Source organism: Rothia sp. HMSC076D04, assembly GCF_001814645.1.
GTDB classification, from domain to species: Bacteria; Actinomycetota; Actinomycetes; order Actinomycetales; family Micrococcaceae; genus Rothia; species Rothia mucilaginosa.
On the sequence record NZ_KV817370.1, the window covers coordinates 41,961 to 98,205 of the forward strand.

General features: G+C 60.7%; 52 protein-coding genes (1 of these 52 running past the window's edge). 23 read left to right on the forward strand and 29 right to left on the reverse strand.

Going from position 1 to position 56,245, the window contains the following annotated elements:
* Positions 1-192 precede the first annotated feature (192 nt).
* The gene (locus HMPREF2980_RS06330; RefSeq protein WP_083313517.1) at positions 193-1,164 is read right to left on the reverse strand and encodes a PHP domain-containing protein; all 972 of its coding nucleotides are present in this window, start codon (positions 1,162-1,164) and stop codon (positions 193-195) included.
* Positions 1,165-1,378: 214 nt separating this feature from the next.
* Between HMPREF2980_RS06330 and HMPREF2980_RS06335 the strand changes: the two genes are divergently transcribed.
* Positions 1,379-2,908, forward strand: a complete 1,530-nt coding sequence (locus tag HMPREF2980_RS06335) for an aminopeptidase P family protein (protein ID WP_070690899.1) — start codon at positions 1,379-1,381, stop codon at positions 2,906-2,908.
* A 154-nt stretch (positions 2,909-3,062) separates the two neighbouring features.
* Here the strand turns inward: HMPREF2980_RS06335 and HMPREF2980_RS06340 are convergent, their stop codons facing one another.
* On the reverse strand, positions 3,063-4,058 hold the full coding sequence (locus HMPREF2980_RS06340) for a hypothetical protein (RefSeq protein ID WP_070690902.1): 996 nt from the start codon (positions 4,056-4,058) through the stop codon (positions 3,063-3,065).
* A 130-nt stretch (positions 4,059-4,188) separates the two neighbouring features.
* Between HMPREF2980_RS06340 and HMPREF2980_RS06345 the strand changes: the two genes are divergently transcribed.
* From HMPREF2980_RS06345 to HMPREF2980_RS06355, 3 genes are read left to right on the forward strand one after another with little or no spacing between them, the layout of a single operon-like run.
* Entirely contained in the window at positions 4,189-5,517 is a 1,329-nt protein-coding gene (locus tag HMPREF2980_RS06345) for a magnesium transporter MgtE N-terminal domain-containing protein (RefSeq protein WP_005508498.1), read from the forward strand.
* A complete protein-coding gene (locus HMPREF2980_RS06350; RefSeq protein WP_070690906.1) occupies positions 5,510-6,442 on the forward strand; it encodes a DUF1003 domain-containing protein in 933 nt (310 codons plus the stop codon). The genes HMPREF2980_RS06345 and HMPREF2980_RS06350 overlap by 8 nt, the downstream gene beginning before the upstream one ends.
* The gene (locus tag HMPREF2980_RS06355; protein ID WP_070690908.1) at positions 6,432-7,634 is read left to right on the forward strand and encodes a P-loop NTPase; all 1,203 of its coding nucleotides are present in this window, start codon (positions 6,432-6,434) and stop codon (positions 7,632-7,634) included. The genes HMPREF2980_RS06350 and HMPREF2980_RS06355 overlap by 11 nt, the downstream gene beginning before the upstream one ends.
* 120 nt (positions 7,635-7,754) lie before the next feature.
* On the opposite strand, the gene HMPREF2980_RS06360 is transcribed toward HMPREF2980_RS06355, so the two are convergent.
* From HMPREF2980_RS06360 to dapE, 4 genes are all read right to left on the reverse strand, one after another.
* Positions 7,755-8,132, reverse strand: a complete 378-nt coding sequence (locus HMPREF2980_RS06360) for a twin-arginine translocase TatA/TatE family subunit (RefSeq protein WP_005505243.1) — start codon at positions 8,130-8,132, stop codon at positions 7,755-7,757.
* 401 nt (positions 8,133-8,533) lie between these two features.
* Positions 8,534-9,892 carry a hypothetical protein gene (locus HMPREF2980_RS06365; RefSeq protein WP_070690910.1) on the reverse strand — a complete coding sequence of 453 codons (1,359 nt, stop codon included), beginning with the start codon at positions 9,890-9,892 and terminating at the stop codon, positions 8,534-8,536.
* A gap of 5 nt (positions 9,893-9,897) precedes the next feature.
* Positions 9,898-10,278: a taurine ABC transporter substrate-binding protein gene (locus HMPREF2980_RS06370; protein ID WP_070687479.1), complete on the reverse strand. Its 381-nt coding sequence runs from the start codon at positions 10,276-10,278 to the stop codon at positions 9,898-9,900.
* An 89-nt stretch (positions 10,279-10,367) separates the two neighbouring features.
* Positions 10,368-11,546 (reverse strand): succinyl-diaminopimelate desuccinylase, encoded by a 1,179-nt coding sequence (gene dapE, locus HMPREF2980_RS06375; RefSeq protein ID WP_070690913.1) that lies wholly within the window; start codon positions 11,544-11,546, stop codon positions 10,368-10,370.
* 101 nt (positions 11,547-11,647) lie between these two features.
* On the opposite strand from dapE, the gene dapD reads away from it, so the two are divergent.
* The 7 genes from dapD (at position 11,648) to HMPREF2980_RS06410 (ending at position 18,599) form a co-directional block, all read left to right on the forward strand.
* Positions 11,648-12,613 carry a 2,3,4,5-tetrahydropyridine-2,6-dicarboxylate N-succinyltransferase gene (dapD, locus tag HMPREF2980_RS06380; protein WP_070690915.1) on the forward strand — a complete coding sequence of 322 codons (966 nt, stop codon included), beginning with the start codon at positions 11,648-11,650 and terminating at the stop codon, positions 12,611-12,613.
* Between the two features lie 261 nt (positions 12,614-12,874).
* Positions 12,875-13,759, forward strand: coding sequence for a DUF4253 domain-containing protein (locus tag HMPREF2980_RS06385; RefSeq protein WP_049358532.1), 885 nt, complete (start codon positions 12,875-12,877; stop codon positions 13,757-13,759).
* Between the two features lie 201 nt (positions 13,760-13,960).
* The gene (galE, locus tag HMPREF2980_RS06390; RefSeq protein WP_070690917.1) at positions 13,961-14,974 is read left to right on the forward strand and encodes a UDP-glucose 4-epimerase GalE; all 1,014 of its coding nucleotides are present in this window, start codon (positions 13,961-13,963) and stop codon (positions 14,972-14,974) included.
* A 375-nt stretch (positions 14,975-15,349) separates the two neighbouring features.
* The gene (locus HMPREF2980_RS06395; RefSeq protein ID WP_049337287.1) at positions 15,350-16,114 is read left to right on the forward strand and encodes an amino acid ABC transporter ATP-binding protein; all 765 of its coding nucleotides are present in this window, start codon (positions 15,350-15,352) and stop codon (positions 16,112-16,114) included.
* A 15-nt stretch (positions 16,115-16,129) separates the two neighbouring features.
* Positions 16,130-16,960, forward strand: coding sequence for a glutamate ABC transporter substrate-binding protein (locus tag HMPREF2980_RS06400; RefSeq protein ID WP_005508488.1), 831 nt, complete (start codon positions 16,130-16,132; stop codon positions 16,958-16,960).
* A 20-nt stretch (positions 16,961-16,980) separates the two neighbouring features.
* A complete protein-coding gene (locus HMPREF2980_RS06405) occupies positions 16,981-17,664 on the forward strand; it encodes an amino acid ABC transporter permease (RefSeq protein WP_060824495.1) in 684 nt (227 codons plus the stop codon).
* Positions 17,661-18,599 (forward strand): amino acid ABC transporter permease, encoded by a 939-nt coding sequence (locus tag HMPREF2980_RS06410; protein WP_005508486.1) that lies wholly within the window; start codon positions 17,661-17,663, stop codon positions 18,597-18,599. The genes HMPREF2980_RS06405 and HMPREF2980_RS06410 overlap by 4 nt, the downstream gene beginning before the upstream one ends.
* Before the next feature lie 119 nt (positions 18,600-18,718).
* On the opposite strand, the gene dapC is transcribed toward HMPREF2980_RS06410, so the two are convergent.
* The 5 genes from dapC to HMPREF2980_RS06435 form a co-directional block, all read right to left on the reverse strand.
* Complete coding sequence (dapC, locus tag HMPREF2980_RS06415; RefSeq protein ID WP_070690920.1) at positions 18,719-19,858, reverse strand: succinyldiaminopimelate transaminase; 1,140 nt, start codon at positions 19,856-19,858, stop codon at positions 18,719-18,721.
* A 195-nt stretch (positions 19,859-20,053) separates the two neighbouring features.
* On the reverse strand, positions 20,054-20,374 hold the full coding sequence (fdxA, locus tag HMPREF2980_RS06420; protein WP_005505213.1) for a ferredoxin: 321 nt from the start codon (positions 20,372-20,374) through the stop codon (positions 20,054-20,056).
* A gap of 502 nt (positions 20,375-20,876) precedes the next feature.
* On the reverse strand, positions 20,877-22,226 hold the full coding sequence (locus HMPREF2980_RS06425) for a PIG-L family deacetylase (protein WP_070690921.1): 1,350 nt from the start codon (positions 22,224-22,226) through the stop codon (positions 20,877-20,879).
* A gap of 372 nt (positions 22,227-22,598) precedes the next feature.
* Positions 22,599-24,509 carry a translational GTPase TypA gene (typA, locus tag HMPREF2980_RS06430; protein WP_049337315.1) on the reverse strand — a complete coding sequence of 637 codons (1,911 nt, stop codon included), beginning with the start codon at positions 24,507-24,509 and terminating at the stop codon, positions 22,599-22,601.
* A 210-nt stretch (positions 24,510-24,719) separates the two neighbouring features.
* A complete protein-coding gene (locus tag HMPREF2980_RS06435) occupies positions 24,720-25,652 on the reverse strand; it encodes an NAD(+) diphosphatase (RefSeq protein ID WP_070677387.1) in 933 nt (310 codons plus the stop codon).
* A 129-nt stretch (positions 25,653-25,781) separates the two neighbouring features.
* Between HMPREF2980_RS06435 and pgi the strand changes: the two genes are divergently transcribed.
* Positions 25,782-27,458 (forward strand): glucose-6-phosphate isomerase, encoded by a 1,677-nt coding sequence (gene pgi, locus HMPREF2980_RS06440; protein ID WP_070507655.1) that lies wholly within the window; start codon positions 25,782-25,784, stop codon positions 27,456-27,458.
* Between the two features lie 128 nt (positions 27,459-27,586).
* Here the strand turns inward: pgi and HMPREF2980_RS06445 are convergent, their stop codons facing one another.
* From HMPREF2980_RS06445 to HMPREF2980_RS06455, 3 genes are all read right to left on the reverse strand, one after another.
* A complete protein-coding gene (locus tag HMPREF2980_RS06445; RefSeq protein WP_070690924.1) occupies positions 27,587-28,291 on the reverse strand; it encodes a pyroglutamyl-peptidase I in 705 nt (234 codons plus the stop codon).
* A gap of 26 nt (positions 28,292-28,317) precedes the next feature.
* A complete protein-coding gene (locus HMPREF2980_RS06450) occupies positions 28,318-28,905 on the reverse strand; it encodes an LOG family protein (RefSeq protein ID WP_070690927.1) in 588 nt (195 codons plus the stop codon).
* A gap of 147 nt (positions 28,906-29,052) precedes the next feature.
* Complete coding sequence (locus HMPREF2980_RS06455) at positions 29,053-29,613, reverse strand: NUDIX hydrolase (RefSeq protein ID WP_246823694.1); 561 nt, start codon at positions 29,611-29,613, stop codon at positions 29,053-29,055.
* A 260-nt stretch (positions 29,614-29,873) separates the two neighbouring features.
* On the opposite strand from HMPREF2980_RS06455, the gene HMPREF2980_RS06460 reads away from it, so the two are divergent.
* A complete protein-coding gene (locus HMPREF2980_RS06460) occupies positions 29,874-31,526 on the forward strand; it encodes a hypothetical protein (RefSeq protein WP_246823695.1) in 1,653 nt (550 codons plus the stop codon).
* A gap of 139 nt (positions 31,527-31,665) precedes the next feature.
* Here HMPREF2980_RS06460 and HMPREF2980_RS06465 read toward each other — a convergent pair whose 3' ends face one another.
* Both HMPREF2980_RS06465 and HMPREF2980_RS06470 read right to left on the reverse strand, forming a co-directional pair.
* Positions 31,666-33,159, reverse strand: coding sequence for an amino acid permease (locus HMPREF2980_RS06465; RefSeq protein WP_005508477.1), 1,494 nt, complete (start codon positions 33,157-33,159; stop codon positions 31,666-31,668).
* Between the two features lie 311 nt (positions 33,160-33,470).
* Positions 33,471-33,998: an OsmC family protein gene (locus HMPREF2980_RS06470; protein WP_210399294.1), complete on the reverse strand. Its 528-nt coding sequence runs from the start codon at positions 33,996-33,998 to the stop codon at positions 33,471-33,473.
* A gap of 223 nt (positions 33,999-34,221) precedes the next feature.
* Here HMPREF2980_RS06470 and HMPREF2980_RS06475 point away from each other — a divergent pair, with 223 nt between their 5' ends.
* From HMPREF2980_RS06475 to HMPREF2980_RS06485, 3 genes are all read left to right on the forward strand, one after another.
* A complete protein-coding gene (locus HMPREF2980_RS06475) occupies positions 34,222-35,073 on the forward strand; it encodes an AzlC family ABC transporter permease (RefSeq protein ID WP_070690934.1) in 852 nt (283 codons plus the stop codon).
* A 518-nt stretch (positions 35,074-35,591) separates the two neighbouring features.
* The gene (locus tag HMPREF2980_RS06480) at positions 35,592-35,927 is read left to right on the forward strand and encodes a branched-chain amino acid transporter permease (protein ID WP_005505182.1); all 336 of its coding nucleotides are present in this window, start codon (positions 35,592-35,594) and stop codon (positions 35,925-35,927) included.
* 10 nt (positions 35,928-35,937) lie between these two features.
* Positions 35,938-36,924, forward strand: a complete 987-nt coding sequence (locus HMPREF2980_RS06485; protein WP_070690937.1) for an AzlC family ABC transporter permease — start codon at positions 35,938-35,940, stop codon at positions 36,922-36,924.
* 215 nt (positions 36,925-37,139) lie between these two features.
* Here the strand turns inward: HMPREF2980_RS06485 and tpx are convergent, their stop codons facing one another.
* Positions 37,140-37,640 carry a thiol peroxidase gene (tpx, locus tag HMPREF2980_RS06490; RefSeq protein WP_070690939.1) on the reverse strand — a complete coding sequence of 167 codons (501 nt, stop codon included), beginning with the start codon at positions 37,638-37,640 and terminating at the stop codon, positions 37,140-37,142.
* 174 nt (positions 37,641-37,814) lie between these two features.
* On the opposite strand from tpx, the gene HMPREF2980_RS06495 reads away from it, so the two are divergent.
* The 4 genes from HMPREF2980_RS06495 to HMPREF2980_RS06510 all read left to right on the forward strand — a co-directional run bounded on the left by HMPREF2980_RS06495 (position 37,815) and on the right by HMPREF2980_RS06510 (position 40,958).
* Positions 37,815-38,696 (forward strand): hypothetical protein, encoded by an 882-nt coding sequence (locus HMPREF2980_RS06495; protein ID WP_141755947.1) that lies wholly within the window; start codon positions 37,815-37,817, stop codon positions 38,694-38,696.
* A 203-nt stretch (positions 38,697-38,899) separates the two neighbouring features.
* On the forward strand, positions 38,900-39,676 hold the full coding sequence (locus HMPREF2980_RS06500) for an LppP/LprE family lipoprotein (protein WP_070690945.1): 777 nt from the start codon (positions 38,900-38,902) through the stop codon (positions 39,674-39,676).
* Between the two features lie 465 nt (positions 39,677-40,141).
* Positions 40,142-40,534, forward strand: a complete 393-nt coding sequence (locus tag HMPREF2980_RS06505) for a DoxX family protein (RefSeq protein ID WP_070690947.1) — start codon at positions 40,142-40,144, stop codon at positions 40,532-40,534.
* A gap of 166 nt (positions 40,535-40,700) precedes the next feature.
* Positions 40,701-40,958 carry a GlsB/YeaQ/YmgE family stress response membrane protein gene (locus HMPREF2980_RS06510; RefSeq protein ID WP_070675807.1) on the forward strand — a complete coding sequence of 86 codons (258 nt, stop codon included), beginning with the start codon at positions 40,701-40,703 and terminating at the stop codon, positions 40,956-40,958.
* Between the two features lie 154 nt (positions 40,959-41,112).
* Here the strand turns inward: HMPREF2980_RS06510 and HMPREF2980_RS06515 are convergent, their stop codons facing one another.
* Complete coding sequence (locus tag HMPREF2980_RS06515) at positions 41,113-41,481, reverse strand: zinc ribbon domain-containing protein YjdM (RefSeq protein ID WP_070690950.1); 369 nt, start codon at positions 41,479-41,481, stop codon at positions 41,113-41,115.
* A gap of 359 nt (positions 41,482-41,840) precedes the next feature.
* Here HMPREF2980_RS06515 and HMPREF2980_RS06520 point away from each other — a divergent pair, with 359 nt between their 5' ends.
* Entirely contained in the window at positions 41,841-42,053 is a 213-nt protein-coding gene (locus tag HMPREF2980_RS06520) for a TOBE domain-containing protein (RefSeq protein ID WP_005505155.1), read from the forward strand.
* Between the two features lie 144 nt (positions 42,054-42,197).
* On the opposite strand, the gene HMPREF2980_RS06525 is transcribed toward HMPREF2980_RS06520, so the two are convergent.
* From HMPREF2980_RS06525 to HMPREF2980_RS06560, 8 genes are all read right to left on the reverse strand, one after another.
* A complete protein-coding gene (locus HMPREF2980_RS06525; protein WP_070690953.1) occupies positions 42,198-43,400 on the reverse strand; it encodes a hypothetical protein in 1,203 nt (400 codons plus the stop codon).
* A gap of 384 nt (positions 43,401-43,784) precedes the next feature.
* The gene (gene ychF / locus HMPREF2980_RS06530; protein ID WP_005505132.1) at positions 43,785-44,870 is read right to left on the reverse strand and encodes a redox-regulated ATPase YchF; all 1,086 of its coding nucleotides are present in this window, start codon (positions 44,868-44,870) and stop codon (positions 43,785-43,787) included.
* Between the two features lie 296 nt (positions 44,871-45,166).
* Positions 45,167-45,799 (reverse strand): response regulator transcription factor, encoded by a 633-nt coding sequence (locus HMPREF2980_RS06535; RefSeq protein WP_005508461.1) that lies wholly within the window; start codon positions 45,797-45,799, stop codon positions 45,167-45,169.
* Between the two features lie 138 nt (positions 45,800-45,937).
* Positions 45,938-47,200 carry a sensor histidine kinase gene (locus tag HMPREF2980_RS06540; protein WP_070690955.1) on the reverse strand — a complete coding sequence of 421 codons (1,263 nt, stop codon included), beginning with the start codon at positions 47,198-47,200 and terminating at the stop codon, positions 45,938-45,940.
* Positions 47,201-47,359: 159 nt separating this feature from the next.
* Positions 47,360-48,121 carry an ABC transporter permease gene (locus tag HMPREF2980_RS06545; RefSeq protein WP_070690958.1) on the reverse strand — a complete coding sequence of 254 codons (762 nt, stop codon included), beginning with the start codon at positions 48,119-48,121 and terminating at the stop codon, positions 47,360-47,362.
* Positions 48,122-48,190: 69 nt separating this feature from the next.
* Positions 48,191-49,144, reverse strand: a complete 954-nt coding sequence (locus tag HMPREF2980_RS06550; protein WP_070593688.1) for an ABC transporter ATP-binding protein — start codon at positions 49,142-49,144, stop codon at positions 48,191-48,193.
* A 382-nt stretch (positions 49,145-49,526) separates the two neighbouring features.
* Positions 49,527-50,612: a 4-hydroxy-3-methylbut-2-enyl diphosphate reductase gene (locus tag HMPREF2980_RS06555; protein WP_049341830.1), complete on the reverse strand. Its 1,086-nt coding sequence runs from the start codon at positions 50,610-50,612 to the stop codon at positions 49,527-49,529.
* A 27-nt stretch (positions 50,613-50,639) separates the two neighbouring features.
* Entirely contained in the window at positions 50,640-51,857 is a 1,218-nt protein-coding gene (locus tag HMPREF2980_RS06560) for a dehydrogenase (RefSeq protein ID WP_070666121.1), read from the reverse strand.
* A gap of 155 nt (positions 51,858-52,012) precedes the next feature.
* On the opposite strand from HMPREF2980_RS06560, the gene xseA reads away from it, so the two are divergent.
* Complete coding sequence (gene xseA, locus HMPREF2980_RS06565; protein ID WP_044150242.1) at positions 52,013-53,314, forward strand: exodeoxyribonuclease VII large subunit; 1,302 nt, start codon at positions 52,013-52,015, stop codon at positions 53,312-53,314.
* A 53-nt stretch (positions 53,315-53,367) separates the two neighbouring features.
* Entirely contained in the window at positions 53,368-53,628 is a 261-nt protein-coding gene (locus HMPREF2980_RS06570; protein ID WP_049341827.1) for an exodeoxyribonuclease VII small subunit, read from the forward strand.
* A 122-nt stretch (positions 53,629-53,750) separates the two neighbouring features.
* Here HMPREF2980_RS06570 and HMPREF2980_RS06575 read toward each other — a convergent pair whose 3' ends face one another.
* The 3 genes in view from HMPREF2980_RS06575 to HMPREF2980_RS06585 are tightly spaced (at most 6 nt apart) and all read right to left on the reverse strand, a layout consistent with a single transcriptional unit that may run on beyond the window.
* Positions 53,751-54,974, reverse strand: coding sequence for a pyridoxal phosphate-dependent aminotransferase (locus HMPREF2980_RS06575; protein ID WP_005508453.1), 1,224 nt, complete (start codon positions 54,972-54,974; stop codon positions 53,751-53,753).
* A gap of 6 nt (positions 54,975-54,980) precedes the next feature.
* Positions 54,981-56,165 (reverse strand): glycine betaine ABC transporter substrate-binding protein, encoded by a 1,185-nt coding sequence (locus HMPREF2980_RS06580; protein WP_070688560.1) that lies wholly within the window; start codon positions 56,163-56,165, stop codon positions 54,981-54,983.
* Positions 56,165-56,245, reverse strand: the end of a protein-coding gene (locus HMPREF2980_RS06585) for an NUDIX domain-containing protein (RefSeq protein WP_005508451.1). The gene runs 429 nt beyond the window's last position; the window shows 81 of its 510 coding nt (coding positions 430-510); its start codon lies off the right edge, out of view — the gene reads right to left on this strand; it ends in the stop codon at positions 56,165-56,167. The genes HMPREF2980_RS06580 and HMPREF2980_RS06585 overlap by 1 nt, the downstream gene beginning before the upstream one ends.

Genomic DNA, 56,245 nt, shown 5'->3' on the forward strand with positions numbered 1-56,245 from the left:
ATTGTCGAAGCATCATAGCTCCTTCATGAACAGAGGGGAGGCACAATCTTTGTGCGCCCCAATGAGTAGAACGTTCTCAGCGTACCAAAAATCCTAACCTTCAGGTAGAGATTTAGGGAATATGCAATGAGGTGAAAGCAAAAGAATGGGGGGCGGGTTCCTTTGATTAGGAACCCGCCCCACACTTTTGTTTTAGTGCTGTGCCGCCAGCTGCTCGCGGATACGCGCCACCGTCACCGCATCCGTCGTGTTCTCACCCAGCAGGTTCGGCTTACCCGCGCCGTGATAATCACTCGAACCCGTCACCAGAACCTCACGGCCCGCCGCACGCTGACACTCAATGAACTCCAGCAGACGCGCCCGGTCCTCCGGGGAGTTCTCACGGTGATACACCTCCACACCCGCCAAGCCAGCATCCACCATCAAACCCAGGTACTCCAGGCTCAGGGCGGGACCACGCATCGTACTCATCGGATGCGCAATCACCGGCACACCCCCAGCCTCACGAACCAGACGCACCGCCTCCAACGGATCCAGCGCATCCTGCGGCACATAGTAGGGGCTGCCCGTGTACAGCAGCTTCGCAAAAGCCTCAGAACGGTCAGTCACCACACCGGCGGCAACCAGCGCATCAGCGATATGGGGGCGGCCCACCGCCGTGTTCCCCTCCCTCACCTGCGTCAACACGTCATCCCAGGTCAGCGGGTAGTCAGCGGCAAGACGGCCCACAATAGCCTGCGCACGGCCCTCACGGCTGGCACGAATCGCCTCCACACGGCGCGCCAACTCCGAACCCACCGGGTCAAAACCATAAGCGAGCAGATGAATAGTCTTCGTGCGCGCACGGCCCTCACCGTCGGTGTATCGGTAACGGCAAGAGAACTCTGCACCCGGCAGAAAATCCAGACCGTACTCACCCGCCAGCTGGGCCGCCTGCACCCAACCAGCCGTCGTATCGTGATCAGTCAGCGCAAACCCAGCCAACCCGGCGCGAGCAATCAGCGGCACCAGCTCGGTCAGGCTCTGCGTGCCGTCAGAAATAGCGGAGTGAATATGCAGATCGTAACGCCCGGCACGGTTCAGGTGTTCAGGCGCACCCGATTCAGCGGGCTGCAGTGCCTGCTGCGCATTAGGTGCACTATTTCGGTGTTCTGTCTGCGTCATATTCTCTCCTTCCCCGCCCCTGCTAGTTCGTCGCCACCTCAGCGGGGTTTAAGGTATGTCATCTACTCTTCTGATTCAACCCTACCAATATCGGCGGCGCAATATCAGGCACCCGGTCGCAAGTCAAAGATATATTCTGCCCCACCGCGCCCCTCTTATGGTCAAAAGCGCTAAAACACCTGCCCACCTGTGGTGAAGGAGATATGATTAACCCATGACTGAGAACAACGAGAAGAGCACCGAAGCTCAGAAGAACGACCACCGCAGCACCCCTAAGGCGTCTGCGTTCACCGAATTCATTGCTAAGGACTGGGCCAAGGCCGAAGATGACGGCTACACCCGCGAGCCCGTAGCAGACTACGCAGCTGAGCGCCGCGCCAAGATCTCCAAGGCATTCCCCGGCGAGCGCCTCGTCCTGCCTGCAGGCCCGCTGAAGGTCCGCTCCAACGACTGCGACTACCGCTTCCGCCCCCACTCGGCGTTTGCGCACCAGACCGGTCTGGGCATCGACCACGAGCCCGACGCCGTGCTGATCTTCGAGCCCGTCGAAGAGGGCACCGGTGACAACGGTTCCAACCACGAGGTGACCCTGTACTTCCGTCCGCTGGCTGGCCGTGACACCGCAGAGTTCTACGCGGATGCACGTTACGGCGAGTTCTGGGTTGGCCCCCGCCCCACCCTGAAGGAGTTCTCCGAGCGTTACGGTCTGCGTACCCGCGACCTGTCCGAGCTTGAGGTTGCTATCACCAAGAACGCCGGCAACCAGGGCCTGGGCGGCGTGAACATCCGCCTGGTCCGCAACGTTGACCCGGCTGTTGACGCGCTGGTTGACACCTCCCGCTACAACACCGGCGTGGAGCTGGAGCAGGCTGACAAGCTGGACTCCGAGCTTGCCGTGGCTCTCTCCGAGGCTCGCCTGATCAAGGACGCTATCGAGGTTGAGAACCTGCAGCGTTCCGTTGACCTGACCGTCAAGGGCTTCGAAGAGGTCGTGCGCGAGCTGCCTAAGGCTGTTGCGCACCACCGCGGCGAGCGCGTCGTTGAGACCGCGTTCTTCTCCGTGGCACGTACCGACGGTAACGACCTGGGCTACGACACCATCGCAGCGTGCGGTAACAACGCAACCATCCTGCACTGGATCCGTAACAACGGCACCGTCGATGACGGCAAGCTGCTGCTGCTGGACGCAGGCGTTGAGGACGACACCCTGTACACCGCAGACGTGACCCGCACCTTCCCCGTGAACGGTAAGTTCACCGAGGTTCAGGCGAAGGTCTACAACGCTGTGCTGGACGCAGCTGACGCCGCGTTCGAGGTGGCTAAGCCGGGCCGTAAGTTCCACGAACTTCACGACGCCGCTATGGAGGTTCTGGCTCACCGTCTGGAAGAGTGGGGCCTGCTGCCGGTTTCTGCCGAGGTTTCCCTCACCATTGAGGGCGGTCAGCACCGCCGCTGGATGCCGCACGGCACCAGCCACCACCTGGGTCTGGACGTGCACGACTGCGCGCAGGCGAAGGCTGAACTGTACATGTGGGCTGAGCTGGAGCCGGGCATGGTCTTCACCATTGAGCCGGCACTGTACTTCAAGGAAGAGGACATGTCTATCCCCGAGGAGTACCGCGGTATCGGTATCCGCCTTGAGGACGACGTGCTCTGCACCGAGGACGGCAACGTGAACCTCTCCGCTGCGCTGCCGCGCACCGTTGAGGGTATTGAGGAGTGGATGGCGAAGCTGGCGAAGTAACGCCTAGCCCCCCTCCAGTTACGTTAGTAACGTCTTATAGGGAAAGCCCCTCACCGATTCGTTCGGTGAGGGGCTTTCTCGTGTCTTCTAAGTGCTGTCTTCTATGCCTGCCGTATGAGCCGCTACGGGCGGCTACCGCCGTTACGGCGTGAAGTTATTCGGAGTCCTGCGAGGAGTTATCGTGCAGGCCCTGCGGGCGCGGGGTCGGACGCTGCGGCTTGGGCTGAATCAGCTTCGCGTATTCTTCCGGGTCGTCCACGCGCAGACCGTACCGCTGTGCCGGGCGCTTCTGCGTATCTGACTTCTGAGCGGTCGCCTGGTCAGTACTTGCCTGTTCCTGTTCGGAAGGCTGAGCGGATTGTGCGGACTGAGTAGGCTGTGCAGGCTGTGCGGGGGCAACCGGTGCGGGCATGTTCTGCGCCGCACTCTGAGCCACCGCGTTCTGCGCAGTAGTATCACGCTCGGGCAGGTTCTGGTTCGGCGCCGGCTGACTACCCGCTTGCGCACGGTACGAGGGTGCCTTCGGCGCACCGGTCGGAACCGGTGCACCATTCATCGAAACGGTACTCTGAGCCGCCCGCGCCTGCGAAGCCTCCGGGGCCGCCGCCGCCCGCGCAGCCGCAACCGCCGCCGAGAAGCGAGGGTGCGCACCCAGCACGCGGCGTGCATCCTGAGCGTACTCCGGCAGAGCGTACATCACGGTACGCGAGGGAATCGCCTCGGTACGCATCGGGTAACGAATACCGCGATTACGACGAAGAATATACATCTGCCACAGCACAAACACAGCCACCGACAGCGGTACGTACCTTAGCGCCACCGACGTAAAAGAGTCACCGGTCAGAGTCAACAGCACCGAAAACACCAGGCCCATCGACGCGCCCTGAATCGCCGCAGAAATCAGGGCACGACCGTAACCGGGCTGTACCGGGTACTCCACCTGGCGGATACCATCATTGACCAGGTACAGCGCCGTGACCGGGTAATCCTGCTCGCTGAGCACATCGAAAGCGGCGAGCGCATCATCGTGACGAACGAAGGAGGCGATCGCCTCACCGGCGGGCAGGGGCTTGCCCTGAGCCTGCGCCAGGCGCGAGGCCAAGTACGAAGAAGGCGGGGTCGAGGGAATATTCGGCAGGTTAGAAGTCATGGCTCCTATTCTACCGCCCGCCCTAACCCTGGACCCGGTGGGCAGTCAGCTCCTCTACAGGCGTAGCGAACACCTGTTCAATTAGGCTTCTCAAAGTGCGAATCCCCGCGGTGGAGCGTACCCTAGAGAGGTGAGCAATTCGAAGTTCAGCACCCCCAGCAAGATTTACATTGCCCGCCTTCTGGGCCTCGACGTTTTTGACCCCTTCGGTGACCGCCTCGGCCGTCTCCGAGATGTCGTCGTGCTCAAACGCGGCCTGGGCGCCTCCATTGCGGGCGCCCGCCCCGCCAAGGGCAGCGAACCCATTGTTGTCGGCATCATCGTTGAGGTGCTCGGCAAGAAACGCGTATTCATGCCTATGACCCGTGTGCGAAGTATCGACGCTTCACAGATTATTTCGACCGGCCTGGTGAACCTGCGCCGCTTTGAACAGCGCAACTCTGAGACTCTCATCGTGGGTGAGCTCTTTGACCGCCGCGTGCGTCTGCTCGACGGCAGCGGCGACGCCGTCATTGAGGACGTCGCCATTGAGCAGCGCCGCAACGGCGACTGGGGCGTGACCGAGCTGTTCGTTTCCCGCGTCAGCTCCTCCTCCAGCACGTGGCGCCGCCGCTCTAAGGAGACCCTCATCGTCGACTGGGACGAGGCGGTGCTCTCCACCGACGTGGAACCGCAGGCGGCAACCGCGTTCGTGGCGAACCACGAGAACTCCAAGCCCGCCGACCTTGCGGACGCTATCCACGAGATGAGCGATAAGCGCATGGTCGAAATCGCCGCCGAGCTGCAGGATGAACGCCTCGCGGACGTTCTGCAGGAGCTGCCCGCCGAGGATCAGGTGCAGATTCTGTCGCACCTGGACGACGAGCGTGCCGCGCAGGTCCTCGAAGAGATGGAACCGGACGACGCCGCCGACCTGCTCATCGAACTGGACGACGCCCAGCGTGAAAAGCTGCTCGAGCTCATGGAACCCGACGAAGCAGACGACGTGCGTCGACTGCTCGAATACGACGAGGGTACCGCCGGTTCGCTCATGAACCCGGTGCCGATCATCCTCTCCCCCGAGGCGACCGTTGCGGAGGCGCTCGCGCACATCCGCGCCGAGGAGATCCCTCCGGCGATGGCGGCTGCCGTCATGGTGACCCGCCCGCCCCTGGAAACGCCGACCGGCAAGTACCTGGGTCTGGTGCACATGCAGAAGCTGCTGCGTGTGCCGCCGAGTGAGCCGATTGGTCACATCCTCGATACCGACACTGAGCCTGTCTCTGACCAGGCAAGTTTGGAAGAGCTGGCACGCGTGCTGGCGACCTATGACCTGACCATCGTTCCCATTGTGAACGAATCGCACCGCCTGGTAGGCGCAGTGACCATCGACGACGTGCTCGATGCGCTCCTGCCCGAAGACTGGCGCACTTACGATGATGGAACTCCCGTACGAAAGGTAGGACGACGCTTTGCCTGATTCGAACCGCCGCGACGCAAACCGTACCGAAGAGAACCCCCGCATCGATAAGGCGCGCATCCTCAAGGACCGCCTGGAGAAGAAGTACGCTGAACGCAACCGCGAGCGCGGCGACTCCCGCCCGCAGCGTAGCGACTCGCAGCTGAGCACCCCCGGCACCCGCAAGCCGAAGCTGTTCTCGAGCCCCAACCCGGACGCTTTCGGCCGCATGACCGAGGGTTTCGCACGCTACATGGGTACCCCGCAGTTCCTGATGTGGATGACCATTTTCTGTGGCGTGTGGCTGGCGTGGAACTCCCTGGCACCGGAGGAGATGCAGTTCGACCCGCGTAGCCTGAACTTCACCCTGCTGACCCTGATGCTGTCCCTGCAGGCTTCTTACGCTGCTCCCCTGCTGCTGTTGGCGCAGAACCGTCAGGATGACCGCGACCGCGTGGTGGCCTCTGAGGACCGTAAGCGTGACCAGCAGAACCTGGAGGAGACCCAGTACCTGACCCGTGAGATCGCTTCGCTGCGTATTGCCCTGCGCGAGGTGGCGACCCGAGACTTCGTCCGAAGCGAGCTGCGCGACATTCTTGAGGAACTGCAGAACATTGCGCAGGAGCAGGAGCGCCACGCCGAGCAGCTGCAGGACATCAGCGAGGACATTGAGGACCTGGAGGAGGCTATCGACGATATCGATATCTCCGAGGGCGAGGAAAAGGACGCTGAGGAGCAGGGCTCTGATAGCCAGAACTCTGAGGGCACGGACTCTAATAACACGGAGAACGGTACCGAGCAGGCACCTGACAAGGCTGAACGCTCTGCGAAGGACTCCGCACAGGATCCCCACCGAGGCGATTTGAGCCAGCCTCAGAGCCGCGAATCCCAGCAGGCACAGCAGCAGGCAGAGCGCACCCGTGAGGGAGGCGCCCGTGACCACTAATTCGCCCCTGCAGGATGCGCTCTACGCGGCACTCGCCCGCGTCGAGGATCCCGAACTGCGCCGCCCCATTACGGAGCTGGGCATGGTTGAGACTGCGCTCGTGCATCCTGAACTGGATGAGCGCGGTGAGCCGATTCCCGGCCGCCACTGGGCTGAGGTCACGGTGCTACTCACCATTGAGGGTTGCCCGCTGAAGAACACCATCGAGCAGCAGGTTCGTGACGCCGCCGCCACCGTTGAGGGTATTGAGCGTGTGCAGTTGCAGGTGGGTGCGATGAACCCGCAGCAGCGTTCCGCCCTGCGTTCGATGCTCAAGCCGGAGCGTTCCAACCCGTTTACCGCACCCGGTTCGCTGACCCGCGTGTTCGGTGTGGTGTCCGGTAAGGGCGGCGTGGGTAAGTCCTCCATGACCGCGAATCTTGCCGCCGCGTTCGCTTCGCGCGGGCTTGCGGTGGGCATTATTGACGCGGATGTGCACGGCTTCTCCATCCCCGGTCTGTTGGGCATTACCGACGCCCCGACCCGCCTGGATGACCTGATTCTTCCGCCGACCGTGGACGTGCCCGCCCCCGCCCAGCGTTGGGGTGAGCAGAAGGTCAGCGGCGGCTTTATTCGCGTGATTTCTATCGGCATGTTCCTCAAGGGCAACGAGCCGGTGGCGTGGCGCGGCCCCATGCTGCACCGTGCCCTGGAGCAGTTCATCATGGATGTGCACTTCGGCGCCCTGGACGTGCTGCTACTGGATTTGCCTCCCGGCACCGGCGATATTGCCATCTCCATGGCTCAGCTGCTGCCGAATGCGGAGCTGGTGCTCATTTCCACCCCGCAGCACGCCGCTGTGGATGTGGCGGAGCGTGCCGGCACCCTGAGCCTGCAGACCGGTCAGAAGGTCGTGGGCGTGGTCGAGAATATGGCTGCCATGACCCTGCCGGACGGTACCGTGCTCGATATGTTCGGTTCTGGCGGCGGTCAGGTGCTCGCTGAGCGCCTTTCGGAGGCGCTCTCCTACCCGGTACCGCTGCTCGGTTCTGTCCCGCTGGATGTGAACCTGCGTACCGGCGGCGACGAGGGCACCCCGGTGGTCTGGAGCCACCCGGATTCGACCACCGCCGAAGAGATTCAGTCCATCGCCTCGCAGCTGTTGCAGTCGGGCGAGTCGCGGGCGGGTCAAAGCCTGCCGCTCTTCGTTTAGAGATCCAGCCGTCTAGAGATGTCGCCGTCTAGGACCAAGCATCTAGAAGCTGACGGTCAGACAGCTGATACAGAAAGAACCCCGCACCATCACGGTGCGGGGTTCTTTCGTTTCAAAATCTTAGGTGGCGTCCACGTCGAAGGGGGCGTATGCGCCTCGCGGAAGAGCACGGCTCTCCGACTTTTCCTTCTCCTTCAGCAGCGCCTCTTCACGTTCCTTCGCCTCACGCTCACGCTCGGCGTCATCCTCAGCGAACGCCTGCTTCACAATCACGCGCGGATCGTACTGGCGGGGGTCGTACTGGCGCCAGTTAATATCTTCCAGACCCGTCTCGCCCAGGGCTTCCTTGAAGTCGTCCTTCGCGTCAAACGCCATGCGGCGCACAGTCTTGACGAATTCACGGATCTGTCGGGCGTATTCGGGCATGCGTTCGGGACCAATCACCACAAACGTGATGATGGCCAAAATAATCAACTCGGTGCCACTAATACCAAACACAGAATATAGATTATCAGTTCCGAGCCAGCACCGCCGAACCCGCGGCGCTTTCTGGACGTGTCTTTAAGCTCTGGACAAGCAGAAGGCGTACGCTACAGCGCCGCGGAGGGGCATTGCGCCCACGGCTAAGGACGCCACATCAGCGGTTTACGGCGGGTAATCTCCACCGCCGGGGTAAAACGCTGCGGCTCCAACCGCAGACACGCCCGCCTCCCGAACGCAAAAGACCGCCGGCAGCACACCGGCGGTCTCAAACATCCGTTGGATAGATTCAGCGGTTTACGGCGGGTAGTCTCCGCCGCCGGGTTAAAACGCTGCGGCTCCAACCGCAGGCACGCCCGCCTCCCGAACGCAAAAGACCGCCGGCAGCACACCGGCGGTCTCCAGTCACAATATTCGGTTTACGGCGGGTAATCTCCACCGCCGGGCAGCTGCTTCCAATGCCACAGCCAGCCCACCCAGCCCCACTGCGCACACGCACCCGCCACCAGCAGCGCCCAACGATACGCCCGCGAACGGCTCGCCGCCGCCACCACAAGCACCAGCGGGAACAACGGCAACAACAGGCGGAACGTCGAGGACTGCGGATTCAAAAACAGAATCAAATACGCAAAATAACTCAGGCACCACAGGTTCAACGGAGCCGCCAAAACCCTACGCGCCAACGGGCTCAAACACAGAGCAATAAATCCCAAAATCAGCAGGGTCAGCAGCACCGGAGCCGCATACCCAAAGTACAGGTAACCCTGCGACAGCCACGGCTGAATCGGTGCCAAATGGGTACCGCGCCACGCCGTCTCCGTGGCGGTGTACGCATCCACACGGCCCGTAGCCCACCACGCAATCGCAGGCCACACCAGCGCACACGCACACACCACCAAGGCGCTGACCAGCTGCCCCAGATGGCGCACAAACGCCGTGCCCATACCCGACTGGCGGCTCGAACGCACCCAGCACGCAAACCACAACAGGCCGGCAGCCGCGCCCAGGGGCACACCCACCGGGCGGGACAGGCACGCCAACGCCGCCACAGGAACCAGCAGGCCGTAGCGTCCCTGAACCAGGCACAGCAGCGCACCGGCAAGGAACACCAGGTTCAGCGACTCCGCATACGGCACCTGAAGCACCGGCGCCACCGGCAAGAACGATACCAACGCCACAGCCCACATGGACAGCGCAGAAGGCGACTCCTCACTTGTGAAACCGGTCGCCTTCAACGACGCCTCAAACAGCAGGTAAATCACCCACGCCGCCGCAAAACCGGCAATCAGAGCAACCGTCGCCGCCACCGGGTAGTACCCGATGCCCGTCGCATGGCTAATAGCACCGGAAAGCTGCGGGAAAATCGGGTAAAAAGCCCACTGATTCTGCTGAACCACACCCGCCGCATTCACCGGCAGCTCACTCGGGTAGCCCTGTACCGCGATCTGCTCATACCAGCCGGCATCCCAGATGCTAATGAACGACAAATAATCCAGATGCTGACCCCACGGGCTGCGCAGCTGCTGCTGGCCAACCACAGCAAACACGATGAAGCCCCACACGCGGGACAGACCGTAAATCAGCAGTACCGACAGCCACGCGGGCAGGGCACGCAGACGCTGCCCCACCCGGTGCAGGCGCTCACCGGCGGCGGTGTACGCCCAGGTCAGAAGCTCATCAAAAGACTCGCTCCGTTCCTCGCCGGAGGCGGGGGTGGCGGCACCCTGCGCAGGAGAATACGCGGGGGAATCACTATTACGTTCAGGCGAAACACTCACGGGCGTTAGTTCCCCTCAGCCTGCGGGTTCTTCCGCTTCTCCACAAAGTCATGCGCGCTCAAGGTGCTCTCCGCATCATCAGCCAGGGGAACCGCACCGCGGCGAACCGGCTCAGCGGCAGCGACGTTAGCATCAGCAGATTCTGCGGTCGAAGCAGCAGACTCAGCGGCGGGTGCGTTCTCGTGTGTCTTGTCCTCTTCGGGTGCACCGACGAGAGGAGCGATAAAGCTCAAATCCTCCACACGGTCAAAGGTGCCCAAACCATCACGGCCCACACCGCTGAAGAACGCGGCACCGGGCACGGCACGCTCACCGGAGAGCGCCACAACGGAGAGCACCGCAATGCCCAAAATCAGCAGGGCAAGCAGAATCAGAAGAAAGTTCATGTCAATCTCATATCATGCAGGACCGTCAACCCCTGACGGTCACCTAAATTCAAATAGTAGCGCCAGCACCGGCAGAATCAGCGTCGCGGCTAGTCCTCGTCGCGGTCGCTGAGCAGCCAGGCACGCAAATCTGCGTGGCAGCGGGTCAGCTGGCTAAAGCTCACGTGCTCGTTATCGGTGTGAGCCAGCAGAGCGTCACCGGGGCCGAAGTTCACCGCGGGAATACCGATCTCGCTCAGGCGTGCTACGTCCGTCCAACCGTACTTCGGCTGAGGCTCCTGCCCCACCGCCTCAATCAGGGAAGCCGCCAGCGGGGTGTCCAGTCCGGGGCGAGCCGCCGGGGAAAGATCCACAAAATCCAGCTCGTAACCGGTGAAGACCTCACGCACGTGGGCGACCGCCTCGTCCAGGGTCTTATCCGGGGCGAACCGGTAGTTCACGTGCATTGCCGCCGCATCAGGAATCACGTTACCGGCAACGCCACCAGAAATCTGCACCGCATTCAGACCCTCACGATAGTCCAGGCCCTCCACAGCAATAGTCTTCGGCTCGTAGGAGGCGAGCGCCGCCAGCGCGGGCGCCAGGGCGTGGATTGCGTTCTCGCCGCGCCAGGCCCGGCCCGAGTGGGCGGCCAGGCCGCGGGTGCGCACGAAGAAACGCATGGTGCCGTTGCAGCCGCCCTCAATCGTGCCGTTGGTCGGTTCAAGCAACACACCGAAGTCTGCGTCAGTGATAAGCTCGCCGTGGTTGCGAATCAGGCGTGCCAGCCCGGAGAGTTCGCTGGCGACCTCTTCGTTGTCGTAGAAGATGTAGGTCAGGTTGTAGTCGGTGTCCTGCGCGGTCAGTTCGGCGGCAAGTTTCAACTGGACCGCCACGCCGCCCTTCATATCGGTTGCGCCGCGGCCGTAGAGCACGTACCCGTCCTCTTCTTCACGCACCGTGGACGGCACGGTACCCAGCGAACCCTCAACGGTGGGCAGGGGCACAGTGTCCAGGTGACCGGCAAGAATAATGCGGGTGCGTTCTTCCTCTTCACCGGGCATCGGCGGGAATTCGGTGCGGGCGATAATGGCGTCCCCGTCACGGGTCAGGTGCAGGTGCGGGCAGAACGACAGCGCCATGTGCACGGCGTCAGCAATTGGCTGCTCATTGCCGGAAACCGACTCGTAATCCAGCAGGGCACGCGTCAGCTCGGGCATGGACACGTCCAGGTTCAGGGGCGGCTGCGGTACAGGGTGACGCTCAGAAATATTCGGGGAAACGCTCATCCTTCCACCTTACAGGTTCCCCGGTACACACACCCGCGCCCACAACGCCCATATCGAGCATATGAGACGGTCTTGAAGGGGCTCTCACCCCCAAAACTATAATGGAAGGCATGTCTGAAAACACTCCCCGTTACGCCTCCGGCGTTGCACTGGTCAATGTTGTTGTCTCTGGCGAGCACGCCGGCACCGTCCTGGATGCGTGGTTCCCCGCTCCCTCCCTCACCCAGACCCCCGACCTGTCCATCGCGGACGAGCTAGAGGACCTGGCCGTTGAGCATCCGGCGCGCAACGCCCGTACCGAGGTGCGTACCGCCTCCATCAACCTGGATGAGGCACCCGAAGACGCGGTGGACGCATACCTGCGTCTGCACCTGCTCTCCCACACTCTGGTTCGCCCCAACGAGCTGAACCTGGACGGCCTGTTCGGCACCCTGGCGAATGTTGCGTGGACCAACCACGGCCCGGTGCTTGCCGCCGAGTTCCAGAAGCTTGCGATTGGTCTGCGCAAGCTGGGTCACCTGAGCGTGAGCCACATTGATAAGTTCCCGCGCCTGGTGGATTACGTGGTTCCCGCTGGCGTGCGCATTGGCGACGGTGACCGTCTGCGCCTGGGTGCGCACCTGGCGTCCGGCACGACCGTGATGCACGAGGGCTTCGTGAACTTCAACGCCGGCACCCTGGGCACCTCCATGGTTGAGGGCCGTATTTCTCAGGGCGTTGTGGTGGGCGACGGCTCGGATGTGGGTGGCGGCGCCTCCACGATGGGTACTCTTTCCGGTGGCGGCACTCAGCGCGTGTCTATTGGTGAGCGTTCCCTGCTGGGTGCGGAGTCCGGTATCGGTATTGCCCTGGGTGATGACTGCGTGGTTGAGGCTGGCCTGTATGTGACCGCCGGTTCGCGCGTGAGCGTTCTGTTGCCCGGTCAGGAGGCGCGCGTGGTGAAGGCTGCGGAGCTGTCCGGTGTGTCGAACCTGCTGTTCCGCCGCAATTCGATTAGCGGCGCGATTGAGGTTCTGCCGCGTGCGAAGAACACCGTGGAGCTGAACGAGGCGCTGCACCTGAACTAGTCTGCACCTGGACTAGCGCTGGTTGCCCTTGCGAACGTTGGGGGTTCGTGAACTTTAGGGGTCGGGATGTGTGAAGCATCCCGGCCCCTTTTCTGCGCCCGGTGTTCCCTCGTCCGCCGCTCTTACAGGCTGGGCGCGAATCCGCGGCGGCTACGATGACCGTTTTCAGGGCGTACGGCTCGGGCTTTCGCTAGGCTGGTAGTACCGGGTACAGCGTACCCGCCATGACTGACCACTTGTACAGTTCAGAGAGGAACTCAGATGCCTGAATCAACTAAGTCAGAGTCGACGATGAGCGAAACCTACCGGCACTTTACGCGCCTTTTCCCCTACCCGCACGAGCGTATTGCGGTGGGCGCTCCTGCTACTGATGCCATGGCTCGTTACGATGAGTTGGCTCAGCTGGGGCACACGGAGAGGTTCGTCCCCTTCTTCCTGAACCTAAACGATACGGTGCTTGAAAGCATGGTCATTGCGGTATCCCTTGAGCACGACATTATCGACGATGTTGAGACTCTAACCCCCGAGCAGGTGAGCGCCTACACTCGTGCTGTCCTGCAGCGTTACCGTACCGCCCGTGGTGGCGCCTCCGCCGAAGAGTACGGTAGCGCCGCCATTGCTCAGCAGTTGCGCCAGGTTATGGACGATGGCGAAGAGACTCACGAGGACGACCCGGACGACTTCAACCTCAACGAGCTTGTCGACGAGTTTATGAGCTCCGATTTTCTGCCCGATGAGGAGCCCGAAGATGACGCCCCGACTCTTTCCGCCCTACTCTGCTATGAGCTCCTGGATGAAGAAGAGAAAGGCGAGATGCTCCTGCTACAGATTCCGACCGATGACCCCGCCGATATTCCCGCGTACCTGCCCTTCGGCGGCTGGAATGACTGCCCGGACGCTCAAACGCAGCTGGCATTCACCCACTATTGGCGTGAAAAGTACGGTGCCATCCCGGCGGCTCTTGACGGTGCTGACTGCCTGGAGTTTCTGGTGGAACGCCCCGTAGCAGACCCGGTCGAGGCGAAGAAGGTGGCGGTCGAGCAATTCGCATTCTGTTCCGATCTTCCGTTCCAGGTGTTTGAGGATTTTGAGCAGCTGACGGAGTTTATTCACCAGAGCCGCCAGTGGTATTTCTGGTGGGATTAGACGCAAGCTATACAGCGAGGTGGGGGCGAGTGGCGACACACCTCAATAACGCCTCCCACGTGCTCACATCAGAGTGCACAAGCGCACAGTGTTCCACAGTACTTACACCGCATGCACGGCTGTACCATTAGATACAGCTCAACAGCTTTTGTCCCCCATCCGGAGCACTTTTTCCGGATATATAAAGCCCGAAAGGACATCATGAAGGTACTCGTTACCGGCGGTGCCGGCTACATTGGCTCGCACACCGTACTTGAATTGCTCGAGGCAGGCCACGACGTCGTCGTCATGGATAACCTCTCCAACTCCTCCGAAGAGTCCCTCAAGCGCGTCACCGAGCTGGCCGGCCGCGCCCCCGAATTCCACAAGGTTGATCTGCTCGACCTCGAAGGCATGAAGGCTCTCTTCAAGCAGGTTCGCCCCGACGCTGTGATTCACTTTGCGGGTTTGAAGGCTGTGGGCGAGTCCGCTGAGAAGCCGCTGTGGTACTACCAGACCAACGTGGCTGGCACCCTGAACCTGCTGTACGCCATGGACGAGGCCGACTGCCACTCCATCGTGTTCTCCTCCTCCGCTACCGTGTACGGTGAGCCCGAATCCATGCCTCTGATCGAGAAGATGAACATGGATGCGCAGTCCTGCTACGGCCGCACCAAGGAGCACATCGAGGACATGCTGGTTGACCTGGCTGCTTCCGATCCCAAGTGGAACATTGCTCTGCTTCGTTACTTCAACCCCGTTGGTGCGCACGAGTCCGGCCGTATCGGTGAGGACCCGGCGGGCATCCCGAACAACCTGGTGCCCTTCATCGCGCAGGTTGCTGTGGGTCGCCGCGATCACCTGAACGTCTTCGGTAACGACTACCCGACCGTTGACGGTACCGGCGTGCGCGACTACATCCACGTGGTTGACCTGGCTGACGGTCATCTGAAGGCGCTGAACTACATTACTGAGCACGGCGGCCTGCACACCTGGAACCTGGGTACCGGTAACGGCTACTCGGTTCTGCAGGTTCTGCACGCGTTCGAGGAGGCGTGCGGTAAGGAGCTGCCGTACAAGATTGTGGATCGTCGCCCCGGTGACGTTGCGGTCTCTTACGCTGATCCTTCCTCTGCTCTGGCGGATCTGGGTTGGAGCGCTAGCCGCGACATTAAGACCATGGTTCGCGACCACTGGAACTGGCAGAAGAACAACCCCAACGGTTACGAAGCCTAAGCTGTTTTAGCCCCTTGTGAGGGGTGTTGAAGAGTGCCCGATAGGTGTTATCTCACCTATCGGGCACTTTTCTGCGCTTTTTTCGAAATTTTTACCAAGTCGTGACTACCTCCCCAAAGGCGTTTGACACCTCGTGAGTACGTAGAAAAAGGGGAGAATATATTCCCTAGTCAGAGCCTTTTGTGAAGATGGGGTATTTTTTACCCATATTTTTACGTCAAAAATACTATAACTATGCATTCGTGCTTAAAAATTCACATTGCTTACACAGTAAAGTGAATATTTTGCAGACAGAAAACCGTATGAGGCGTAAGCTGAAAACTCAGCATACAGACAACCCGCATCATAGACGCACCTCACGTGAAAGGGTTCAAAATGTCCGCACAGGCAGCTCCCGAAGCGCAGAAAAACCTCATCGAAATCGCCAACGTCAACAAGTACTACGGCACCAACCACGTTCTGAAGAACATCAACCTTTCCGTGGGAAAAGGTGAGGTCGTCGTCCTCCTCGGCCCCTCCGGTTCCGGCAAATCCACCCTCTGCCGAACCATCAACCGCCTCGAAACTATCACCAGCGGATCCATCACCATTGACGGACAAGAACTACCCGAAGAAGGCCGCGCACTCGCCAAGCTCCGCGCCGAAGTCGGCATGGTCTTCCAGTCATACAACCTCTTCGCGCACAAGAACATCCTCGATAACGTAACCCTTGGACCCCGCCGAATCCGCAAAATGTCCAAGTCAGAGGCAGAAGCAGAAGCCATGAACCTGCTCGCGAAGGTTGGTGTGGATTCCCAGGTGCACAAAATGCCCGCAGAGCTTTCCGGCGGTCAGCAGCAGCGCGTCGCCATCGCCCGTGCACTCGCCATGAAGCCCAAGGTCATGCTCTTCGACGAACCCACCAGCGCGCTCGACCCCGAAATGGTCAACGAGGTGCTCGACACTATGGTCTCCCTCGCGAGGGAAGGCATGACCATGATCGTGGTGACCCACGAGATGGGTTTTGCCCGCAAGGCGGCAGACCGCATCGTCTTCCTTGCCGACGGCGAAATCATCGAAGAGGCGCACCCGGACGAGTTCTTCACCAACCCGAAGAGCGAGCGCGCCAAGGACTTCCTCTCCAAGATCATCAACCACTAAAGCGGAGGGACCGACATGCAAAAATATTCACGTAGGCTCGCGGCACTCGCCGCAGCAGCTTCCCTCGCTCTGACCGGCGTCCTCGCCGGATGCTCCAGCGCAGACAGCGACCACAAGATCCGCATCGGCATCAAAGTAGACCAGCCCGGCCTCGGTTACCAGGACGGCAACACCTACACCGGTTTCGACGTGGAGGTGGCACGCTACGTCGCCGGCAAGCTCGGCTACTCCGAAGAGCAGATTGAGTTCGTAGAATCCCCCGCCGCTAACCGCGAAAACATGCTCAACACTGGTCAGGTAGACATGATTTTTGCGACCTACTCCATCTCTGAAAGCCGCAAGAAGACCGTGGACTTCGCCGGCCCCTACTACACCGCTGGTCAGGACCTGCTCGTGCGTGCCGATAACACCGACATCAAGGGCCCCGACGACCTCAACGGCAAGAACCTCTGCTCCGTGACCGGCTCCACCAGCGCCCAGAAGGTGCAGGACAAGTTCGCCAAGAACGTGAACCTAGTCAAGCAGAACAGCTACTCCGACTGCGTGGTCGCCCTCAACGGCGGCGTGGTGGACGCCGTCACCACCGACGACATAACCCTCGCCGGTCTGGCAGCCACCAAAGCGAACAAGGGCAAGCTGAAAGTGGTCGGCTCCCCCTTCACGACCGAACGCTACGGCGTGGGCCTGCCCAAGGGCACCGACAAGTGCGAAGCCGTGAACAACGCCATCAACGAGATGGTTGCCGATGGCACCTGGGAGAAACTCATCACCAAGTACACCGAAGGCACCGGCTACCACTACAACACCGAAACCAACCCGCCGCACCTGGGCACCTCCTGCGCCTAGGCCTCTAGAGAGGTTCACGAATGTCATTCTTTGACCAACTCGGCGCCCTCCTGTCCAAGTACGATGTGGTTGGCGCCTTCATGACCAATATTGAGCTGACCCTCTGGGCGGCTATTGGCTCGTTCGTCCTCGGTACCGTGCTGGCGCTCATGCGCATCAGCCCCGTCCCGTCCCTGCGCTGGGTGGGCACCGCCTATGTGCATACTGTCCGTAATACTCCGCTCACCATCATGATGACTTTCGCCATTTTGGGTGTGTGGACGCAGTTCCAGCTCTCCTTCTCGCACGATTTCGACACGAACTTCTTCGTGTACGCGGTCATTGCCCTGTCGATTTACCATTCGGCGTTTATCTGCGAGGCGATCCGTTCGGGTGTGAACACCGTGCCGAAGGGTCAGGCTGAGGCGGCACGCGCTATCGGTCTGGGTTTCTTCGACACCGCCCGCCTGGTGATTTTCCCTCAGGCTCTACGCGGCGCCATTACCCCGCTCGGCAATACTCTGATTGCGTTGACGAAGAACAGCACTGTCGCCTCGGTCGCGTCGGTGGCGGAGGCCTCCGGGCTGATGAAATCCATGATTGAGTTCGACGCGAACATGGTGCTTGCTATCTTCATCATGTTTGCGATGGGCTTTGTCATCATTGTTGTTCCCATTGGTGCGTTGACCACCTGGTCATCCCGTAAGCTGGCGGTGAAGCGATGAAAAACCCTTTTATCAGTAATGACACCCGCGCCGCTTCTTCGGTGCTTTTCGACGAGCCGGGTCCTATCGCGCAGCGTCGTATCCGCATCTTCAACATTGCTGCGGTAGTCCTTTTTGCACTATTTGCGGTGTATGTGCTGACCGTGATGGGTCAGAAGGGGCAGCTGGAGGCAGAAAAGTGGACTGACCTGTTCACCGCCCGCGCCTGGAGCTCCTACTACCTGCCGGGCCTTGCCTCGACCCTGTCGGCGGCAGCGGTTTCGGTGGTTACCTCGGTTGCGTTCGGTGTGGTCTTCGGTATTGCTCGACTCTCCCAGTACCGCGTTATCCGCTGGTTCGGCACCGTGGTGGTAGAGTTCTTCCGCGCCGTGCCGGTGCTGATCATGATGATCTTCTTCTGGCTGTTCTTGGGCAAGTACAGCGGCCTTCCGCCGGCTCAGCTGCCCTTCATCGCCGTGGTGATTGGTCTGACCCTGTACAACGGCTCGGTGATTGCTGAGCTACTGCGTTCGGGCGTGAAGCAACTTCCTCGCGGTCAGGGCGAGGCGGGTCTTGCGATTGGTCTGACCCCGACCCAGACGCTGATTCGGATCCTGCTTCCGCAGGCGTTCACCGCGATGATGCCCTCAATGCTCAGCCAGTTCGTTGTGATTCTGAAGGACACCGCCCTCGGTTACATCATCTCCTACCCCGAGCTGCTCGCTTCGGCGCGCCGCATCGGTTCCGGTGACGGCAACGTGCTGCAGACCCTGATTCTGGCGGCGGCACTCTTCGTGACGGTGAACTTCGTGCTGACGGCTGTAGCAACCGGCATTACGGACAGGCTGGCGTCGCGCACCTCCGCAAAGGTGACCCGAAACCTGATTCCGGACGCTCTGGATAACCCGAACCCGCCGACCGTTCAGATGTTCGTTCTGCCCGGCGACCGCAAGTAACCCTTCTCGTTCGGGCTCCTCAGCCAACGATTATCAGCAGATACGGCAAAGCCCCAGCACTCCCCTTTCGGGAGGGTGCGGGGGCTTTCTGCTATGCGGGCTAGTTAGACCCGTCGGGGCTACTTAGCGGCCGATGCCTTCAGACGCTCAGCAGCCTTCGCCACCGCCTCATCAGAAGCGGTCAGGGCAATACGCACGTAGCCTTCGCCGTCCTCGCCGTAGAACACGCCGGGGCCAGCAATAATACCCAGCTCAGCCAGGCGACCAATCGAATCCCAGGTGGACTCACCGAAAGTGGTCCACAGGTACAGGCCAGCCTCAGAATTCTCGATGCGGCCACCAGCGGCGGCAATCGCCTCCTCCAGCACCTCACGGCGGGCACGGTACAGATTCTTCTGCGCCGCCACGTGCGCCTCATCAGCCAGCGCCACCATCATGGCAGCCTGCACGGGTGCAGGCACGATCATGCCGGCGTGCTTGCGGCTATTAATCAGGTTCGGCATGATTTCGGGAGCACCGGCGATGAACGCGGCACGGTAACCGGCGAGGTTCGACTGCTTCGACAGCGAGTACACCGCGAACAGGCCGGTGAAGTCGCCGTCACACACGCGCGGATCCAGGATGGACGGCACCGGCTGACCGCCGCGCGCCTCATCCCAAGCACCCCAGCCAAGCTCCGCATAGCATTCATCGGATGCCACCACGGCACCGATTTCGCGCGCCTGCGCCACAATCTCACGCAGCTGCTCCACGGTACGCACCACACCGTTCGGGTTCGCCGGGGAGTTCACCCAAATCAGCTTCACACGGCTGCGGGTGTCAGCGTCCAGCTCATCCAGGCTATCGGCGGGCACAGACTCGGCGCGGGCGAAGCGGGCACCCATATCGTAGGTGGGGTACGCAACGCGCGGGTACACGACCACATCACCCGGGCCCAGACCCAGCAGGAACGGCAGCCACGCCACGAGCTCCTTCGAACCGACCGTGGGCATGATCGCCTCCGGGCTCAGACCGGTCACGCCGCGGCGGCGCGCAAACCACTCGGCAATAGCCTCACGCAGGGCGGGGGTGCCGTGGGTGGTCGGGTAGCCGGGAGCGTCAGAGGCAGCCGCCAGTGCCTCGCGAATGTTCTGCGGGGTCGGGTCAACCGGGGTGCCGATGGACAGGTCCACCGGGCCGTCCGGGTGGGCGGCCGCGGTTGCGCGGTAGGGGGCAAGCGCCTCCCAGGGGTATTCGGGCAGGTTCAGGCCGTAAGTCATTGTGTCACCTGGTTGCTTGGGAATAGTTTTCGTCATTTTAGTCTAGCGTCCGTGCGCTGGCGTGCCTACAGCAAGAGCCTCCATTCCAGCGCCTAGACGGTGCGTGGGCACCGGGTGCTGTGATGGAGGCTCTTGGCACCCGTTAGCGGGTGCGGTCAGTCTATGCGGTTATACCGTAATTACTCGCCGCAGGGATTACTCGCCACGAGGGGGCAGCGCCGCGATGAAGGGCACGTCCTTGCCGGTGGGGCCGAGCTTTGCTGCGCCGCCGGGGGAACCCAGGTCATCGAAGAAGTCTGCGTTGGCGCTGACGTATTCGCTCCACTCTTCGGGGACGTCGTCTTCGTAGTAGATTGCTTCTACGGGGCAGACGGGCTCGCAGGCGCCGCAGTCCACGCACTCATCCGGGTGGATGTACAGGGTGCGTTCGCCTTCGTAGATGCAGTCGACGGGGCATTCTTCAACGCATGCGCGGTCTTTGACATCCACGCAGGGAAGCGCGATTACGTAGGTCATTGGTGTGCCTTTCTACAAGCTGTTCGCCCCGTGCCCGCCGGTCTGCGGGTCGTCTGCTGCAGGGCAAAATCTACAGAGTAAACCGCCGAGTAGGTGGTACCCGGCGGGGAAGTCTGTGTATAGTCTATCGCGCACCGGCTGTTTAACCGTATTTTCGTGGCGTATCAGACAGTGGGCTCATGGGTTTGTGGGGGTATTTTTTAGGCTAGGCTGACCTGGTATTTCTTTGCGTTATTGCTAGTCGGCTGGCTTTTAAAAATAGATTAAGCCAAAAATGAAATCTTCGTCACATGAATTTTTTGATGAAGTCGCCGCTATTTCCACCCCGCACAATTCACCGAATAACGCATACATTTTCTTTCCTATTGCCCTCTATCCGGCGGGTTTAGAAGACAGCAGCGGCGCAACACCCAAAACAGCAGGAGGGGCCGTCCCGGCTAACCGGAACGCCCCTCCCCTTAGGTTATGACGTAGTGATGAGCCTCAGCCTACTTCTTGGCGCCTACTTCTTGGCGCGAGCACGCTGATGCGCCGCACGCGGCGAGAAATACTGTGCGTCCTTCACACGAGCGCGCGTGTACACGAGCATGCCCAGCATCGCCGCGACCGGGGCGCCGAACCACCACAGGGCACCGTAGAAGCCAATCGCCGAATGGCCCGGGTTCACCAGAACAAACGGCGAATCGGGGCGACCGTAACCGAGCACGTACACGGTCACGAACACTGCAACAGCCACGACAGCCGCCGCGTAGCCGCGGCGCAGCGACAGGGCGCACCACAGGGCGGTAAAGAAAACCGTCAGGTACGCCACCAGCAGGCCCAGCGGTAGGGCGGTATCGCCCGCGTACACGACCCAGGCATGGTAAATCGAGCCGGCGATACCGGCAAAAATGCCCAGAATCGAGCCGGCCAGAACGCCCGCCACCAGACCAGCCTCCTGCGGCTTCGGGTGCACGGTCGCGGTCGGGTCACCGTCGAGCACACGGAAAGTCTCCACGGCAGAAATCTTCTGCGGCACCTTATTCGAGTACTCAAAAGTCTTCTCGTCCACCACCGTGATCTGGGTGCGGTGCGCCTCCGTTGCCTTACGCTTGGCGGTGCCATCACCGTAAATAGCAGCTTGCAGACGCTGATCCGCCGTATCGAACTCACCCTCAATGCCCCAGGTGAGAATCGGGCGGTCCTCGTCATCTTCAAGAATCTGCAGGGCGCGGTGCACGATCTCGTACACGCGCACGTGGTCGGGGTGACCGTAGCCGCCGTCCGAATCGTAGGTGACCAGAACATCCGGGGTGAGGGCGCGGATAGCGGCAACCAGCGCCTGAGCCTGCGGTTCCAGCGGCTGCGCGGTCAACGAATCCTCCGCCGCCACCGGGTTGGCGACGGGCTTACCCTCCGGACCCCACGCCATACCGGAGTCACGGTATAGCGGCAGCGTGCCCTCCGCGACGGCGGGTTCCTGGCCCAGGAAGAACTGCTTCTTCACGCCCAGTGCCTTGATAGCGCCGGCAAGCTCACCGGTACGGTACTCGCCCAGCGCCTCACCGTTATCACGGCAGCCGGGCTTACCGACCTCCAGGTGATGCAGCTCCTCGGGGATGACCTCACCCAGCTCACCGCGGGTAGCGGTCAGCAGGTACACCTCCGCGCCCTTCTGCGCATAGTACGCCATGGTCGCGCCGGTCGAGGAGGTTTCGTCGTCCGGGTGTGCATGCACGAACAGGATGCGCGCCTTCTTCGCATCGTAGTTATTCGGCAGCAGGTCACGGCGCGAGCCGGGGGCGATGCGCTCACCCTGCGTGGGGTAGCTGGGGGTCGCAGAATCAGGCTGAGTGTTCTCGGTTTCAGACACAGGCTTTCCCTCTCATACGCAGGGTTGGGTTTCTTGGACGGTCAAAGCGCGCCGGCAATTTACATCGTTGATCAGCAGACGTTGAGTAGCGGACGGGTGCCGCCACCGTGCAGGCGCATTATTTTATCTTACACACTCGCATGTACAACGCGGGGTGTTCAGGCTTTTCAGAAGCGGTTTTAGGCAGAAAGCAGAAGCGCTCCGCTCTCCTTGTTCTTCTCTCCGCCCTACCCCGCCGGTACTTCCCGAACGCGCCTGAGATTTAAACAGAGCCGCCGCTACCTCCTCTTCAGAAGGCAGCGGCGGTTCTTACGCAACGACAGCACCCGCTACAGCAGGTGAGTCGCTAACGCGCTATCAGTTCGCGCTGTACTAGTTCGCGCGGGCGCGGCGGCGGAACTCGCGGACACGCTCGTTGGAATCCAGGATGACCTTACGGATACGAATCGCCTCGGGGGTCACCTCAACACACTCGTCTTCGCGAGCGAATTCCAGGCACTCTTCCAGGGTCAGCTTCTTCGGCGGGGTCAGGTTTTCGAAGTTGTCCGCGGTCGAAGAACGCATGTTGGTCAGCTTCTTTTCCTTGGTGATGTTAACTTCCATGTCGTCTGCACGGGAGTTCATACCAACGATCATGCCCTCGTACACCTCAGAGGTGGGCTCCACGAAGAAGGTGCCACGCTCCTGCAGGTTGATCATCGCGTAGGGGGTCACCACGCCGGCACGGTCAGCGATCAGCGAACCGTTGGTGCGGTACTCAATGTCGCCAGCCCACGGCTCGTGCTCAATCGAGTAGGAGGAAGAAATACCGGCACCGCGGGTCTCAGTCAGGAACTGAGTACGGAAACCAATCAGACCACGTGCGGGAACAGCGAACTCCATACGGACCCAACCGGTACCGTGGTTCGACATGTTCTCCATGCGGCCCTTACGTGCAGCCATCAGCTGGGTGACAGCACCCAGGTGTTCCTCGGGCACGTCAATGATCATGTGCTCCATGGGCTCGTAGACCTTGCCGTCGATGGTCTTGGTAACCACCTGGGGCTTACCCACGGTCAGTTCGAAGCCTTCGCGGCGCATCTGCTCCACGAGGATAGCCAGGGCGAGCTCGCCACGACCCTGAACCTCCCACGCGTCCGGACGCTGGGTGGGCAGAACCTTGATGGACACGTTACCGATCAGCTCGCGGTCCAGGCGGTCCTTCACCTGACGTGCGGTGACCTTTGCGCCCTTGACGCGGCCAGCCAGCGGGGAGGTGTTAATACCGATGGTCATGGAGATCGCGGGATCGTCCACCTTAATCAGCGGCAGGGGCTTGGGGTTCTCAGCGTCGGTCAGGGTTTCACCAATGGTGATGTCCTCGATACCAGCCACTGCGACAATCTCGCCGGGGCCAGCGGACTCTGCGGGAACACGCTCAAGAGCCTTGGTAGCCAGCAGCTCGGAGATGCGGACGTTCTTGATTTCACCGTCGTGACGTGCCCACGCAACGGTCTGGCCCTTCTTCAGGGTGCCGTTGAAGATACGGACCAGTGCCAGACGACCCAGGAACGGGGAGGAGTCCAGGTTGGTCACGTGTGCCTGCAGAACCTCGTCCGGGTTGTAGGTGGGGGCGGGCACGTGCTCGATGATGGTCTTGAACAGCGGCTCAAGGTCGTCGTTGTCGGGCAGCTGGCCGTCTGCGGGCTGGTTCAGGGATGCAGCACCAGCCTTACCGGATGCGTACACCACCGGAACGTTCAGCACAGCGTCCAGGTCCAGGTCGGGAACCTCGTCCGCCAGGTCGGATGCCAGGCCAAGCAGCAGGTCCATGGACTCGCCAACGACCTCGTCGATACGGGAGTCGGGGCGGTCAACCTTGTTCACCACGAGGATCACGGGCAGCTTAGCAGCCAGTGCCTTACGCAGCACGAAGCGGGTCTGGGGCAGCGGACCTTCGGATGCGTCCACGAGCAGCACAACGCCGTCAACCATGGACAGGCCGCGCTCCACCTCGCCACCGAAGTCGGCGTGGCCGGGGGTGTCAATAACGTTAATGGTGATGGTCTCACCGTTGGCGGAAGGGCCGTTGTAGAACACGGTGGTGTTCTTCGCCAGAATGGTGATGCCCTTTTCCTTTTCGAGGTCGCCGGAGTCCATGACTCGGTCTTCAACATCTGCGTGGGCAGAGAAGGCGTGGGTCTGCTGCAGCATCGCGTCGACGATGGTGGTCTTGCCGTGGTCAACGTGTGCCACGATGGCCACATTGCGAAGGTCGGGGCGCGAAGCGGTGTTTTCAGACATGCGTTAAGTTTCTCGCTTAAATCTAGGGGATAGTCTTGCCAACGGGTGCGCTCTAGAAGGCGCGGGGGTCACGGGGCAGTACCTTCAGATAGGTTATCTGGGGGTGTTTGCCGGTTGGAGTGTATGCCGGTGGACCCGCTCTGCGATGAGAGCGTTTCCGGGCACGCCAAAACGGACCCCCCTCCGTTGGGCTTAGCTACCAGTGTATCACTAGGGCTTTTCTGCGAGCCACTCATCAATCATGCGGCGGGCAACGGCGTTCGTGCCGGGCAACTCCAGCTTGGCGGGGTCGTCCTCGTCGCTATTGCCGCGCTCCTCCGAAATAGCAATCGCCTCACGCAGCTCAGCGGCGGTGAACCAGCGGGCGGCACGAATCTCACCGTCGTGGTGGATGATGGTTTCGTTCTCATCCACGCGCACCCGGTAGCAAATCATGAGCGAACGCGGGAAAGGCCACACATCGCTCATACGGTACTCGGTGCTGAGGGCGTGCAGGCCGGTTTCTTCGTAAACTTCGCGGGCGATTGCCTCTTCGAGGTTTTCGCCGGGGTCAACGAAACCGGCGATGAGGGCGAAGCGGTTGGGGTGCCACTGGCGGTTATTCGCCAGCAGCACGCGCTCGCCGTCGCGGCTGGTCACCAGAGCCATCACAGCGGGCTCAATGCGGGGGAACACCATCTCGCCGGAGGCGGTGCGGCGGATTCCCTTGGAGCCGAGGGGCGCCTCCTCGCCACTGTAGGCGGAGTAGCGCATGTCGATGAGGTAGTCGCGGCGTGCCAGGGCGGTGGCGTAGTGGGCGCGGCCTTCCGGATCCTCGTGGACCGGGTAGTAGCGGAAACCACTGGCGGAGGCGCGCACCCGAGGGTTATTCAGGTCGGTAGCGACCTGCGCGAGGGTTTCGTCCTCGCAGTAGAGCACGTGCACCTCTGCTTCACTATCCTTCTGGGCGTCGGCACCGTAGGCGGCGGGGCGAATCACGCTACGCGCAAGGATGGCCTCTTCGGTCAGCGGCTCGGCAGCATCGTTACCGGTCAGGTAGTGCAGGGTTCCGTCATTGTTGAGGAGGGTTTCCCCTTCGCGGGAAATGAGCAGGTAGCGCGGTGCGTGAGTGTCAGCGGGCGTGTGTTCAGGTGAAGAAGTCATAGGTTTTACTCTACATCTTGATGTTGCAAGGCCCACAACAGTGTGCCAGGTTTCGATTTTTTCGCCGTATCGTCCCATATCACCCCCGAAAGAGGTGACATAGGCACCCGAAAATAAGAGAATGGAAACATGACTACTTCTATTGACCCCACGACCACCTCCGCGTGGTCTGCTCTGTCCGCTCACCACAAGTCCCTCACTCCGAACCTGCGCGAATGGTTTGCCGCTGACCCGGAACGTGCGCAGAAGCTCAGCTTCACCGCCGACGAACTGCACGTCGACCTGTCCAAGAACCTGATTACCTCCGAAACCGTTGAGCTGCTGGTCAAGCTCGCTGAAGAGGTCAAGCTGGAGCAGGCTCGCGAGGCGATGTTCTCCGGCGAGCACATTAACGTCACCGAGGACCGCGCAGTACTGCACACCGCGCTGCGCCGCCCCGAGGGTTACACCCCGGCACTGACCGTTGACGGTCAGGACGTAGACGCAGACGTTCACGCCGTGCTGAAGAAGATCTACGCATTCGCTGAGCGCGTGCGCAACGGCGAGTGGACCGGCATCACCGGCAAGCGCATCGAGACCGTTGTGAACATCGGTATCGGCGGCTCCGACCTGGGCCCGGTCATGGTGTACGAGGCTCTCAAGCCCTACGCTGATGCAGGCATCACCGCACGCTTCATCTCCAACATTGACCCGACCGATGTGGCCGAGAAGGTCTCCGGCCTGGATCCCGAGACCACCCTGTTCATCGTCGCATCCAAGACTTTCGGCACCCTGGAGACCCTCACCAACGCACGTGTGGCACGCGAGTGGCTGCTTTCCGCACTGGCTGAGGCTGGCGCTCTGGAAGGTAAGGAAGCATCCGAGGCTGTGGCTAAGCACTTCGTGGCTGTCTCCACCGCACTGGATAAGGTTGCAGCATTCGGCATTGACCCCGAGAACGCTTTCGGCTTCTGGGACTGGGTTGGCGGTCGCTACTCTGTAGACTCCGCGATCGGTACCTCCCTGGCTATCGTTTTCGGTCCGAAGGTTTTCGCTGAATTCCTCGCCGGCTTCCACGCAATGGATGAGCACTTCCGCACCGCTCCCCTGGCTCAGAACGTGCCCGTTCTGATGGGTCTGCTGAACATCTGGAACGTGAACTTCCTGGGTGCTGAGACCCACGCGGTTCTGCCCTACGACCAGTACCTGCACCGCTTCCCCGCATACCTGCAGCAGCTGACCATGGAGTCCAACGGCAAGTCCGTTCGCGCGGACGGCTCCTTCGTCAACTACGCAACCGGTGAAGTGTTCTGGGGCGAGCCCGGCACCAACGGCCAGCACGCTTTCTACCAGCTGATTCACCAGGGTACCCGCCTGATTCCCGCGGACTTCCTGGCATTCGCTAACCCGGTCCACCCGACCAAGGACGGCGAGCAGGACGTTCACGAGCTGTTCCTGGCTAACTTCTTCGCACAGTCTCAGGCTCTCGCGTTCGGCAAGACCGAGGAAGAGGTTCGTGCAGAGGGCACCGCAGAGCACGTGGTCAACGCACGTATCTTCAGCGGTAACCGCCCCTCCACCTCCATCATGGCGCCGCGCCTGACCCCGCGCGTTCTGGGCTCCCTGATTGCCCTGTACGAGCACATCACCTTCGTTCAGGGTGTTGTGTGGGGCATCGATTCCTTCGACCAGTGGGGTGTTGAGCTCGGTAAGAAGCTGGCGCTGGACCTGGTTCCCGCTATTGAGGGTGACCGCGAGGTTCTGGCTCGTCAGGATTCTTCGACCGCTTCGCTGATTGACTACTACCTGAAGAACCGCACCAAGTAGTAGCTCAAACATAGCCCCGAAGGTTTTATAGCCTGCGGGTATAGGATGCACAAACCGCCGGATAGGCTCCCAGTTAGGGAGGCTATCCGGCGGTTTTGTTATACAGGTTCTAGCTATATGCCGTGCTACTAGTTCACTGCGGGCAGGGTGTCGGAGGCGACCTCCGCAATAATGCGCACCACGGTGGATTCGGGTAGCTGCGGGATGCCCTGCTCGTCACGCACCACGCCACCGGCGTCACGGTGAGCAGTCATGCCGGTGTCTTCGGTGGTCTCTTCACCGTCGGCGCAGGTTGCGGGCACGTGCACGAATCCGGCGGGGATGCTCAGACCCAGTTCACGGCTGATGCGCTGGCCCTCGTAGAACACGTGGTTGCACACGTAGGTTCCGGCGGTGTACGAAATCTCGACCGGCTCCCCCGCCGCACGCAGACGCTCAAAGCTGGCGCGCACCGGCAGGGAGGAGAAGTACGCCTCCTGACCGCCCGGAGCGATCGGCTCATCGCAGCGCTGGTCGCCGTCGTTATCTTCAATACCGGCGGAGTCCAGGTTGATAGCGACCTGTTCGAGGCTGACCACGTCGCGGCCAACCGCCACGCCCAGGCTGATGAGCGCATCGGGCTGCACATCCTGCAGGGCAGTGCGCAGAGCGGTGCTGGATCCGTCGTAGCTGACGGGCAGCTCGCGGGTGATGACGTTCAAATCCGGGCGCATCCGGGTCAGTAGACGCTGAGCACCCTCAGCGAGCGCTACGGTGGGGTTCACGGGCACGCCGGGGAACGGGCCGAAGAAGGTCAGCAGCAGGGTGCGTGCCTGATTGGGGGTGGTTGCCATAGTCAATCTCGTTTTCTGCGTTAGTTTTATTCAGCAGCGTTCTTTTCTGCGGCGCGGCGTTCCAGGTCCTTGGCGAGCGCCTCCAGCAGCTCTTCGGGGGTGGTGGCGATGATGAGCTCGTCCAGGTAGCGTTCGTTGAGCAGGCCGGTGGACGCCATGTAGTGCATGGCGTCGATGAGCTTGTCCCAGTAGCCGTTGACGTTCAGCAGGGCGACCGGCTTGGAGTGAATATCGAGGAACTGCCAGCTGAAAACTTCAAAGAACTCTTCGAGGGTGCCGGGGCCGCCGGGCATGGCGACGAACGCGTCAGCCTTCTCAATCATGGCGATCTTGCGCTGGTGCATGGTGTCCACAATGTCGAGGGTGGTCTGGCCGGGGTACACGCCCTCCAGGCCAACCAGCTTGTGGGTCACCACGCCGTAAACCACGCCGCCGGCGTCCAGGGTTGCGCCCGCGACGGTGCCCATGAGGCCGGTGCGGCCGCCTCCGTACACCACGCCAATATTGTTCTGGGCGCAGAGGGTGCCGAGCTCGCGGGCGCGCTCGGTGAAGAGCGGGTCGTTGCCGGAGCGTGCACCGCAGTAGACGGCAAGGTTGTAGTCAGTCTTCTTCATGGTTCTCCTTGAGGGGTGGGCGAGGGTACCGTACGCGTCGCTGCGTGGCGGCTTCTCCTCGCGGTGTTCTGTGTTGAGGGTACCGGATGTACCTGTGTACCTCATGTGTGCCGCCCGCCAGGTCAGGGGGCACGTTGGGCGCGGTGGTTACGGTAGCGGGGTGCGTGCCAGCAGCGGGAAGATCTGCTCGGTATTCAGCGGTGCCTGCGCGGCGCTATCGGAGGGGCTGCTCATGGCGGGGTTAACCCAGCGCAGCTCAGCGATTTCGGCCTGCGGCACCAGCGTAACCAGCTGCTCGTGCTGCTCATCGGTGGGGGCGTATTCGAAGGTTTCGGCGCGCACCGTAAAGCCTGCCTCGTTCAGCGCCGCCGCTTCCAGCAGTCCGAGGTGGTGCATCCGGGCAGGGTTGGGGGTGAGCCCGATTTCTTCGCTCACTTCGCGGCAGGCGGTCTGTAGCGGGGTTTCCCCCGGTTCGGGTTTGCCGCCGGGCATCATGAACCCGTCGCTACCCTGTTTGCGCACGGTGAGTACGAGCCCGTCCCGGTTGCGGATTGCCACGGCGCACACGTTGACGACGCGGTGCGTGCTGTCGATGGCGCTGTGCTCAGTAGCGTTGCGCTCGGCGGGCTCAGCTGCCTGGGCGGGCTGAGCAGGCTGGGCTGCTTCTACTCGGTTCTGCGGGTTCTGGTTCTGCGGGTTCTTCTGCATGGGCATCTTTCTACCCTAGCATTTCCCTGTCTTCTGCCCGGCGCTGTGCGTGTTTGTCTTATTCATCCGCCCTATTGTGTGCCCTGCGGGTAGTGGTTTTACGTAATATTTCGGCGAGTTATCTTATGTCCGGTTCATGCGTTTAGGTGCGTGTTACGGTGTAATTAACCGCGATGTCGCGGTACCGTATACGCACTCGACTTGGCGCGATACAGGAAGAGTGCGAATCGCTCAATCACTCATGTAGAAGGAACTTCGTGATGGCTAACTCTTCTCGTGCCCGCCGCTACGGTAGCGCCGGCGCTTCTGTTCTTCTTGCCGCCTCCTTGAGCCTGGGCGCTCTGCCTTCTGTTGCGGCAGCGAATACCCCGAATCCGGATAACCCGCCGGTTATTACGGTCTACAACTACAAGGTTGAGACCAACACCCGTGAGTTGAAGACCGCCCTGCGTCTGAACAAGATTACGTTCAAGGCATCGAAACTGCCCGCGAAAACTACCGCTTTCGCCCCGGCTTTGCATGAGGCAAACCATAGGGGTTTCCCGTTTCTGAACCCGATTCAGACGGTGCGCGTTGAGGGCCCGTTCAAGGATGGCACGGCGACTGCGACCCATTACGTTCCCGGTAGCCTGATTGACCCAGCGAAGAACTACAGCTTCGTCGCTAATATCATCGTTGATGGTTACGGGGGCGGTCAGATTCTGCGCATGGACGTTGTGAAGGATAGCGCTGCACCGGTTCTGCACGTGGATTCGCCGCGTCTGAACACCAAGGGTGAGACCGTGTTGAAGGTGCGCGGTACCGGCTACACCGGTGAGGCGACCCCGCACGGTGTGCGCGTGGTGGTGTCTGATACGAATGTGTGGGTTCCCGGTCGTTTTCCCCAGCAGGGTATGCGTTTCGTGGCTGAGGTGACCGTACCTGCTTCGCAGATTCACAACGGCGCTTTTGAGACGGAGGTGAAGGTCCCGGCGGATGTTGCGGCGACGCTGAATACCTCTCACAAGTACATTGCGGGCACCATGGCTGCCGGCGTTGAGGGTGCTGAGTACGGTTCGTTTGATGCTCAGAAGCCTCTTGAGCTTTTCGCGCAGGAGCCTGTGGTTTCTGCGGTTCCGACTTATGCCCCGACGGTGGCTCCGCTACCGGAGGCAACCATTGGTGTTAACCCGACCGACGCACCCACCGTAGCACCCCTGCCCGAAGCAACCGTTGGCGTGAACCCCACTGACGCACCCACCGTGGCACCCCTGCCCGAGGCAACCATTGGTGTTAACCCGACCGATGCGCCCACCGTGGCACCCCTGCCGGAAGCAACCGTAGGCGTAAACCCGACCGACGCGCCCACCGTGGCACCCCTGCCCGAAGCAACCGTAGGCGTTAACCCGACGGATGCACCCACCGTGGCACCGCTTCCCGAAGCAACCGTAGGTGTAAACCCCACTGATGCACCCACCGTGGCGCCGCTGCCGGAAGCAACCGTGGGAGTGAACCCCACTGACGCACCGACCGTGGCGCCCCTGCCCGAGGCAACCATCGGCGTGAACCCGACCGACGCGCCGACGGTTCCCGCTCTGCCGGAAGCAACAGTCGGCGTGAACCCCACTGACGCACCGACGGTTCCCGCTCTGCCGGAAGCACCGGTTGCCGATAAGACCCCCAACGCTGACAAGCTGGAGGACGCAACCGTAGCGCATCCTAAGAGCAAACCAGCTCAGAGCAAGCCCGCTCAGGAGGCTCCGGTGACCGCCGCCCGCTCGTCTCAGGACAGCCTCGTTAAGGAGAGCAGCCCCAAGAAGGCTACCCTGGCGAACACCGGCGCATCCAGCGTTGGCGTGGTTGTTGGCATTGGTGTTGCTGCAATCTGTGCTGGTCTTGGCTTGAGTGTTCTGCGCTCGCGCCGCCGCTCCTAAGAGCTACAGGGCGCACAGTCTAGCCCACCCGTGCGGAATAAACTGCGGATAGCAAAGAGCCGCCGGCTCCCCCTCAGTCAGGGGAACCGGCGGCTCTTCACGTATCAGCTAATTCAATCAGCTGGCGCAATCGTTCGCGTTACTTCGAAGCCTTAACCTCGATGCCGCTCACGTCAATCTGTTCCAGCGGAATCAGGCGGTCACGAGTGACCACGCGGTGCACCAGCCAGACCGCGATAATCACGGGCAGACCAATGTAGGAGCTGAGCACGCCAGCCCAGTCGCCGCTCAGGAACGCCTCGTAGTTCTGGCCGCCAATAACGACCAGGCACATGAGGAAGGCGATAATCGGGCCTGCGGGGAAGAACGGTGCCACGTAGGGTAGGTCCTTCAGGCTATTGCCCTGCTTCAGGTACGCGCGGCGGAAACGGTAGTGAGCCACGGCGATACCCACCCAGGTGATGAAGCCAGCCAGACCGGACACGTTCACCAGCCACAGGTACGCGCCGTCCGGCGAGAGCAGTGCAGCGATGAAGCCGACCGCGCCGATAGCTGCGGTAGCCAGCAGCGCGTTCATGGGCACGCCGCCGGAGTTGATGCGGGTGAACATCTTCGGTGCCTTACCCTCCTGGGCGAGCGCGAAGAGCATACGAGCCGAAACGTACAGGCCCGAGTTACCTGCAGAGAGCACTGCGGAGAGGATCACGGCGTTCATGATGGCTGCCGCGAAGGCGATGCCCGCACGCTCGAAGATGAGGGTGAACGGGGAGATGTTGATGTTACCGTCCGCTGCGGTGAGCAGGTTCGGGTCGGAGTAAGGAATCAGGAAGCCGATGACGACCATCGCGCCGATGTAGAAGAGCATGATGCGCCAGAACACGCTGGTCAGTGCGCGGGGCACGTCGCGGCGGGGGTTCTCAGATTCGCCGGCAGCCACACCAATCATTTCGGTGCCCTGGAAGGAGAAGCCTGCCACCATGAAGATGGCGAGTACGGCGGGTGCGCCGCCGACGAAGGGTGCCTCACCGACGGTCCAGTTGGAGACGCCCGGGGAGCTACCGCCCAGGATGCCGAAGATCATGGCGATACCCGCGATGAGGAAGACGACCACGGTAACGACCTTGATGGTGGCGAGCCAGAATTCGCTTTCACCGTAGGAGCGTGCCGAGAGGGCGTTGATGCCGGTCAGTAGCACGAGGAATCCTGCCGCCCACACCCAGGATGGGATGTCCGGGAACCAGTACCTCATCACCTCACCGACGGCGACGAGTTCGGCGGCGACGGTAATCGCCCAGTTGAACCAGTAGTTCCAACCCATGGCGAAGCCGAAGGACGGGGACACGTAGCGTGCCGCGTAGGTCTGGAATGCGCCGGGGACGGGCAGGTGCGCCGCCATCTCGCCGAGGGACTGCATGAGGAACAGCACCATGATGCCGATGAGGGCGTAGGCGAGGATTGCGCCGCCGGGGCCTGCGGTGGAGATGGTCTTACCGGAGGCGACGAAGAGGCCGGTGCCGATTGCGCCGCCGATTGCGATCATCTGCATGTGGCGGGCGGAGAGGCCTCGCTTCAGTTCACCCTCTGCGGGGGTGGCTTCCGATGCAGCGCCGGAAGTCTCTGTAGGCTGTGCCATGTCAGGTCTTCTTTCTGAGGCTATTGCTTCGTGCGTTTGCTAGCGGTCTAGTCTGTGGTGTCCAGTCTAGTCTTGCTGGGGGTGGTGCCGCCGAAGGTTTGTGCCTGGGTCAAGAAATTCTTTAATCATAAGGATTTCTTACGTACCGTAAGTTTTCCTAATCTGAGGGTCAATCCTACTCGCTTTTGAGGCTCTTTTCCACCCAAAACCACAAAAACACAGAAAAACCCTCCCGTACCCGCTTCATCACAAGCGGTACGGGAGGGTTCCCTATCAGGCTAATTCACCCGATCTATTCAGCTCACCCGGCTTTAGTCAGCCAGGTTGTGGAACGAAACGTTCGTGGGGTGCTCCACGGTACGAGAAACGGTGCAATCCTTCTGCTCGCTGAGCTGAATCAGACGGTCCACCATCTTCTGCGCCTTGGCGCCCTGCTCATCCTCGGGGAATCGCACATCAAAGTCCACCTCAACGTCGTCGAGGCGCACCGCGCCGTCTTCGGTCTGCTTCAGCGCCGAGGCGAGCACCTCAAACACCTCGGGGGTGGAGCGGCGGGAGGTGCCCGCGTCCACGTCCACGGAGGAGCAGCCGGCAATCGCGGCGAGCAGCAGCTCGACCGGGGTCAGCAGGCCCTCGCCCACACCGAAGTCGAGGGTTGCGCCGTTGGCACCGTAGGCACGGTAGCGCAGGCGGTCGATGCGCTCGATCTTGGTCTGGCGGTAGTTGTCGAGTTCGCGGCGTTCCTGCTGGCGCGAGTACACCTTCTTCTGCTCTTCAGCAGTCTGCACGGTGTTGTTCTGCTCGGCGTTGTTCAGCTCAGTGTTGTTCTGCTCAGCCATTGAGGTTCCTTTCGGGTTGTCTGCACGGTCACTAGGTTATTCAGCGCCGCGTTGTTTAGCGTCATTCACTATAAGCGTGTTTCTCATTATTTTATTCCCGGACTCTTTTTCTCGTCGGTCAACCGCTTGCTCCTATACACTGGAAAACCGCGGCGGAGCTTCGAAGTCCCTCACGCACACAGTAGATTTTTTGAAGAGCACAACATACACAAGGAACTCTTTTATGGCACAGACCCCCGGCGCTGAGCATCCCGGCACTGAACGTACGAGGCGTCCCGGCACTGGGCGTACGAGCACGCAGAATGATTTCCGCTTGGCTGTTGCGGATTCTTCCGTGGTGATGCTCGGTATTGCTGTGCTGGGTTTGGGTTTGGGTATTATCCTCAACGCTCACGGCCTGCCGATCTGGACTGCACCGCTGCTATCTGCCCTAGTTTTTGCCGGTTCGGTGGAGTTTTTGATGGTGGGCATGGTCAGTGGTGGCGCACCTCTAGCGTCGATTGCGTTGACGGTGTTCCTGGTGAATGCACGCCACCTGGTGTACGGTCTTTCCTACCCGTTGCACAATGTGAAGGGTTTCTGGGCTAAGGCTCTGGCGATTCACACTCTTTGCGATGAGGCGTTCGCGCTCAACTCCGGTCCCGATCGTAATGAGCGTTCGGGTGCGCGTATTCTGTGGGTGAACGTGCTGATTTACGTGTCGTGGGTTCTGAGCGTAGTCCTCGGGTATGTGCTAGGCGCGAGCTTCCTCAGTAATCTGAAGGGCGTGGACTTCGTGATGGTGGCTATCTTCACGGTTCTTGCGATGGACGGCTACCGCGCCAACCCGGATCGTGTGACGGCGCTCTTTGTGGCGGTTTCGGCGGCGGTTGCGCTGATTTTTGCGCCGTCCTCGTTCCTGGTGGCGGCGTTGGGTTCGTATGTGGTGCTGCTGCTGGCGCGTTTCCCGGTGGCGAAGCGCCGTGGTACGCTGCCGCATCGTGCTGTGCATGAGGTAGCGGCTGAGGCTGAAAGCGCCGCGGAGACCTCAGGCACCGCCGCTACCGCTGATGCTCCCGCTTCCACACAGCGGTAAGAACGTTACATACGTGTTCGAAACCGGTTAGGATAGATGAGTGGAGCTTCGCTCTCCCCTCTTTCTATTTCTAGGATTACTAAGATGCCTCCCGCGCGAACCTGCACGGAGGCTCCCAGAGGTGAAGGTACCCCATGACTCAGATGAAAGACACCGCTAAGGAAACTAGCGACGCAGAACGCTGTGCCGCCCCGGAGTAACACCGCACCGGGAGCGGCATCACCCGAGGTCACACACGAGAACTACTGTCGCGCGCAACTACCCGCGCTGAACTATCCACGCAGAAAACTCGTGCAGGAGGAACAACCCTCCGCCTCCATGTTTCGCGGCTTTCATCAACTCACGTACCTACCGCACTACTTAGCCCCCAGCCTCTTCTTCGGTTGGGCTCTCCCTACCCTTTTTCGCGGATGCTTTCACGGCTTCACCCGCGCCCCTCTTTCGGGGACTCTTCCCCCCCCTTTCGGGGCACTCTTTCGGAGTCTTTCGCTGAGTATGTGCAGAAAGAGAAAATCTTCATGAACAGTGAAGTGACCACCGGCTATATTCTTGCCGCAATTCTTGTGGCTGCAGGTATTACGTTCCTGCTTCGTTTGCTTCCCTTCGGCCTGAAGAAGGCTCTGGCTGGCTCCGAACTTTTGGATGCGCTTAGCCACTGGATTCCGCTCGGCGCTGTTGCGCTGCTTGCCATCTATGCGGTGGCGAAGATTAATTATTCTTCCGTTGAAACGGCGGCACCGTACCTGGCGGGTCTGGTGGTGACCGTGGGGGCGCACCTGTGGCGCAAGAATATGGTGCTAAGCATGGTTGCGGGTACCGTCACCTGCGTTGTGCTGGCTAACTGGGTTTTCTAGGAGGGTCACGATGAGCATCTCTAAGAATCCTGTTTCTTCCACTACTGTTTCCACCACTGCTGCTTCTCAGCCTGCACCGCAGCAGGCGAGCCAACCCGCGCCCCATCAGGCTTCTCCCGAGCAGGTAGAACAGGTCATTGCTTCTGCGCTTCCGCTAACCGGCATGATTCCCGTGGTGGAGGCTCCCGCCTCCCCCGATGCACAGGGGCCGCAGCAGCCGCGCGAGAGCGGCTTCGCCGAGGCGATGCGCGTTGCCGGTGTGATTATGCTGGGCCTGTTCTTTGTCGGCATTGGTCTGGGCGTGCTGGTGCACAGTTACGGTCTGCCGTTCTGGGTGGCGCCCCTGCTGCCGCTCCTGGTTTTTGCCGGTTCCGTAGAGTTCGTGCTGATCGACATGATCTCGAATCATGCCTCGCTGTTCTCTATCGCCGTGATGACTCTGCTCATTAATTCCCGCCACCTCATGTACGGTCTGTCCTACCCGATTGAGCGGGTGCGTGGCGGCTTGGCGAAGTTCTACACCGTGTACACGCTCATTGATGAGGCGTATGCACTGAATACGGGCCCGGACCGCCATAAGCTGCGTGCCTCCCGCATCCTGTGGATTCACGCGGGCCTGCATTTGAGCGTCCTAGCGAGCGCAACGCTCGGCTACGTACTAGGTGCAAGCTTCTTGAGTGAGCTCAAGGGCGTGGATTTTGTGATGACGGCACTCTTTGCGGTGCTCGCCATCGATGCATATCAGAGTTCAAAAGACCATACCACCGCGGCTATCGCAGGCGTGTCTGCGGCGGTTGGTTTGTTGGTGTCGCCGCAATCGATGCTACTGATTTCGATGGTGGTGTACATTCTGCTGCTGGTGTCGCGTTTTGTGGTAGCTAAGCGCCGCGGCACCCTGCCGGAGCATATGCTGGTCGCGGATGAGGACCCCGCCGAAGCCGCCGAAACTGCCGAAACCTCCGACGCTCCCGGCCATCCCGGCACCTCCGCACACTAAGTCTGAATCGCGCACTAAGTCTGGATATAGTAAAGCGCCCCGCCCACCCGAAATACCGGGTGGGCGGGGCGTTATGCTGTCGCCAGCCGCATGTGTGGGTGAACCCCAGATCATGCACTGTAGACGTTCAGTATCTGCTGTGCTGTGTACCGCCAGGTGTCCCTGACGGAAGTACTATGCGGGTGCCGGCACCTTGTCCGGCTCCCGTACTAAGCTTACTTGATAGCTGCCAGGGCTGCTTCGTAGTTGGGCTCGTTGGTGGTTTCGGGAACCAGCTCGGTGTAGACAACCTTACCATCGGGGTTCACGACGACCACGGAGCGTGCCAGCAGGCCAGCCAGGGGGCCGTCCACGAGCTTCACGCCGAAGTCCTCACCGAAGGAGGAGCGGAAAGCGGAGGAGGTCACAACGTTCTCAATGCCCTCGGCTGCGCAGAAGCGGCCGATTGCGAAGGGCAGGTCGTTGGAGACGCACAGCACGACGGTGTTCTCCAGGCCTGCAGCCTGCTTGTTGAAGGTGCGGACGCTGTTTGCGCAGACACCGGTGTCGACGGAGGGGAAGATGTTCAGCACCAGGTTCTTACCTGCGAAATCTGCGGAGGAAATCTCGGAGAGATCAGCCGCGAGAACCGAAAATTCGGGCAGCTTTGCGCCGACTGCGGGCAGGTCGCCGTTGGTGTGGATTACGAGTTCATTCTGTAGAGTTACTTCAGCCATGCTTTCATTGTCCCCCGGATGCGGCGGGTGTGCAAGGAGACACAGGCGTTAGCGGGTGTAGTTTCCGTATAGCTGATTTCCCGCTGCGCCGTTTCACCCCGGCGGCACCTCTACAATGGGCAGGTGAGCATTTTGAGGCACGTATCTTCCCGCTTGGCGCCGCTGGCACATCCCGTGACGAATTTCAGGGCACTCCGTCAGGACCTGCGCCGTCAGCGAGTGGAGGGTCGTGCCCTCATTGATCCGCAGAATACATACCACCCGAGTGTGCGCGCTGAGTTGCGCCGCATGTTCACACGCCCGTTCCCCGTGGAGACACAGACGCTCATTTGTAATGCCCTGTTGGCGGCAATCTGCTGGTACCTGCTCCCGGAAGCCTGGCGTTCGTGGCTATTCAGCGAGTTTAAGGGCCCGGCTGGTTTTGCGCTGGTGATGGTCGGTTGGATGGTTGCGGACGTCACCTCAACGAACCTGATGGGCCACGATGAGGAGCATGCGCTGCGTGCGTTGCGCAGTAGCGACCCGCACGCCCTGCACCTGTTCGTGCGCACGAAGGCTATTGCAATCGGTCTGATCACGGGTGTTTCTGGCACTCTGCTGGCGCTGGTTCTGCACAGTCAGGACAAGAACCTGACCCCCACGCTCATGATGTCCCTGTCGTTCTTTGTGGTGCCGGCTATTGTGGTGTCCCTGGGCTCGATTCTGGGCGTGATTTATCCGTACCGTCTGCGCGGCTGGCAGTTCCGCTGGGCGCACCGCAAGAATCTGCGGATGAGTGCCCACTGGGTTCTGCTCTGTTTCGGGCCGGGCTGGGTGCTGGGTACGGTGCTGATGTCGCTGATGTTCCCGTCGATTTTCCTGTCGGATGCGCTCGCGCGCCTTCTCAACCCCGGCGTGGATCCGCGCGATGTTGCGTTCCGGCCGCTGCTGTTTTCGCTGACTTTGTGGGCTCAGGGCGCGATTAGTCTGTGGGTTTTTCCGCGGATTACGGCGCGTATTGCGACCGCGAGGCGCGGGTGGCTGGTGCACTATCTGACGGACGATAAGGTCTGCTAGCCGGTTTTTGGTGCTGGGTGTTTGGGCCGGGGGTTTGGGCTGGGCAGCTGCTCACGCATGTCACGGTAACGAACGGCGCTGGTAACGAACGGCACTGACCGCGCGCACCACGTGCCCGCCTCTTTTTCCCTATACTGGACGAGTTCACTATTCACTTCTTGACCAGCACCGATGCGCGCTGCCGTGCATCTTCAGGAGTATCCATGTCTTCTAATCGCCGCCGTTTCACCGGCCGTACCGCTTTGGCTCTACCCGCATTGGGCGCCGCTCTAGCTCTTGTTGTCACTTCCTGCTCGGCAAGCACTGATTCTGCTGTTTCGGGTACCGTAGTGTCTTCTTCTAGCAGCGCTTCTGCATCCGCGAGCGCGACCTCCACTCAGGCGCTGTTCCCGACCCCGTCGGCGAGCCCGAGCGCATCCGCGAGCGCTACCCCGAGTGCTTCGTCGCCTGCTCCGGTGCCGTCGGTGGTGACGATTACGGTTCATGCTGAGCCGACCGCATCCGAGTCGAAGCCGGATTCCAAGTCTGAAGCTAAGTCTGAGTCGAAGAAGGATTCCACCTGCGCGTCTGATTCTGCATCGACCGTGGTGTCTAAGGCTCTGCGCGAGCTGAAGAATAAGAGCAAGTGGGATCAGTGGACGAACGTTTCGGCAAGCTACGAGGGTTACGACCCCTGTGCTGAGCTGTCGTGGATTGACGCGATTCCGGGTTCTTCCCCGTCTTCGTGTTGCACCGCGGCGATGGTGCACCACATTCTGCTGTTCCACCGCGGCAAGTTCATTGGTACCGCAACCTATGAGCCGTACTCGTTCTCTCCGGTGATTACCCGTACCTCGGACAGCTCGATTAGCGTGACCTACCGTTACATGAAGGAAGACGAGAAGGTACACAACGCGAGCGGTCGCACGACTGCTGAGTTCAGCTGGAGCTCTTCGCAGAACAAGGTTGTGATGACCGGTGAGGTTCCGCCGAGCTACTAGACCGAGCGAATAGCCGGTTCACCTTATAGGCTACGTGTTTGAAGCCCAGGAGGTTGGGCATACGAGAAACCCGCCGTCTCGCATATGGTTCATATGTGAGACGGCGGGTTTTCCGTTGCTTAAGGATATGTAGAGTGCCCGAGGGCTAGCTGTTTAGGCAGCGAACTTCTTGTAGCCGAAGTATGCAGCGCCTGCCAGGATAGCGATGAACAGAATCTTCTTCATGATGTACTCCTTTGATTGTTCCGGTTGGCACCCGGTGTTTTACTCCGTCTGGCGACTCACCTAAAGATAAGGGTAGGCGGAGCGTCATCCGCACGTGGTGCCGTTGTCCCCTATCTTACCTGCTTTTGAACAATGTTTTCTGTTTGACGTGCCGAGTCCGCATTTTAGACAGTCAAACACGCAGCGGTTCAGCGTGCCCTGAGCCAAGGAATACGCCTCTGACGGACGCATAATGGGAGCATGAGTATTTTTAAGAAGAAAGAGTACAGCGCTGAGCGCTCGGCTACTCGCATGGCTCGTGCCCTCGCTGTGATGGGTGCACTGCACTTCATCATCCCGGATCCCTTCGACTCGATTGTGCCGAAGTACCTGCCGGGTCCTCCCCACGCGTACACTCACGGTTCGGGTGTAGCTGAGCTGGGCACCGCTGCCCTGCTGGCTAATGATAAGACCCGCCGTGCCGGTGGCCTGCTTGCGGCTCTGCTGTTTGTTGCGGTGTTCCCCGCGAACATTCAGATGGCTTTGGATGCGCGTAACCAGTCCACTCAGCGTAAGGCTATTGCGTACAGTCGCCTGCCCCTGCAACTGCCGCTGATTTGTAGCGCTCTGAAGATTTGGCGTAAGTCGAAGTAGTCGCTTCGTTCATTAGGAACGGCACCTCAGTGTTTTACACGTAAAACATTGAGGTGCTGTTTACCTTAACATACCCGTTATTAAGCTTTCCGTAACCAGCATTGCCTACACTGGAAATAACACGCCACCTGTCACAGCGGCAGGTGTACAACCTTTGGAGAGAACAATGGGCACTCTTATTGGCACCATTATCACCGGCGCAATTATTGGCGCGATTGCACGTTTCTTCATGCGAGGCCGCCAGAATATTTCGCTTCTTTGGACCATTGTCTGCGGCGCTATCGGCGCGGCTATCGGCAACTGGGCGGCCGCTCAGCTGGGCGTTGCCGTAACCGACGGTATCGACTGGATGCGTGGGATTCTTTCGGTCTTCGCGGCGATGCTGACCATCTCCCTGTACCTGGGCATGACCGGCAGGAAGTAGCAATCCGACCCATTGAGGGCTCACGGAGTCCCTCATATGCAAAGGCGGCACCTCCCCTAGCGTGAGCTAGTGCGGGAGGTGCCGCCTTTTCTGTGCCTCGCAAGAGGCGTTACGTCTTCTTGGCTTATATCGCCTGGGCTTACGCCTTCTTGATTTATGCCTTCTTCACCACGGAGGACTTCAGGTACATCTGGCCTGCGCCGGGGACCTTCGCCTCAATGTCGTGGCCGTTGACGGGGGATTCGAGCAGGCGGATGCCGCGCACCTTGGTGCCTGCCTTGATGTCTGCGCCGCCCTTGACCTTCAGACCCTTGACGATGGTGACGGAGTCGCCGTCGACGAGCTCGTTACCGACGGAGTCGAGAACCTTGGTGCCTGCTTCTTCTTCGGTTTCGCCGGCTGCGGTGCGTTCCCATTCGTGGCCGCACATGGGGCATGCCCAGAGTTCGCCCATTTCGTAGGTGTAGTTTTCGTTGCATTCGGGGCAGGCGGGTGCTTCGATTTCGTTGAGGTTTTCGCTCATGGTTCCTTCTTCGATCTGTGCGGATGCGCCGCTCCCCTGCGCCTGCTTGCCGCTGTGTTGGGCGGTGGTGCTGCGGCGTGTGGGCGCGCGTCAGCCAGGCTGGGGTGCGACGGTGGAGGATGCGAGGATTCTCGCGTTCGTGCTGACTATACCATTTGGCAGGCGTGAACCGCATGTGCGGGGCTGGTTTTTGCCGGTCTTTTGGGGCGGGTGCAGGGCGTGGGTGAAGCCGAAAATAAAATTTGCCTGGTTTGTGCGTAATATTTACGAAAATTCGGGTTTTTGCTCATTATGCAGAAGATAAGGTGTGTAAAGTATCTAGAGCATTTGTACGTTTATTGAGTGAAAGGCACGGCTTCATGAAGCTTTCTGCACGTAACCAGTTCGCTGGCAAGGTTGTTGAGATCACCGAGGGTGCAACCAACGGCATCGTTAAGATCGAGATCGCTCCCGAGGTTGTTATCTCTGCATCGATCACCAACGAGTCCATTAAGGAACTGGGCCTGAAGGTTGGCGAGACCGCTTACGCAGTTATCAAGGCTTCCAACGTTATGGTTGGTGCTGACCACTAATCCCGGTCAATAAGGCTTATGCCCGGTAGCTGCCTAGGCAGCTCGTAAGGGCGAATAAAGCGGGGCCCCGCACTGTACATTCACAGTGCGGGGCTCCGCTTTTATGTTTTTATCGCTTAGACGTTGAAGCGGAACTCCACCACGTCACGGTGTAGTCAGACGTTTCAGGGCGGTAAGCGATAACCTACGAGGAGAGGCCCCATTCCAGGGTCCAATTTCCGTGGCTGCCTTTTCCAGCCCTTCCCCATAGGTTTCCCACAATTTGGGGCACTTTTCACTGATCCACTCGAATCCCTGACGGACATCGGCGCCATCAATTCCCCAGTCCCTTATGCAATCCGATTCAATTGCGGAAGCTAGATTCTTAATCATCCACTTCGATTGAAGGTCATCGACATCGGCAACCCATCCAACCGCTCTGATGAGCCAGGCGGCTGTAGCAGTCACGCGCTCAGTCGCTCCTTCAAGTTCCCACTCATCAAACGAGCATAGGGCACCTTGACGTAGCAGAGAAGCGAGAGCTGTAGCAATTCCATATTTTAGAGCCCTTACCTCTGCCTCTTCCTCAAACAACTTTCCGTCTCGGCACCTCAGTTCCATATCTTTGACTGCCAGGAGGGCACCTGTCAGAACATTCAGTTTAAGCCCCTTGGGAGCACGAGAATCAATCCTCTCAACCGCATCAAGAAGAGGACCCGTTGCTTGAGGAAGAGCAAGAACCAGATCCTGGTAGAAGCGGTGATTTTGGGGTTGCTTTTCTGCAGTCGGTCCTGTAACAAGGTCGACGATGCGCGAGGTCTCAATCTTTGCTCCCTGTCTTTTTGCTTCCTTAATGAATCCGAGCAACCCGGGATAGGGTTCGTATCCATCACGTTCTGCATAGCGACGCTCGAACCCGTCAACATAAAGGCTCACAACAGCATCAGTCAGATCATCTTGCACCTTCGCGCCAGAGGACAATCCAGGAAGCGGAAGAGCAGGATTGGCGCGAAGAAGAGTAAGAAGGAAATCCTGGTCCTCTTTCTTATACCCGCTAACCTCCTTCCATAACTTCTCCAGATGCGTGGGATATGAGGCTCGCTCAATAATCTCCGGTAGCGCATCGCGTCGCTGGCGTTGAGAAATTAACATTTGATTCTCGAGGATTTTGGCTTGCAGCTCGCTGTCACGTTTTGCTTGTTCGCTATCACGTTTTGCCTGTTTAGCTCCCATCCTCCATAACACAATGGAGATGATTGTAGTGACCACAAAGGATGCTACAGTGACCACAAAGGATGCAAAACCCAAGAGAAGCGTCGGGTCATCCCACGACCATTTAGCTAAAAAAGATTCCCACCATCCGGGCATTTCTTATCCTTTCTTATTCTTAGACGTTGAAGCGGAGCTCCGCCACGTCACATTCATAAGCCAGTATTACTTTTTCACTGAAGACATTATTTTAATTCTAACATTACGATTCATTATCATAAATCAGAATTTCGTTCATTCTCGTCAACGTAGACCAGAAGACTTGTCACGAGCATGAGCGCCTGGAGGTCTTCGGTGCAATAGGTTCGTTATTCTCTTCATTTGCTTCATTATTTACAGTCATATCCATCTTTCGTATCTCTTGATCCGAGAATTATTACAAATTCAGCTTGCGGTTAAAGGGTACAAAAAATCCGGTGACAGTGAGATGAATTTCGTCATCCCTCCATCACCGGATTCTCAAAGTCCTATCGACCCGTCAGCTTAGACGTTGAAGCGGAACTCCACCACGTCGCCGTCCTGCATGATGTAGTCCTTACCCTCCATACGGACCTTACCGCGAGCCTTCGCCTCCGCCATGGAGCCAGCCTCATCCAGGTCCTTGAAAGACACAACCTCAGCCTTAATGAAGCCGCGCTCAAAATCAGAGTGAATCACGCCAGCAGCCTGCGGCGCAGTATCACCCTTATAAATAGTCCAGGCGCGAGCCTCCTTCGGGCCAGCAGTCAGATAAGTCTGCAAACCCAGGGTCGAGAAGCCCACACGAGCCAGCTGGTCCAGGCCGGACTCATCCTGACCGTTCATCTCCAGCATCTCGCGAGCCTCCTCCTCAGACAGCTCCACCAGATCAGCCTCCAGCTTCGCATCCAAGAACACAGCCTCAGCCGGCGCCACCATGTCACGCAGCTCCTGCTGCTTCTCCTCAGACGCCAGAATGCCCTCATCCGCGTTGAACACGTAAATGAACGGCTTAGCAGTCAGCAGGTTCAGCTCCTTCAAATGAGCCAGCTCCAGCTTCGCGTCCTTCGCACGAGAAATGATGGTGTCACCATCCTCCAGGATCTTCTGCGCAGCCTTATAAGTCTCCAGCTGAGCGGCGTCACCCTTCTTAATCTTCACAGCCTTCTCCAGACGCGGAATAGCGTTCTCCAAAGTCTGCAGGTCAGCCAGAATCAGCTCAGTGTTAATGGTCTCCATATCGGAGGCGGGGTCGACCTTGCCGTCCACGTGAATGACGTCCGGGTCATCAAACGCACGCACCACCTGGGCGATAGCGTGCGCCTCACGAATGTTCGCGAGGAACTTATTACCCAAGCCCTCACCCTCAGAAGCGCCCTTCACAATACCCGCAATATCAACGAACGAAACAGTCGCAGGCAGAATACGCTCCGAACCAAAAATCTCAGCCAGACGGTTCAGACGCGCATCCGGCAGGTTCACCACGCCCACGTTCGGGTCAATGGTCGCGAACGGGTAGTTAGCCGCCAGCACAGTGTTGCCGGTCAGAGCGTTGAACAGGGTGGACTTGCCCACGTTAGGCAGGCCAACAATGCCGATAGTTAGAGCCACAAGTTTTCCTTCGAATCATGTACCCCGCCAAACACTCAGGATGCGCCGCGTACGTGATGCGGCGGGTGCGGGCGGGCACAGGGCGAAAATGGTGCCCGCTTCCAAGCGCGACACCGCCAGCCTCAAGAAGAAACGGGTGCGGGGCGCCTGCGGGCATAGACACTACCATTCTACCGTGTTCGCGCAGGAGCCGCCCCGAGTGCAGGGATAGGCGCCGCTTAGGAGAAAGTGAAGGCGAAAAACTGAGGCGAGGAAGCATCATCACTCCCCCGCCCGAATTATTGAGAAGCAGCGGGCTAAAGCCAGCCGTTCTCCGTGGCGATACGCACCGCATCCTGACGAGTCGACGCACCCGTCTTCGCCATCGCCGCCGACAAATAATTACGCACCGTACCCGCCGACAAAAACAACGCCGACGCAATCTGCTGAGCCGTACCACCCGACGCCGCCTCACGCAGCACCTGCGCCTCACGCTCCGTCAACGGAGAAGCACCCGTCACCAAAGAATCCGCCGCCAACGACGGATCCACCACACGCAACCCCGCATGCACACGACGAATCGCCTCCGCCAACTGGCGCGCACCCGTATCCTTCACCACAAAACCACTCGCACCAGCCTCCAACGCACGGCGCACATAGCCGGGGCGGCCAAACGTCGTCACAATCAGCGTGCGCACCGGCTCACCCGACTCACTCACCGCACCCGCATCACGCAGCGCCGCAGCCGCCTCAATACCATCAGCCAGCAAAGTACCGGGCATCTGCACATCCAACAGCACCACGTCCGGCTTCAACAGCGCGACAGCGCCCAACACCTCATCACCACTACCGACCTGACCCACAATCTGCAGGTCAACCTCCAAACCCAGCAGAGCGGCAAGAGCCTCACGGATGAGCTGCTGATCGTCAGCGAGCAGAACACGAATCATGGGAGCCTCCCAGGGGTGAATACGGGGTGATAACGGCGGGCGGAACAACCGCGTGAGGTTGTCTACCACCACCATACAGGGGCGGGTAGCTCCCCCGTCCAGGGCGCGGCGCTAAGTTCCACAATCTACAGCACCTATTTACAGCAGTGAGGTGTCGCCGTCCATGCTCACGCGGATGCGCGTGCCCACCCCACCGCCAGGGTTCTCCGCCAGCCACTGCGCGGGGGCCGGCTCAATCACCACACTACCGCCGGATGCCGCCACACGCTGAGCCATACCCGTCAGCCCGTTACCGCGAGCATCGCCCACACCCACGCCGTTATCGAGGATGTCCAGACCGGTTGCGCTCAGACGCACCCGCGCCGCGTTCGCACCCGAGTGGCGCACCATGTTCGTGACCGCCTCACGCAGCACCCAGGAGAACAGCTTCGCGTTCACACCAGCCACCGCGAGCGCATTCTGAGCCTCCGGCAGTTCGGCGCGAATACCGGCGGTCTGCAGGGCACGACCCGCACCCTCAATCTCACCCGAGAAGTCGGGCACACGCAGGCGCGTCACGGTTGAACGAACCTCCGCCAGGGATGCGCGGGACAGCTGCGCGATTGCCTCCATTTCCGCGCCGGCGCGGGCGGGGTCAATCTCCAGCAGGCGCTGCGCCAGCTCCGCTTTGAGGGTGATGACGGTCAGGGAGTGACCCAGCACGTCGTGCACGTCGCGGGCGATCTCTTCACGTTCCTCGGAGAGCGCCAGGGATGCACGCGCTACGTCCGCACGTTCGCCGAGCTCAATCAGGTAGGAGAAGCCCAGCATGCCCACCATCGGCGCACCGATAAAGAGGGCGATACCGCCGCGCGCGGTGACGTCAAAACCGCTGCCCGCCATAAAGATTAGCCAGCAGACCAGGGCAATCGTCGCTGCCACACCGAAGCGCAGGCGGTACGGGGCGATTGTGCCAAAAATCCAGAACGCCACAAAGTACATGCTGAACGACAAGAACACCGTATACGCCGATTCCAGCCGCAGCGCCGTCAGGCCAGCCACAGGCAGAGCCATCAGTATCGTCCAGATGACGCTTCGACGCACCGTGGAGGCGACCGGCACCAGCCACGGCACCGCGTACGCCGAGCAGTTCACCACCGCAAACAGCGCCACCAGCGCCACACCGGCCCAGCGCACCGGCCCCAGCTCCGGGGTGGTGAGGAAGCTGTCCAGCGGCATGAGCAGAAACACCAGCCACGGGGCGCTAAAGCCCAGCGCCAGCCAGTTCACGTTGCCGCTGCGTTCCCGGTGGAGGAAGCGGAAGCGGTGCTTGCCCAGGGTGCGCTTCGCGGCGGAGGGTGCCGCCTCGTTCTCCGTGTGGGGGTGTTCGTTCTCGTAGGAATGGGTGTGGGTTTCGGTCATGGTTCTAGCCTAACGTGCGGGTGCCGCGGGTGCAGATACCACCGGTGCGGCATTGTTAGTAGCAGCGGTGTCAGTAGGGGCTGTGTTAGTAGGAACAGTGTGAGTGGGTACGGCTTCCGCCGCGACCTTAGGGTTCAAGGCTGCGGCGGGAAGAAGCGTTTAGCGGCGGGTTGCGCGGCGCATCAGCAGGGCAGAAACACCCAGGAAAATCGCCGCCCACGCTGCCAGGCTCACCACTGCGTACCAGAGCGGCTCGGTGACGAACCAGTCCTCACCACCGCCCAGAATAATGGTCTGACCTGCACTGAAGGGGTAACGGGCAATCTCAGCGGCACCGTACAGCGGGGTGAAACGGGCGTAGTTCAGCAGGTCGGTGCTCAGCGGGGAGAATACGGTGCCGAAGAAGCTCATAATCACCAGCAGACCGTTCGCAATGGACACGGCGTTCTCGTTACGAATCAGCAGGCCCATCATGATGCCGTAGAAGGCGAACACCAGACCGCACAGCACCGTCAGCGCGCCAGCGGCAAGCTGCTGGTTCACCGGGATCTCAACGCCGGTAAACATGCCCACAATGTTCACCGCAATCACCGGCACCGCAGAAATCACCAGGGCGGTCAGCGACTTCGCGCCCAGGTACTTGCCGGTGGTCAGCGGGGTCAGCGCCAGCTGGCGGTTCCAGCCGCTCGAGAGCTCGGTGACGGTGCTGCCACTAATCGCCACGGTGTTCTGCACGGCACCGTACAGCGCCATTCCAATCATGACGTACGCTGCTACGTTGCCGTCGCCCATCGGCTGGGAGGAGTAGTCCTGCATCGCGCCGAAGAGCAGGAAGAAGACGATGGGCAGTGCCACGCCGAAGAAGAAACGGTCGGTCGAGAGGATAGAAGCGCGGATGTCGTAGAGTGCGTAGCGGAGCATGATGTTTTCCTTGAGGTGTGTAGCGGCGGTGTAGCGTTTAGATGATGTGGTGTTTAGGCAGTCTGATGTTTAGGCGTCGGATGCCTTGGAGGCGGCGGCCTGCTCGGTCAGCAGGGTGAAGGACTCGTCCAGGGAGGGCTTGGTGACCTCCAGGTCGCTGATGCTGTAGTTATTCAGCAGAGTGCGCAGTACCTGCTCAATCTCCAGCACGGAGATGCGGTGGCGGTACCCTCCGGACTCTTCGGTCACCTCGACCGGCACATCCAGGTCGGTGATGGGCGCGGGTGCGAGGAAGGAAAGGTGGCGGTGGCCGGTCAGGGCGCGAATCTCATCGGAGGAGCCGTCAGCAATGATGGAGCCGGATTCCATGAGCACGATGCGCTGGGCGAAGTTCTGTGCTTCTTCCAGGTAGTGCGTCGCAAAAAGAATGGTCGTTCCACGTTCTGCGATGGCTTCCATACGCTCCCAGAAGGTGCGGCGCGCATTCACGTCCATGCCGGCGGTCGGCTCGTCCAGAATCAGCAGTTCCGGCGAGTGCATGGTCGCCAGGGCGTAACGCAGACGCTGCTGCTGACCGCCCGAGCACTTGCCGACCTTACGCTTAGCAATATCGGTCAGGTCGGCACCGGCGAGTACCTCATCCACGTCAATGGGCTTGGGGTACAGCGCCGCAATCATCTCGACCGTGGCGCGGATCGTCAGATCCTTGAGCAGGCCACCGGTCTGCTGAACCGCACCGAGCAGACCGGCGCGTGCAGCCTCGGAGGCGTTGCGACCGAAGACGCTCAACTCACCGCCGCTGGGCTGGGTCAGACCAAGAATCATGTCGATGAGGGTGGTCTTACCTGCGCCATTGGGGCCGAGCAGGGCGATGATTTCGCCACGTTTGACGGTCAGGTCAATCGAGTCGACGGCGACCACGGTGCCTGCCGCACGGGTGGTGAAAACCTGGCGGAGGGAGCGGGCAGAAATAACGGTTTCTGCGGTGTTGTGCTTGCTGTTCTGAAGTGCTGCGGTGTTCATGTTTCTATTACACCGCCGGTTTTCGCGCCGCTGCGGTACAGAGTGTCATGACCTGCACATGACAAATGTCATGAGTTGAGGACATGCGAGCATCGCGGTCGGTTACGCAAAGCGGGGGCTCCGTCCTCAAGGCGCCTGTATCAATCGTTGTTGGGGCGCCGCAGAAGGGGAACTCCCCCAGCAGCGGAGGCGGTCACGCGAAGCGGGGGCTCCGTCCTCAAGGCGCCCCAGCGCCGCAGAGGGGGCACTCCCCCGCGTGGCGTGACAGCAAAAGCTGTGCAAATACCCCTACCCGTGCATCCTGCACAGCAGATACAAAAATCCCCGTATCCAATCCCAAACGGGAGAAGATACGGGGATCTATAAGCTCTTGAGCAAGCCTTTAACGAGTGGGCTTAGCGCCGCGGCCACCGAGCTGGCGGCCCACGTTCTCGTCATTCTTCAGAGCGGAACGCAGTTCCTTCGGCAGGGAGAAGAGAATATCTTCCTTCGCGGTCTCGACCTCTTCGATGGTGCTGTAGCCGTACTCGGCGAGCAGAGCCAGCACCTCCTGAACCAGAACCTCGGGCACGGACGCGCCGGAGGTCAGGCCCACGGTTGCTACACCCTCGAACCAGGATTCGTCGACCTGGTGTGCGAAGTCCACACGCTCGGCACGCTTAGCGCCGTATTCGAGTGCTACTTCCTTCAGGCGCACGGAGTTCGAGGAGTTCGCCGAACCGACCACAATCACCAGGTCTGCGCGCGGAGCGATCTCCTTGATAGCGCCCTGGCGGTTGGAGGTTGCGTAGCAGATGTCGTCCGAGGGCGGATCCTGCAGGGACGGGAAACGCTCACGCAGACGCGCCACGGTTTCGAGGGTCTCGTCCACGGACAGGGTGGTCTGAGAAATCCAGACGACCTTTTCCGGGTTGCGGACGGTCACCTGGTCCACCTCGTCGGGCGAGTTCACGATCTGGATGTGCTCGGGCGCCTCACCTGCGGTACCTTCGACCTCTTCGTGGCCGGTGTGACCAATGAGCAGGATGTCGTAGTCCTGCTTGGCGAAGCGCACAGCTTCGCGGTGCACCTTGTTCACCAGGGGGCAGGTCGCGTCAATGGTGTTCAGCGAGCGCTCACCGGCAGCCGAAACCACTGCGGGGGACACTCCGTGCGCGGAGAACACGGTCACGGAACCTTCGGGTACTTCGTCCACTTCATCAACGAAGATTGCGCCCTGCTTTTCCAGGGTCTCCACCACGTGGCGGTTGTGAACAATCTGCTTGCGCACGTAGACGGGCGCGCCGTAGTGTTCCAGCGCCTTCTCGACAGCAATCACGGCACGGTCAACGCCGGCGCAGTAACCGCGCGGGGTGGCGAGCAGGACCTTCTTCTCGCCGTTGACGGGTGCGGCGGCTTCAACGTCGGCGCGGCTGCGGCGCTCGCGGGGTACGGGCGGCAGGCCCAGGGCAATAGTTTCAGTGGACATGATTACTATCCTACGTTGTTCGGACTTTTAGTGTGTGATGACTGTGGCACCGCTCGCAGAGCTACGTCCCAGGGCGATGAGGCGAATCAGAATACCGATCAGCAGGGCGAGAATCGCCATGACCAGCCCGTAGCTTGCCGCCGCCTGCAAGTGCCCGGTCAGTGACGGTGCAAGCTGGTTCCATACCCCGGTAATCAGCGCCGTTCCGGCGGTGCTGTGGCTGGTAATTCCCAGGGATTCAGGGGTTTGGCCGCCGAACCAGGCTGCCGCGCCCCAGCCCAGCAGGGCGTAGAGCAGAGCCGTGAACACCGGCACCAGGATGCGGTGCCTGGGTGCCAGCAGCGTAGCCAGCAGCAGGCTCAGCACCGAAATGATGGTCAGCGGCATGGTGGACTTGCCCAGCGCGGCGGCACGGTTAATGCCTGCGTGCAGGAACCACTCCTGCTGCTCCTGTTGTCCCTGCTGACTGTTGCCGTCCTTCACCCGGTCAATGTTGAGGGTTTCAGGGCCGAGCTTGGTCAGGTCAGGGTCGAAGGAGCCGATAGAGCCGACCTTCGCGTCCAGCGCACGGTAGAAGGGGGTGAGCACAATGACGGCGGGGCCGTCCTGGTGTTCAAGGTTGTAGCGGCGAGTTTCCTCGGCTATTTCCTTCCAGAGGCTTCGATATTCTTCAGTTTTTGACAGCTCAGCCGCGGAACGGTTGAGCATGGAACGTATGCCGTCTTGTGTCGGCTTTACAAGAATGGAGTATAAGCCGCTTTGTTTGGTGCCGTCGAGGAAGGTTGTCATAGCCTCCGACTTCATGAGGTCTTCGACTGCGCCGTCCGCGATGCGCGAGGCGAGCTGCGAATCCTCCGCCAGGTTGGAGGAAATCTGCGAGAAACCGCGCTCTGACATGAGCTTGGAGTTCACCCAGGCACCCGCGGTTGCACCCAGACCGGTCACCAGGGCCAGGGCGCACAGCACAACGGTCAGGAACCTCCGCAAACCTGCCGCAAAAGGAGGCTCGGGGGCGGCATGCAGTTCAGCCTTGGTGGAGGCTGCGGCGTGGCCGAGCGTGCGCGTGGGCTGTAGCAGAGTGGTGTCTTCATCCGCCGTATAGTAGCCGTCCGTGCGGGTAATCCGAGTATCGACGACTCGGGTCGCGTCCGCCGGGTAGTTTTGCGCGCCAGTACCCGCCGCTGACGAAGCCGCGGCGGTGTTGAGGGCGTTGTTCTGATGTGCTGACTGATCGGGTGAGCGCATGAGCCTAGGGTACCCGCTCACAGTGTTCAAAGCCGATTCAGACCCGCAGAATGCGCCAGAAGCTAAGTTCTGCCTGCACTGCGTGCAAGCTACCCGAGTCGCCAGGCTGACCTGTGCGCAGGCGCATAACCGACCAATCAGGGACAATAGAGATTATGAACTTCTACAACCCCTCCGCAGCGCAGCCGGCACCCGCGCTGGTGGTGCCGCCCGTGCACGAGCGGCAGCTTCCCGGGAAGTCTCAGGAAACCACCGCCACCAACCCCTGGCCCCTCGCCCTGCTCGCGCAGAACCTCAAAAACTACGTAGACAAGGTTCCCGAGCTCTGGGTGGAGGCGCAAGTCGCCTCCCTCAACGGCCGCGGTGGCAACGTCTTCATGGAGCTCAAAGACCTCAACGAAGACTTCTCCTTCACCCTCGCGCTCTTCGGGCGTGCCGGTAGCGGCCTGGCGGCTGATGTGACCGTAGGCGCTCGCATCGTCACCCGCGCCAAGCCGAGCCTGTGGAAGAACGGCAAGCTCTCCCTCATCGGCAAGGAAGTGTACGCGGTCGGCACCGGCAACCTGCACGAGCAGCTGCAGCGTCTACGTGAAGCTCTCGCCGCTGAGGGGCTGTTCTCTGACGCGCGGAAGAAGCCGCTGCCCATGCTGCCGAATCGTGTGGGTCTGATTACCGGTCGCGATTCTGACGCGGAGAAGGACGTTATCCGCAACGCCTCCCTGCGCTGGCCCGGCGTGGTCTTCGAGGTGCGCAATACCCGCGTGCAGGGTGAAGGCGCGGCGGCTGAGGTCATTGCCGCGCTCGCCGAACTGGACGCCCACCCAGAGGTGGACGTCATCGTCATCGCCCGAGGCGGCGGCTCCTTCGAAGACCTGCTGCCCTTCTCTGAGGAAGCGCTCATCCGCGCCGTCGCGGCGGCCACCACCCCGGTGGTCTCGGCAATCGGTCACGAGGCGGACTCCCCCATCCTCGATGCGGTCGCGGATCTGCGCGCCTCCACCCCCACCGATGCGGGTAAGCGCATCGTGCCCGATATTTCGGAGGAAACCGCCCGCATCACCGAGGCTCGCGCCCGCCTGGACCGTGCGGTGCTCGGCTACGTGGGCATGCAGATGAACTACATTGCGCAGCTGCGAAGCCGCCCGGTGCTCACCCACCCGGAGTCCTCCCTGCTCATGCGTGTGGAGGAGCTGAGCCAGCTACGCGAGCGCGCTCACCGTTCGGTGCAGCACCGCTTGGAGCGTGAGTCGGCGACTCTGTCGCATACGTTAGCGCGGGTGCGTTCGCTCTCGCCTGCGCAGACGCTCAACCGCGGCTACTCTATCGTTCAGGATGCCGCGGGCGCTATTGTGCGTGACGCTTCGGCGCTGAGCGAGGGCGAGCAGATTACGGTGCGTGCGGCGACCGGTTCGGCGCAGGCAACCGTGACTTCTACGGATCCCTCAAACATCTCCTAAACCTCGATACCCCTAGTTTTTATCCCTAGTTTTTACCCCTGAAAGGTTCCTCAATGAGCGAGAACATTAGCTTCAACAGCGCCGAGTTGGGCGCACCCGTCGAAACCCTCGGCTACGAGCAGGCGCGTGCCGAGCTGGAGCAGGTCGTGCGCCAGCTGGAGTCCGGCGCCAGCGACCTGGAGACCTCCATCGCCCTGTGGGAGCGTGGCGAGGCGCTTGCCGCCCGCTGCGAGGCGTGGCTGCAGGGCGCGCAGGAGCGCCTGAACGCGGCACGCGGCGCACAGCAGGGCGGTCAGGAGAGCCCGGCAAACTAAAGCCGTTTCCAGCACCCGTTCTGGCACATCCGCCAGCTGTCAAATAAAAATAGCCTGCCCCGCAGCTCATCAGAACTGCGGGGCAGGCTATTTCTATCTGTCACAAGGCAGAGACAGCAGGGCTAGTGCTTCTGCTTGTAGTCAGCCATGAAGTTACCCAGGCGCTCCAGGGCGCTGGTGAGGGTCTGCGTATCGGGCAGGAACACCAGACGGAAGTGGTCCGGGTCCTTCCAGTTAAACGCGCGGCCGTGGCTGAAGAGAATCTTCTGGCTCTTCAGCAGATCCAGGGCGAACTGCTCGTCGTCGGTAATGTCGAAGCGCTCAACATCAATCTTCGGGAACAGGTAGAGCGCACCGTCCGCGCTGGTGCAGCTGATGCCGTCAATCTCGTTGAGCATCTTGTGCGCCAGGGTGCGCTGCTCGTACAGGCGGCCGCCGGGAACAATCAGCTCGTTAATGGACTGGTAGCCGCCGAGCGCGGTCTGGATGGCGTGCTGTGCCGGAACGTTGGCGCACAGGCGCATGGAGGCGAGCAGGTGAATGCCTTCCAGGTAGCTGGAAGCGTCCTTCTTCGGGCCGGTGATAGCGACCCAACCCGCACGGTAACCGCAGACGCGGTATGCCTTGGACAGGCCGGAGAAGGTCAGGCAGAGCACGTCGTCGCCGGTGAGGGTTGCCATGTTGATGGCTTCAGCGCCATCGTAGGTAATCTTTTCGTAGATTTCGTCAGAGAACACGACCAGACCGTGTTCGCGTGCCACATCCACAATCTGCTTAAGCACGGAACGCGGGTAGACGGCACCGGTGGGGTTGTTCGGGTTAATAACCACGATTCCCTTGGTACGCTCGGTAATCTTCGACTTAATGTCTTCGATGTCCGGGTACCAGTTGTTTTCCTCATCGCAGAGGTAGTGCACGGGCTTGCCGCCGACCAGCGCGGTGGCTGCGGTCCACAGCGGGTAGTCGGGCATGGGGACCAGGATTTCGTCGCCGGTCTCGCACAGTGCCTGCAGGGTCATCGGGATCAGCTCAGACACACCGTTACCCAAGTAGATAGATTCGGTGTCGAGGTTCATGATGCCGCGGTTCTGGTAGTGGTGCACAATGGCGGTACGTGCCGAGTAGAGGCCGCGGGAGTCAGAGTAGCCCTGAGTTTCGGGCAGGTGACGAATGATATCCATCATGATGGCATCCGGCGCCTCAAAGCCGAAGGGTGCGGGGTTACCAATGTTCAGCTTGAGGATGCGGTGGCCCATCGCTTCCATGCGATTGGCTTCATCCAGAATAGGGCCGCGGATGTCGTACAGGACGTTGCTCAACTTTGAGGACTGACGGTACTTCGTCATGATGATTTACTTTCTAGGGTGATCCAAAATGAATTGTGCTGCGTCATCATCTGCGATGGGGTTGGAACCGCTAGTCAGACGCAACAGGAACGAGAGGTTACCCGTGTCTAATGTAGATGATACGCGGTTAATTGCCGTCCGGGCGCTATCTGGCAGGGTACGGCGGATAATGGGCACCAGTTGCTGCTGCAAAAGCGCCGTCGAGGGGTCTTCCAGGGTGACCAGGCGATTCTCTTCAATCGCGGAGTCGCTGCTGTGCAGCAGGGTCACCTGCACGGTGTCTGCGGTGAGGGCGTTGACGCGCTCGGCGGGGTCGTCCTGAATCTTCGGGTCGTGCACACGGTAACGGTAGAGGCTACGCAAAGAATCCACGCCGTAGGTGCCGCTGGAGTACCCGGTCGGGATGGAGAACACCAGGGAAGACTGCACATCGCGCAGGTTCGCGAGGGAGTTGAGCTTGTGGCGGGCGCTCACGGCGCGGGTAGTGACCAGCACATCCTTGTTGGTGGCGCTAGCACCGTTGAGAAGCATGAGCTCTTCGGGCAGGATGCGCGAGATGGCGTTGGTCATGTCGGTGGTGCTCATGGCGCGCAGGTTGATGGGGTCTGCGGAGCGGGTGGAGCTTGCGGTGGGGCTCGCGGTACCGTCCGTAGCATGCGCGGAGGCGGTGCTCTCCTCCGCGGTGGGGGTAGCTGCCGGGGGCAGGGTCACGCCTGCGGCTTGAGCGGAGGCACTCACGGAGGCGGCGATACGTTCGTTATGGGCGGCGGCGGGGCTGATTTTGCCGTCGTCGGTCAGGTAGAGCAGTAGGTCGCCGCTGTAGTCGATGACCAGGTCCAACGCTTCAGGGGCGGCGGCAGTGGTGCTACCGGTTTCCTCATCGTCGGGCAGAGTAGCGGTAGGGGTGGCGGAGTTAGCCGAAGGAACCATGAGCCCGCGCAGGGCGGTAGCGCGGCTGTTGTCGGTGTCAACAAGTTCAACGGAGTAGCCAATCTGTCGCAGGGCGCGCGCGTACACGTGCGCTACGGCGCGCATTTCACGCAGAGCACCGTAGCCGATGCGCAGAGTGCCGTAGCTGGACGCGGAAGGGTCCACCTGCGGGGTTGCGTCATTATTCCCGCAAGCGGCAAGTAGCGGCATGAGCGCCAGGGAGGTGAGCGCCGCACGGCGGGTGAGGATCAGTCGGTTCATTAGGGAAGCTTCCGTGCGTTTTCGTCGGCAAGAAATTCGCGGTATTCGCGTGCCCAGCTGGCGGCGTTGGAGTAGCCCAT

Excerpts from the sequence above, each read along its gene's own strand:
- HMPREF2980_RS06395 (WP_049337287.1), top strand. The coding sequence starts at position 15,350 with ATGTCCGCACAGGCAGCTCCCGAAGCGCAGAAAAACCTCATCGAAATC.
- HMPREF2980_RS06370 (WP_070687479.1), bottom strand. The coding sequence starts at position 10,278 with ATGAACTTTCTTCTGATTCTGCTTGCCCTGCTGATTTTGGGCATTGCG.
- HMPREF2980_RS06535 (WP_005508461.1), bottom strand. The coding sequence starts at position 45,799 with ATGATTCGTGTTCTGCTCGCTGACGATCAGCAGCTCATCCGTGAGGCT.
- galE (WP_070690917.1), top strand. The coding sequence starts at position 13,961 with ATGAAGGTACTCGTTACCGGCGGTGCCGGCTACATTGGCTCGCACACC.
- dapE (WP_070690913.1), bottom strand. The coding sequence starts at position 11,546 with ATGAGCGTTTCCCCGAATATTTCTGAGCGTCACCCTGTACCGCAGCCG.
- dapD (WP_070690915.1), top strand. The coding sequence starts at position 11,648 with ATGGAAGGCATGTCTGAAAACACTCCCCGTTACGCCTCCGGCGTTGCA.
- dapC (WP_070690920.1), bottom strand. The coding sequence starts at position 19,858 with ATGACTTACGGCCTGAACCTGCCCGAATACCCCTGGGAGGCGCTTGCC.
- HMPREF2980_RS06545 (WP_070690958.1), bottom strand. The coding sequence starts at position 48,121 with ATGCTCCGCTACGCACTCTACGACATCCGCGCTTCTATCCTCTCGACC.
- HMPREF2980_RS06485 (WP_070690937.1), top strand. The coding sequence starts at position 35,938 with ATGAGCATCTCTAAGAATCCTGTTTCTTCCACTACTGTTTCCACCACT.
- HMPREF2980_RS06445 (WP_070690924.1), bottom strand. The coding sequence starts at position 28,291 with ATGGCAACCACCCCCAATCAGGCACGCACCCTGCTGCTGACCTTCTTC.
- HMPREF2980_RS06575 (WP_005508453.1), bottom strand. The coding sequence starts at position 54,974 with ATGACGAAGTACCGTCAGTCCTCAAAGTTGAGCAACGTCCTGTACGAC.
- HMPREF2980_RS06335 (WP_070690899.1), top strand. The coding sequence starts at position 1,379 with ATGACTGAGAACAACGAGAAGAGCACCGAAGCTCAGAAGAACGACCAC.
- HMPREF2980_RS06570 (WP_049341827.1), top strand. The coding sequence starts at position 53,368 with ATGAGCGAGAACATTAGCTTCAACAGCGCCGAGTTGGGCGCACCCGTC.
- HMPREF2980_RS06480 (WP_005505182.1), top strand. The coding sequence starts at position 35,592 with ATGAACAGTGAAGTGACCACCGGCTATATTCTTGCCGCAATTCTTGTG.
- HMPREF2980_RS06435 (WP_070677387.1), bottom strand. The coding sequence starts at position 25,652 with ATGACTTCTTCACCTGAACACACGCCCGCTGACACTCACGCACCGCGC.
- HMPREF2980_RS06520 (WP_005505155.1), top strand. The coding sequence starts at position 41,841 with ATGAAGCTTTCTGCACGTAACCAGTTCGCTGGCAAGGTTGTTGAGATC.
- HMPREF2980_RS06580 (WP_070688560.1), bottom strand. The coding sequence starts at position 56,165 with ATGAACCGACTGATCCTCACCCGCCGTGCGGCGCTCACCTCCCTGGCG.
- HMPREF2980_RS06340 (WP_070690902.1), bottom strand. The coding sequence starts at position 4,058 with ATGACTTCTAACCTGCCGAATATTCCCTCGACCCCGCCTTCTTCGTAC.
- HMPREF2980_RS06525 (WP_070690953.1), bottom strand. The coding sequence starts at position 43,400 with ATGCCCGGATGGTGGGAATCTTTTTTAGCTAAATGGTCGTGGGATGAC.
- HMPREF2980_RS06450 (WP_070690927.1), bottom strand. The coding sequence starts at position 28,905 with ATGAAGAAGACTGACTACAACCTTGCCGTCTACTGCGGTGCACGCTCC.
- HMPREF2980_RS06560 (WP_070666121.1), bottom strand. The coding sequence starts at position 51,857 with ATGCGCTCACCCGATCAGTCAGCACATCAGAACAACGCCCTCAACACC.
- typA (WP_049337315.1), bottom strand. The coding sequence starts at position 24,509 with ATGTCTGAAAACACCGCTTCGCGCCCCGACCTTCGCAATGTGGCCATC.
- HMPREF2980_RS06410 (WP_005508486.1), top strand. The coding sequence starts at position 17,661 with ATGAAAAACCCTTTTATCAGTAATGACACCCGCGCCGCTTCTTCGGTG.
- tpx (WP_070690939.1), bottom strand. The coding sequence starts at position 37,640 with ATGGCTGAAGTAACTCTACAGAATGAACTCGTAATCCACACCAACGGC.
- HMPREF2980_RS06505 (WP_070690947.1), top strand. The coding sequence starts at position 40,142 with ATGAGTATTTTTAAGAAGAAAGAGTACAGCGCTGAGCGCTCGGCTACT.
- HMPREF2980_RS06475 (WP_070690934.1), top strand. The coding sequence starts at position 34,222 with ATGGCACAGACCCCCGGCGCTGAGCATCCCGGCACTGAACGTACGAGG.
- HMPREF2980_RS06455 (WP_246823694.1), bottom strand. The coding sequence starts at position 29,613 with ATGCAGAAGAACCCGCAGAACCAGAACCCGCAGAACCGAGTAGAAGCA.
- HMPREF2980_RS06470 (WP_210399294.1), bottom strand. The coding sequence starts at position 33,998 with ATGGCTGAGCAGAACAACACTGAGCTGAACAACGCCGAGCAGAACAAC.
- HMPREF2980_RS06510 (WP_070675807.1), top strand. The coding sequence starts at position 40,701 with ATGGGCACTCTTATTGGCACCATTATCACCGGCGCAATTATTGGCGCG.
- xseA (WP_044150242.1), top strand. The coding sequence starts at position 52,013 with ATGAACTTCTACAACCCCTCCGCAGCGCAGCCGGCACCCGCGCTGGTG.
- HMPREF2980_RS06550 (WP_070593688.1), bottom strand. The coding sequence starts at position 49,144 with ATGAACACCGCAGCACTTCAGAACAGCAAGCACAACACCGCAGAAACC.
- HMPREF2980_RS06465 (WP_005508477.1), bottom strand. The coding sequence starts at position 33,159 with ATGGCACAGCCTACAGAGACTTCCGGCGCTGCATCGGAAGCCACCCCC.
- HMPREF2980_RS06405 (WP_060824495.1), top strand. The coding sequence starts at position 16,981 with ATGTCATTCTTTGACCAACTCGGCGCCCTCCTGTCCAAGTACGATGTG.
- HMPREF2980_RS06500 (WP_070690945.1), top strand. The coding sequence starts at position 38,900 with ATGTCTTCTAATCGCCGCCGTTTCACCGGCCGTACCGCTTTGGCTCTA.
- HMPREF2980_RS06385 (WP_049358532.1), top strand. The coding sequence starts at position 12,875 with ATGCCTGAATCAACTAAGTCAGAGTCGACGATGAGCGAAACCTACCGG.
- HMPREF2980_RS06460 (WP_246823695.1), top strand. The coding sequence starts at position 29,874 with ATGGCTAACTCTTCTCGTGCCCGCCGCTACGGTAGCGCCGGCGCTTCT.
- HMPREF2980_RS06330 (WP_083313517.1), bottom strand. The coding sequence starts at position 1,164 with ATGACGCAGACAGAACACCGAAATAGTGCACCTAATGCGCAGCAGGCA.
- HMPREF2980_RS06555 (WP_049341830.1), bottom strand. The coding sequence starts at position 50,612 with ATGTCCACTGAAACTATTGCCCTGGGCCTGCCGCCCGTACCCCGCGAG.
- pgi (WP_070507655.1), top strand. The coding sequence starts at position 25,782 with ATGACTACTTCTATTGACCCCACGACCACCTCCGCGTGGTCTGCTCTG.
- HMPREF2980_RS06400 (WP_005508488.1), top strand. The coding sequence starts at position 16,130 with ATGCAAAAATATTCACGTAGGCTCGCGGCACTCGCCGCAGCAGCTTCC.
- HMPREF2980_RS06540 (WP_070690955.1), bottom strand. The coding sequence starts at position 47,200 with ATGACCGAAACCCACACCCATTCCTACGAGAACGAACACCCCCACACG.
- fdxA (WP_005505213.1), bottom strand. The coding sequence starts at position 20,374 with ATGACCTACGTAATCGCGCTTCCCTGCGTGGATGTCAAAGACCGCGCA.
- HMPREF2980_RS06515 (WP_070690950.1), bottom strand. The coding sequence starts at position 41,481 with ATGAGCGAAAACCTCAACGAAATCGAAGCACCCGCCTGCCCCGAATGC.